Source organism: Streptomyces sp. LaBMicrA B280 (assembly GCF_049222185.1).
In the GTDB taxonomy this organism is placed as follows: domain Bacteria; phylum Actinomycetota; class Actinomycetes; order Streptomycetales; family Streptomycetaceae; genus Streptomyces; species Streptomyces murinus.
The window spans coordinates 1-53,483 of sequence record NZ_JBMJCT010000029.1 but is presented as its reverse complement, the minus strand read 5'-3'; the positions used below and the strand labels follow the sequence as shown (position 1 = coordinate 53,483).

Genomic DNA, 53,483 nt, shown 5'->3' with positions numbered 1-53,483 from the left:
CCTGTGGGCAGTGCTGGTACTTGTCCCAGTCGTGGGCACCCTCTGAGATGCCGGTTCCGGGCGGCGTCGCGTAGCACGGTCAGGGCGGAGCAGCCGTGTGCGATTGGCCCTCGCCCGCCGGGCCGGCCGCGCCGGGGTCGCGCTGGCCGCCCGGGATCGACCTGCTGCACCCCCGTCCTGGACACCGGCCCCCACAGGGCTGGCGGCCGACCGGCATCCGGCGGCTCGAGCGCCCGGAGGTCACACCATCTGCTGGAGCCAATAGTTGACCAGGCTGGCGATGACCAGTCCGGTGCCGTAGGCGAGGCCGCTCACGAAGTGCCCTGCGGCGGCGCGGCACTGAGCCTGGGCCCATGGGCCGCGCCGGGAGGAGGACCGCTGGTCGTCTGACGGGGGAGGGGGAGTGGTCACGGAGCAGATCCCTTCTGGGGACATAGCTGAAGGGAGCCTCCCGGGTGGGGTGGGGCCCGGGGAGGCTCCCTTCAGCGGTGGGTGGGGTCAGTGGCTGGTGAGTTCACGCAGTCGGTCCGCGAGGCGGCGGTCGGGGCGGCCCAGCAAGCCATCGTGGTACTGGTCGGCCAGGCGGTCGACCGCCTCACGCAGGTCGCCGATGGGAACCACCCGGTGGGCGCCGGTGCGGGCGCGGTACCCGGCGAATCCCTCCAGCGCGTCGATCAGTGTGGTCCTCTCGACGACGTTGAGGTCGTCGCCCTCTGTGTCGGACAGGGCGTCTTCGACCCGCTCCCACCAGACGTCCGCCTCCCTCAGCTCTCCGTTGGTGAGGTGCTGGAGGTACAGGCAGTAGGAGGCCGCTCCGTGACCGGCGCCTGCGGCGAATCCCCACCAGAACCAGGCGCTTTCGGGGTGGTTGGCGAGGTAGAGGGAGCAGGCGAAGACGTAGATGCCATCGATGTCGAGATCATCGGTCCAGCCGTCGAAGACGGTGTGGGGGGTGCCGATGACGTCGGCGAGGTCTTTCACGTGTGAGGCCGCGCCGGCCTGGGTGACGCTCCAGGAGGCGACGGCCGTCAGGCGGTGGCGGGCCGGAGTGCTCTCCGGCCGCATCGGAGCCGGGGCCGGGGGCAGGAGATACCCGGCGTCCCGGGCCAGACGGCGCAGGCCCGCGGCTACGTCGAAGGGGCGGCGCGGCTCGCACGTGGACGCGCTCGCCAGATGTTCTTCCCATGTGTTCATACGGTCCCCTCCCCCTGGCACTTCAGGATCCGCTGGTAGACCGGGGACAGTCGCTCCCGGGCCTTGCGGCAGTGGTAGTCGACGGTGCTGGTCGTGACGCCCATGTACCAGCTGATGCGCTTGGTGTCGTAGTGGCCGATGAAGCGCAGGACCATGACGTCGAACTGCCGCGGCGGGAGCGCACCGAGCGCCGCGTACAGACCGCTGCCGCTGTCCAGTGCCGCCATCTGCTCCCGCAGGGACAGCAGGTGCTCCGATATGACGGTGCGCCTCACGATCGCCCACACTTCCTTCTGCAGGTCCTCGCTTTCCTTCGTCAGCTTGCCCCACAGGCAAAGGATTTCCAGGAAGGCGCGGTGGACCGCCCATTCGGCCGCGTCGTTCGTCCCCAGAACGGCCAGGGCCAGTTCGTGGAACGCTTCCTGGTTCAGGATGTAGAGCGCCTCGAACTCTACGGGCAGCGGGAGAGGGGCCGCGGCCACGGGAACGCAGCCGTCCTCGCCGACTTCTTCGGTCATCAGTCCTCTTCGTTGAGGGATGGTGATCGGCGCGGAGGTGCGCCGGGCGTGACCTACTCAAGCGTCCGAGAGCCCCGAACACGCATGCGCCGACTGACGACTTTTACGTTCAGAGGTCAACCAGTTGCGCAGGGTGACGCTAGATGTACCGTACAGACCGGCTTGACCAGCGCCTTTGGATCACTGGATGTGACATGACAGTGACAGGATGCACGGCTTAGGTGATGAAGGCCACACCGTCTTCAGGTTTGGGGACACCCAAGATCAAATATCGTTCGAGTGAATCCCATCAATTCACCAGACACTTACGACAGTTGCTGATAGGGCAACAAGTTGCTCACGTCGCGGTCCGCAACTCAGCGATGAGGTACGGCCGTCGCCGTACCGGCCTGCCGGGCGGCGTGCTTGGCTCGGGCCTATTCGATCACCAGGGCCGGCGGATCCAGTCCTGACGACGCTTGAAAGGCCGCGACTCGACGACGGCTTCATGACAGCGGCTCCGATCACGCCGGGCGGTCGCCTCGGCGATGCCTCGAGCTCTCCTCTCCTCACGCGGTCCTGCACAGCGGCGTCGGCTGCAAGACCGCGGCCGCGCCGTCACGCCCCCCGCCGCGCGTTCCGCATGAGCCCGGCCCAGGGCCGCCGCGTGGGAGACGTGGGCCTGGCGGCGGCGCACGGTACGGGCCTGCTCGATCGGATCCGACGATCGTCCTCGATGGCGTCGGGCTCGGCGAACACACGGCCGGACAGCTCGCAGCGGTCTGCCGCTCCACCGCCTCCGCAATCGACGGACCGACACAGCTCGAGGGCACCACGGCCCAGTGCGCGGCGAGCGCCTGATGGAAGCCGGCCGATCCCATCTCGCGCGTCTTCACCGGCGCCTGCGGAGCGTCCGGCGCGGCGGCCGGGTCCCCGCGATCCTGGCCCACCCCGCCTACCGGGCCGCCGCCGACTCACGCAGCGCCTGGATTTCGTCGGCGCGGGCGGCTTCGCGCGGCTCGGCTTCTCAGTGGGCGGTCCGCGGCTTCAGCGGGTACCGGCTGCGCGGTGCCCCGAACTGACGGTGCGTGTGGAGCCGGTCGGTGCCCCATGGGGGCACTGCGCGTGGCCCGCATACATGGCGTGGCGCGATCAGCCGAGGTAGGTCACCTGCAGCACGGTGATCGTCTTGGACACATGGCCCAGGAGCAGGACGGCGAAGGCGTGGTCAGTGACGAGCATCCGCATGACTCCGTCGTCTTCGCCGTAGGGCTGGGTGGCGGTGACGGGATCTTGGCAGGCATCGGCAAGCGCGAGCGTTAGCGACTCGCTTGCTGGGGCCGGCATTGCCTCGTGGACAGCGTCTGCAGCGATGTCATACTTGAGGCAGTACATACCTCTCCCTCGTCTCGATGGCGCCGGCGTTGCCGGGAGAGGTCGGCCGAGCCGAGAGTAGCAGGCAGAGAACTGTGCGTGTGGGGCGTTCGGGTTACGCGGCGCCGCGGGTACGGATGTGTTCGGCATCTGCGAGAACACGGTCGGTGGCGTCCACCCAGCAGTCGGATGGCTCGTCACCGCGGGCCTCGGCCGCTGCGATCCTACGTCCACGATCGATAGCGGCCACGACGTCTTTGGCGATGCGCTCCCACTTAGCGAAAACGACGAGCAACTCGTGAGCCGGCGCCCGGTTGATCTCGGCGAGGAAACGCTGAGCGAGGGCCGGGGTGCCCAGAGCGTCACGAATGGACGTGATCGTCCACGGCTGATCACTCATCGCGCCCTCCCGTTGCAAAATCATCGAGCGTGATATCACCGTAGCGCACGGCTTCGGGCAGTGAGGCTGCACCGGAGGGACACTCTTCGGCGGCTATCCCAAATGGCATATGCAGATCGCTTCACGCGGTCCTGCACAGCGGCGTCGGTTGCGGGACTGCGGTCGCCGCCGCGGCCTCCCTCGCCGCGCGTTCCGCACGGGCCCGGCGCAGGGCCGCCGCGTGGGAGACGTGGGCCTGGCGGCGGCGCTCGATGCGCACCTGCTCGTACGGGGCCCGCGCATCGTCCGGAACGCCGTCGGGAGGCTGTCCAGGAGGCCCTCCGGGCGCTCCCCGGCGCGCCGAGCCAGGCTGGACGCCCGAGCAGGAGAAGCAGATTCAGGCGATGGTGCGCGAGCTGCGCACGGTCCGGCAGATGGACCGGCCCGGCGCCGGTCTGCTGCGTCGGCTACGAGTGTGAGGCCCCGCACCGGCGCATCAGCGCAGGGCGGGGCCTCACGGGTGTCACCGGGGGCTACCTGCGCGCGGTGGTGTTCTCCCGGATCGCGGCGGCGACCTCCAGCAGCGTGTAGGCGAGGGCGGACAGACCTGTGCCGGCGACCCGGACCAGGGCGTTTTCGTTGCCCATCTGTGCGTCATTGTGGTCCATGGCCCCGGTCCGGCCGGTCTCACCGGTCGCAGGACTCAGCGTGGTGTCCGGCGTGCGGGCCTGTCGGCGCCAGCGGCGTTTCATCCAGCCGGCCAGCGCCACGATGAGTGTGGCGCCCAGGCTCCCGAGGAATTCGGGCAGCGTGGCGGAGAGTACGTTCACTTCAGTCTCCGTGCGGTGCGGTCTGCCGCCGCGGCCCGGTCCATGTGGCGGTCGCCCAGTCTCTGGAGTTTGCGCCGCACGCTGTCTCCGAACTGCCGCTCGTAGCTGAGTTCCCTGGCTACCGAACCCCAGGAGTCGTGGGCCGCTGACCACTGCAGGGCGAGGGCCTGCTCGGCAGGCCGCATCGCCTTCAGCACCGAAGCGATCCGCGTGTCGAGCTCGTTGGACAGCAGCTTCTGTTCGGGGGTGCGGTGATCGACCAGCAGGTCTTCGACGGTTCGGGTCGCGTCAATCGGCTGCCCCAGCAGGAGGGTCCGCTTCCCTCTTGCCTTCCGCTCCCACAGCGGCTGCAGCTGGCTGTGGTGCTCCTCCGCCTCACGCTTGAGCACGTCCTTGACGTAAAAAGCACCGTATCTGGATGCCAACAGGTCGACCCAGTCCCCTAACAGGGCCATCTCCACGGCTTCGCGCCAGCGGCCGGGGTGCCGACCCAGTACGTCTTTGGTGAACGCGTCGACAACCTCAGCGTCGCCCTCAAGTGTGGCGTTCCGTGCGAGGAACGCTTCATGTACATGTGGATGGAACGCGATCAGCACGGGCGGCCGCCTGAGCACGGCATCCAGCTGCAGCAGAATGATTGCGAGGAATTCGGCACAGTCACGGGGTCCGAAGATTTTCTTCGCCAGGTCCTCAGCTGAGGACTGTGTATCTCCTTCCTCCGGTGGCAGTTCTGCCAGCACAGCTGTTAGCTCGTGCTTGTACTTGCGGAACTCCTCGATCACTTGGACTGCCAGATGGATCAGGTGCTCGCGATGGCAGATCCTGGTGCCGTCGGCACCGTCCCTCTCTGCGTAGAACGACTCAAGAGTCTGCTCCATAGACTCAGAAGCTGTACGAATGCGGTCCTGCAGGGAAGTTGGATCTGGTCGGGGCGGTGTGTTCACGTGGAACTCCAGCGGCGTTAAGGTGAATGAGTGCATGAGGCTTCTCCACCTAGGCCCGGGAGCGCACTGGTCCGGCAATAAATCTCGCAGCCCTCTCTGTGATCTGTGCCACACCATCTCTGACCTGGGGCGCACAGCCGGGCTCGCCTTCCGGCATACCACCGGAGGAAATGCGCGGCCGTTCAGATCCGCGTGGAGCTGCTGCTGAAGTTCATGGACACCGCGATGAAGAAGGACGACTCGGTGGAGACGCTCGCCCGGATCGAGGCGCTGAACGCCGTGACGTACGAGGACTACCAATCGATGCTCCGAGGAGGCGTGCAACAGGTGCGAGGCCAGAGACGCGCTCGCCACGGGCCGCGATGTGTACGCGGACATTGAGATGAGCCTCAAACGGGTCCGTGATCTTCTCGAAGTCGTGGCCCTTATGGGGCCAGCCGACCATGACGTGCGGATCTCTTATCTGGACAGCCCCATGGCTCCAAGAAGCGGGTGCGGTTCCGGCGCGCTCGTCGACGCCGCGTACCGAAGTGTCAACGCGGCTCAGATGCTCCTCTGGGTGGCCCGCGGCCAGGACTTTCGCTATCTCGCACGGGCCAACAGCTTCCTCTCCGCCGCGGCGTACGGAGCCGCCCGCGTCACGGACCGCATGATCGTCTTCGCGGGAATCCCGGAGAGCCGTGAGGGGGCAGTTTCCGCCTGAGTGCAGGCCTACCCAGTGCGGGCCCCGCACCCTGGTGCACATACGGGTCGGCTACCGCACCGGGCAGCGCCTGGACGACGAGCACGCCGCTCGGTGGGCGCTGCCTGCGCTGAGCGTGGTGGTCACCGGGCTCGGCAAGGTCGGGCTATTCTTCACCCCGGCCGCCGGCTCCCAGACCTCATCCGCCGTCGCGCTGCCGCCAGACGCACGGGCCCGGACGGACCAGGTACCACCCGGCCGTGACCGGAGCCGTGCACGGGGTGTTGGACTCGGCAGCGCATGAACATCCGACCTCCCGCGGATACGCGCGTGAGGCCCCGCGTCGGCGCGGGGCGGGACCTCACTGGTGTCACCGGGTATCAACGTCCCCGAGACATCGCCTTCAGTATCAGGGCAGGCTGTTGGGGAGGGGATGAGGAACTCACTTGGCCATGGTGATCTCGCTGATTGTGCTGCGGCCGGGTGCTTCGTAGCAGAAAGTCATGTTCCAGCGGTGATGCTGAAGTCGCTCGCGTTCACACCGGAGGGCGTCATCGAGGGCGGTTGTCCCGGGGTCGAGGATCCAGGTGCCGTCGCGGTACGGCGTGAAGCCGATACGTGACCATGCGCGGCCCAGGTTGGCCCGGGCCTGTTCGTAGTCGGTGTCGTCGTCGCGTTCCAGGGGGCCTGGAAAAAGCGCGATGACGCCAGCTCCGTGGCTGAGGTAGTCCAGGGCCATTCCCGTGAGGTAGACACCGAGGCCGTGACCGCGCAGGCGTCGGTCGATAGTGACCTCGTCCACGATGGTTGCCCTGCCGGGCAGGGCGAGGAGATCCCGGAGGTCGTCGCACAGCTCGCCCGTTTTCTCGTCGTAGAGGGTTTTGCCGATCCGGTAGAGGTCTGAGCTGAGGAAATCGAAGCTGTGCACGATGTTGGCGACCCGGTATTCATCGGCCACGCAGATTCGGATCGATCCGAACATTTCGCCTGGCCCCTCCTCATTGACGTGCATGCCGACGTTCCAGTACTGCACGCCGTCTTCGTGGCAGGGATCGATCCAGTGTTCGCTGCTGTACGTAAGGACCATGTCGTCGATGCCGAGGCACTCGACGATGGGCGGATGTTGCTCTTGGACCTGTGCGGGTCCGGCGGGTGGGGCGCTGCTGGTGTCGGTCACTGATCGTCGCTCTCAGGTCGGGCGTGCGGGATCAGCGGCTTCGTGCTGTCGTGCTTGGTGGTGTGCAGGCCCTGCGGGCGGGTGGGGAGTGCCTGTGGAGTGGTGAGGATGAGCTGGGCGTCGGGGCCAGCGATCTCCGCGCAGATGGTGAGGACGGCGTTGGCAAGGCGTTTGCCCTCGGGGCCGCCGCCCAGCCCGTCGAGGGGGGCGTCGAGCCACTGGAAGCGGGGCAGCTGGACAAGCGGCATGCTGCGGGCAGCTTCGAGGGCCATCAGGTGGTAGGCGATGTGGGCGATGCTCACTAGGCCAGCCGAGCGAGCCAGTTGCTTCAAGGACCGATTGTTGATCTTCGGGGCCAAGGTCTTGGGATCGATCACGGCACTGCGGATTTTGTGGGGCGCCATAGGGATGGCGATGTCCGCGAAGATCTGTGACAGCTGCTTCGCGGTCTGCTGACGGTGCTCTTGCGCGTCCCCTTCGGCGGCGGCCCACACCTTCTCCGCGCCGTCGGCCCTCAGCGATGACGAGGCCGCCTTCTTCTCCAGTTCAGCGACCTGGACGAGTTCCTGGCGCCGTGCCTTGACCGCTTCCAGCCTCGCCCGCGCCTCGCTCTCGGCCGTACGGGCACGGGCCTGCGCTGCCTCGCGAGGAGCGATCTCCTGCGCCCGGTACGCGGCGCCCCTGCCGGCCAGCCGCTGCGCGTCCTGCTCGACCTTGCGCCGGGCATCGACCGCCTGCCGGGCGATGCGCTGGGCCTTGGACAGTTCCGATTCAGCCGCCGCAGCGACTTCCATGGCCTGTGCCAGCTCCTGGGCACGCCGGCCCTGGCGGGCGACAAGGCCAGCGTCGGGCTGGCGGCACAGCGGACACGCGGGCCCCTCACCCGACCGGGACTGCAAGGACTGCTCGCACTCGGGGCAGTGCGTACGCGGCCGCGCCGCTTCCTCTGCTGCGGCGAGACGCTGGCGGGCCAGTCCGCGGCGCTCATACTGCGCGACGACGGCCTGGTGCGCCTGGTCCGCCGTCGCGGCCGCGCTGGAGACGGCTTGCAGCCCTCGTGTCGCTTCGGCTTCCCGGCTGGTCAGTACACCTTGGTGGTCCTTGAGTTCTTCGGCCAGGCGCCGGGCTTCGGCCCGGTGGGTGTCGGCGTCTTTGTTGTGTCGCTCCTGATCCATGTCGAGTTCGAACGAGGTCGGCAGTCCGTACTTCTGCCGCTGTTCGTTCGCCTTGCGCAGGGCGGTTGCGTCTCTGGTCGCCTCGCGTCGCGTTGCCTTCGCCTGCGCCTTGAGGCGGGCTGCCTCCTTATCGAGGATTCCGAAGACGACTTCCAGGGTGAGGTTCATGTCCGCGGTGCTGACCGAGCCGAAGGTGTTCCGGCCGGCATGGTGCTGCTGTTCGTAGATGAGGACCAGCACCGTGTCGAGCGTGACGTTGCCGCGAGGGGTCTCCATCGCGGCGATCCCCATGCGCTCCAGTGAGAAGGAGCCTGCAGCCAGCTCGCCGGCCTCGGGCCGTACGGGCAGCGGTACTTCGACCTCTCCGGTGGTCTTGTTCAGGAAGGTCACGTGCTGGGCGGCGAGGTCCAGGGTGGCCGTCCAGATGCCCTCGTCCGTCTCGAACTCGACCCGGATGGCCTCGCACTGCTCGGTGATCACAGGGCTGAGGCCCACGCTGGTGGCCCCCAGGGCCGCGAAGGCCGCCTCCGAGATCGTGCTGCCGCCGGACCCGATACCGGCTCGCAGGTGGCGCACCGGCCCCTCGAGGTCGAGCCCACCCCACTCCCCCTCGATCAGGAACTCTTCCCTCAAGAAGGCGAACTTGCCCGCCATGGCGTCCCTATCACTCAGGCGCGATCCCTGGGCGGGATGCGTCGAACCGCCTCAACGACCGGCGCACGGGGACAGGTGCTGCGCAGGCGGTGCGTTCCATCCAATGAGCGATGCGTGCGGCGGCCGGTTGAGTTGCTTGGTTGACTGTCGCCACCTGGTTCGTTCATGGGCGCCGTGGCCGTGGCACGGCGGACCTCCGGCTATGAGATCGCCGGGGTGAGCAGAACGGCCTCCCACCCGACGGGTGGGAGGCCGTTCTGTTGTGACTGAGCGCTTCAGTTGGCCAGTTGAGCGGCGGCCTGGCCTCTAAGTCTCTGTGCGGCGTGACCACTTCAGTGGTACTACCGTCGATAGATCAGTCATCAGTTCCGAAGGGGAGCCCGTGCATCGCATTGAAGCCCGTCAGATCTACTCGACGTGTTCGAGCGGGGCGACCTACCACTACCCCGAGATCGTGATCGTGCGTGCCTACGACCCCGGCGCGCGGACCGTCGAGGTGACCGACGAGTCCGGCCGGGACCCCCGCACCTTCGACATCCCCGCGTCCTACTTCCATGCCACGAACACCACGTCGGCAGGTCGGCGTCGGATCACTGGCTACTACCTGACGGGCACCCGGCGCCGCTGATCTATGGGACAGGTGCTCAGGTGGCCAATTCACACTCTCACTGGCCAAATGAAGCGCTCAGTCACATCTGTACCGCGGACATGGATGACCATCTTCGTTCTAGAGCTCGATCTGGATGTGCTCTACGTCGGTGAACTCCACGCCGAGGCCGTCGGCGGCGATCTGCTGGAGCTGCTGCTCGGTGACGCCCTGCTCGCGGGCAGTGAACAACTGGTCGGCGTACTCGGGCGGCAGGGCCTGGGTGATGTCGCGGATCCGCGCGTCGTCGGTCGTGCCCGGCGCTTCGGTGAACCCGAACTTCGCGCGGGTGGAGACGACGAGGCCGTCGGTGGAGGCCGCCTTCTTCCTCGCTTTCGCCCTCACCTGCAGCTGCCAGCGCTTCTTGACCTCACGCTCTATGCGGCCGCGGAGGTCCTGGCGGGGCCGCTTGAGCTTGCCCGCGACGTACCGCTCCACGGTGCGCTGGGAGATCCCGAGCGCCTGGGCGGCGGCCTTGGTGCCCTTGAGCTGCTTGACCAGGCCACCGTCATCGACTCCCAGTCGATCAAGGCCGCCGACACCGTCGGCAAGGACTCCCGCGGCTACGACGTCGGCAAGAAAATCAACGGCCGCAAGCGGCACCTGGTCGTGGACACCAAGGGCCTGCCGCTGTTCGTCATGGTCACCCCGGCTGACATGACCGATCGCAACGCGGCCAAGGAAGTGCTGTTCCGGCTGCGGCTGATGCACCCGGAAATCACCATCGTCTGGGCCGACTCCGCCTATGCCGGACAGCTCGTGACCTGGGCCAAGACCTATCTGGACCTGACGATCAAGACCGTCAGCCGCCCGAAGAACGTCCCCGTGCCAGATCCGCGCTGCCGAGCGCTTGGTCGCCCGCGCTGCCCGCTCTGCCCTGCGCGGCCGCGGAGGCCGGGCTTTGGCCTGGGCAGGCAGCGTCATGCTTCGTGATCGGGGTCGAGCACCACCCTGAACCTGTTGCCTTCCGGATCGGTCATCAGAGCTTCGACGGGGTCGTGGAGTTCTACGAGAGAGGCGCCCTTTGCGACCAGGGTCTGAACCTGTTCGGCGACGGTTCCGACGAGGACGGTGACGACCGGCAGCACCGCCGGAGATTCCGCCTGGCCGACGCTGTACGCACCATGGCCAGGGATGCTGCCCCAGAACCTCATCATTTTCTCAGGGTCCACGGCTTCAAAATGAACATGCATGCTCGCTGTCTCCCTTTCATCTGTGCGGCTGAAACCGGAAACGGCCCGCCGAATCACTTGGCAGGCCGTTACGGGTGAGCTGGCTTCAGCAGTCGATCAGGGTGTTGCGTTGCGCGAGTGCGCTCACGCGGTCCTGTCCAGCGGCGTCGGCTGACCGCGTCCGTCATCCCCGGCCTTCCCGCTGCGTGTTCCGCACAGGCCCCGCGCAGGGCCGCGGCACGGGAGGTGTCGGCCAGGCAGCGGCGCTCGGTACGAGCCTGCGTGTCACGTAGACCAGAGGACGATTGGCACTTCTGTCATTGCACGTGCCTCCAAACGGTAGTTCCGCGTTCACGAGCGAGTTCGGCGAGCGGAAGCTTCTGATCTTCCTTGGCAGCGAAGGCGATACAAAGATTGTTTTCTGTGCCCACCAGCCACTCATTGCGGCGACGAGATGCCTCGACTTCGCCCTCGTTGACCGAACCCTGATACCCCATCGCTTCGACGCCTGTGGAGAGATCGCTCGAGCGGACAGTCATAACCCATTCCTCGATCATCTGGTCCGCAGCCGTCTCGCCAGCGTGCAGAAAATACAGATGGTACTCGGGACCGACTGTCTGCGTCGCATCGTGCCAAACCTCCATGAGTGTGTTCTCCAGAGTCTCCCGGTCCGAAAATTCAGGCGCTGTAGCAACCAGCACCCATACAGGGCGAAGACTGCTTTTCCGTAGCCGCATGACGGTCGTCTCCGGAAGAAAAGTTCGCAGGCGGGCGAGGACGACAGGAGCGCGCCGGGCTAGGTGATCGATTCCAAGCCGTCAGTGGTCATAGGCAGTCAGCGACCGCATGACGGGCTGGCCGGTGTGCTCGTTGTGCCAGATGGCGGCGGTCAGCGCGAGGATTCGCTGAAGCACGCGGACCATCACGCCGCCGGGGGTGCGGCCGCGGTGGCGTTCGAGGTCGAGCTGGCCCTTGAAGGTCTCGTTGATCGACTCGATGACCTGCCGCAACGGCTTGAACAGCTGTGATCCGGCCCGCTCAGCCTCGTCCTTGCGGGCCGGACGCAGCAGTTCGATGTTCAGGTCGGCCAGCTGCGACTCGAACTCGCGGCCGAAGTAGTTCTTGTCGCCGATCAGCGTCTGTCCAGGTGGCCGGTCGGTGACGAGCGTGGGTTCGGTGGCGAAGATGTCGAGGAGTGTCTCGCGTTCGTCGGCCTTTGCCCCGGTCAGCGCGAACGCGATCGGCAGGCCGCCCAGCGTGCACAGCAGGTGCAGCCGAAGGCCCCAGAAGTAGCGCGTGTGGCTGGCGCAGTAGCCGTACTGCGCCCATCCGGCCAGGTCGGAGCGCTTGACGGTCTCCCGGGAGCGACCGCACTCGACCGGTGTGGAGTCCACCACCCACACGTCGTCGGTCCACAGCGCGGTGTCCGCGGCCAACTTGCGCATGACGTGCTGGATGAGCCCGACCGCCTTCCGCAGCCTCTTGTTATAGCCGGGCCGCTTCGGCAGGTACGGGAACAGGTGCCTCAGGTGGACCCGGGCATGCCGGAGCCAACGGGCCTCGGAGGTGTAGCCGAGCATGGCCTGCATCATCGACAGCGTCACCAGTTCGGCGTCGCTGAGCTGCGGCGTTATGCCGACCACCGGCTGCCACGGGGCGAGCTGCGGCGAACTCGTCAGCAGGTCGTCGGCCCTGACGTAGAGTGCGGTCGCGAGGGAGTCCATGTCTGGCGTCACAACCTGACTGTGGACTCCCTCATCTCATGCGCGCAGCCAATCCTTGGAATCGATCACCGTTCGGTTCAAGACCGTTCGCGATTCAACCGGCAGGCTGTACGCGCTGGCGTGTCGTCACGCCCAGTCCTCCGGTTTCCAGGCGAAGAGCAGGTCGAGCAACTCCCGGTCCCCGTCGAGTTGCAGGGAGTCCACCGAAATGCGGTCGTACCGCCAGAGGACCAGATCACTGGCCGTGCCGCGAATGGAGAGGCCTGCCGCGTTCTGGCCCTCGCCGGCAGCGGGCAGCCGGGTGGTCCGTGCACCGTCGCCGTCGACCGTGAGGCGCCAGGAGCGGCCCTCGGTGGCGTGAAAGTCGAAGGCGGTGGGCTTGTGCGGCCAGGCACTCCTCGTGAAGCTGGCGATGAACAGGCTCTCCTCGACACCGTCGAGCGCCACCTCGACAGGAAGTGAGGCCGAGTCGCCCACGGTGAGCTGGGCATCGTAGGTGTGCACCGCGATCTCCTGGACTTGGTGCCGGGCGACGCCACCGGAAGTGTGCGGCGTCTGCGTGACACCCCAGCCGGTGAAGCAGCCCTGGTCCGGACCGGCCTCCCGCAGGGCCGCCAGCATCAGCTCGGTCGAGGCCGCCAGCCAGGCCAGCACGGCCTCGCGCTCCTGCGGCGCGACCGCGTCACCCTGGGCCGGGGTCTTGGATGTGGCGTCCGGCCCGGCGGCGACGGTGGCGGCCCAGAGACGGCGGCGCTCGCCGATGTGCTGTACCAGGTCGGACAGCGTCCACTCGGGGCAGGTCAGCACCTGCACGTCGAGGCTGGGCGCGGCGGCGATCGCAGCACGGAAGGCGGTTGAACGTTCGTCGATCAGTCGCAACAGATCGGGAAACTCCAGAGTCTTGTGCACAGCGGCAGTCCTACCATCGTGATTCACTTGCCCAACAGCGGTTTTCCCAGCCGGTGCGGCGGGGCACTCCGGCCCGGGCGAGCCCACGCTCGGGCTTCCGCTACGCCACAGCCGAGCCCCGCGTCCCAGGTGACAGACCCACGATCCACTCGCTCCGACCGCCTCGGCCTCGGCCAAGATCGCGGTGGACAGCCGCTCCCAGGTCCGGTCCAACTCCCAGCTCCGGAAGCGGCTATACACCGTCTGCCGGTGATGCTCATCCCCTGCTGCTGCCGACAGCCGCAACAGGAGACCGTGTTCTTGCTGTTCAGCGCCTCAACGCGCAGCCCAGGACCCCTTGGAATCAATCATCTAGAGGATCACGGTCACGGGCGGCTGCCCTCCACCGTCCGGTTCTGGACGGGCAGGCGTTCCTCGGCGGCGCGCAGCGGGATGTACTTGGCCCGCGGCCAGCGGGAGGTGTCGAAGTCGGGGTCGTCCTGCCAGGGCAGGGCGAAGTGGCGGAGACGGTTCCATGCGTCCCGGCGGGACTCCAGGTCGCGGTCGAGGTCGGTGTCGTAAGTGAGTGAGCCGTGGACGTCGTCGCGGGTCATGTCGACGGCCGTCTCCAGGGCGAGCGCGGAGCGGTGTTCCTCGGTGCCGACTTGGTGCAGGGCGAGGAGCTGGTCGGTGTGCTTCTTGAGGAACCCGTGCAGTGCGTCGAGGTGTTCGCGGGTGATGTGGTCCGAGTGCACCTCGGGCTCGTCGGCGGGGATCGCGTAGGCGGGGCTGTCGCCGCCCGCCGTCTCGGCTGCGCGGTCTGCGGCCTCCTGAGCCTCGTTCTCGGCGTTGTGGTGCTCGACCCGGGTCCAGGGCGCGTACCGGTGGGCGTCGGTGGTGCCGCGCCAACAGTCGGCGATGTCCACGAGCCGGTTCCACTCCCGGCGCACTTCCTGCCTGTAGCTCAGGGTCCACGACGAGTCGAGGCCGCGGGCGAGGTCTGCATCGCGGTTCCTGATGCCGTGCCGTGCGCCGGCAGCGATGTCCTGGACGATCGTGTGCAGGGCTTCGGCGGCTCGATGGGCCTCTGTGCCCTTCTCGGACGTTGAGACGAGGGCACGCAGCTTGGTGGTCAGGAAGTCGGTCAGGCCGTCGACGTGGGCGGCGGTGAGCTCGTCGCCGTAGTGCAGAGTGCGGAACTCGGTGCGGGCGTCGGCTGTCATCGGTCGGGCGGTCCCTTCTTCGGGATGTCGGCGACGAGGGACTGATTGGTCGTCATGTCCCGCTCTGTCGCGTCGGATAAGGAGAGGTTATCCACGCGATCACCGTTGTCCGCGATTCGCAGACAGTCAGGACGGAAAAAACGCGTAATCGCTGTAGCGGAAACGCGATCTAGTGCTGTATAAGGAGTATAGATAGTGCTGCACAACGAATGCAGCACATGACGAGGATCGAGGAATCTACATGACCGTCCATCTGTACCCCCTCGCGAACGGGCTGAGCACCGACCACCCGGTGCCCGGGCTGCCGTTCGTCGACGACTCGCACATCCCGCTCGACGAGGGCCCCGAGGCCATCGAGGCCGTGGGCCGCAACCAGGGCGAGGGGATGTGGGGCCGCTACGACCCCCACCGCTCCTCCGGCGGCTGGCGGGCCTTCACCACCGACCCCCACGACCACTCGCTCGGCTGGTCGGTGCGCTACCACCCCGAGCACGGCCGGACCGTCCTGCTGATGAAGGACGACGACACCGCCACCCTGCACAGCACCTGGGACGGCGAGCAGCTGCTCTACCGGGCCGGCGGCTACTGGTTCGACGGCACCACCTGGTACCGGCCCGGGCAGGTCTGGGACCCCGTCGAGCAGGACTACGAGAAGCGCCAGGCGCGCGCCGCGGTCACCGTCAGCGCCGCCGACATGCTCGACCGCCGCGCCGACGCGGCCCGGGCCGCCGTTCTCGACATCGCCGACATCGACGCCGAGGCGCCGGCGCCGGTGGTGGAGAACTGGGGCGACCACCTGGCGCTGTGGGCCGCCCACCAGGCCGAGCGCGACGGCGCGCTGCCGCTGGAGCGGTGCGTGGTCGACCTCGCCACCCCGGAACTGAGCGGCGCCCAGCTGATCGGGGTGCCGGAGATGGCCGAGCTCGGCGGCATCACCGCCTCGACGCTGCGGGCCTACATCTCGCGCGGCAACAGCGAGGTGCCCCAGCCGCAGGCCCTGGTCGGCGGCCGTGACCAGTGGGCCCGGGCCGTGGCCGACGACTGGGTCGAGGCCCGACGGCGCTCCTACGAGGGCGTCCGGGCCGTGATGTCGACCGGTGACCGCGACCAGCTCTCCCGTGGGGCGGCGGACGTCCGCGACCACTTCGCCGCCGACTTCCAAAACACCCTGTGGGGACGGCCGGACGTGCGCAAGCGGTGGGTCCTGCGCGCCCGCAACGAGGACTCCGTCCAGGAGATCGCCGACGCGCTGGCCTGGAACGTCGCCAGCAGCCTGGACCGCATCCTGCCCACCCACCTCCTTGGCCACACCGTCGAGAGCGCCGTACTGCACGACTTCGCCGACGCCATCGACCTGGACCGCGAGGTGGCGAAGAAGCAGCCCCGGAAGCAGGAGTGGCTGCACCTGTGGGTCTCGCGCCCGGTCGCGGCGACGCTCGACTGGTTCATCCGTCACCACCCCGAGTCCGCCCACCACTACATCGGCGAGATCACCCGCGAGGCCAGCACCCGGTGGGGCATCCCGGCGGAGGACACCCTCTACACGCTGCGCCAAGCCGTTGCGACGGACGGCAAGCTGAACCAGAAGGACGCGGAGTCGTTCTTCGCCCTGCTCACCCCGCCGGAGAAGAACGACTGACCCGGCAAATCCCGACGGGCGGGGCCCGGAGCCACTGATCCTGGCTCCGGGCCCCGCCCGCGACTGTAGCCGGAGAGAGAACTTGCTGACGACGCCTGCTGGACTTCGTGGTCTTCCCTGCCACGCGCGTATCCCCCATCCTGGTGCCGACGACCTGCCCGCCCAATCTCCCGTGGGCGAAAGGGCCTGACAGCAACTTCACGACAACCGCGCCCGTCACGCCGTGGTCCGCAGCTCACGGTGTTGCGGCACGACGGTCACCGACCCGGGCTTCGTCCGCTCCGTCTGGTTTCCGTGGCTGTTCACCACCAGGCAGGGCGTCGCCTACAGCTCCGCGCGCCGCGACGCGAACGTCTTCGTGCTGATCGTGGACTGGGCGCCTTCACCTACGCCGGGATGATCGCCCTGTACTTCTTCGCCCGCGCACTCTGGGCCGTCGACGACGACCAGTCCGCTCCGTCCAGCACGGCAGCGCCCGGTGCCGGAGCGGCAGAGCTTCGCCCGCCGGAGTCCGACGGCTGATCAGTCGACGACGTGCACGGTGACGTACATGTCTCCGGGCGCGCCGCCGTTCTTGCCGGGGCCGCCGAGCTCGCGGATGCGGACCTCCTGACCGTCCTTGAGGCCGGCAGGGATGCGGACCTTGCAGGTGGTGCAGGCTGCACTCACCGCCGACGCACGGTGTACCAAGCGTGTACCCGTCACGCTACGCCGTGATAACACCAGTAACAGGGGGTGCTGATCGGCTCAGGCCGTGCCCCGCAGTGCAGCCGACTGGGGCACGTCGGCCTGCGTCCCGGACTCCCGGGCTGCGCGCTCTTGCCGGGCCCGGCGCAGGGCGGCGGTCTCGGTGGCCGCGGCCTGGCGGCGGCGCTGTGCCCGGGTCGCCTCGAGCGAGGTAAGCCCATCGTCTGCGACGACGCCCGGCTCGGGGAACGCGCGGCGGCTCAGCTCCCGCATCGTTGCGGTCTGCCGCTCCACCGCTTCGGCGATGGCCGGGTCCCCCGTCGACGGCTGGACAGCCTGGCGGTGCGCCTCGATGGCACGGCGGTAGCCGTCCGGCGGAGTCCGTCGCTGCACCGGCGCGGCGGGTACGGGCGGCGGGCTCGGGTAGGCGGCCGACGCGGGGCCGGCCTTCACGGGTGCGGGCGCCAGGACGTGCAGCGTGCGGACGTTCGCGCCGCGCACCTTCTCGTTGGCAGCCGCGACCAGCTTCGGTGCGCTCCAGCGCAGCTTCGTGCCGTACGCGGGGGCGTCGGGAGAGACGTCCAGGCAGCCGGTGTCCGCGTCGAAGCCGACGGCCTGGACGTGCCCGGCGAGTTCGGGCGCGGCCGCGGCGAGGATGTCGTCGAACTGGGCGAGGACGCTGCCGCCGGCGGCCGGGGCGACCATGCCGCGCTCGGTCATCATCATGCTGATCGCGCTGCCCAGCCCGAGCGGCTCGCGGCCGTCCCGCCGTACGACGGTGGTGCGTCGCTTGGGCTTCTTCGTCTGGGTGCCGCCGTTCTTCTTCGCCGCTTCCCGGGCCGCGATGAGGGCCTGGCGCGCGAGGTCGACCCCGCTCAGCTCGGCGCTCACACGATTACCGGCCCGGTGGTGTCGCCGTCCAGCGGGCGCGCGGCGAGCTCCGGCAGCCGGTCCGCCCCCAGCGCGGCTGCGGCCGGCTCGGGGTGGTCGGCGGCCTGCTCGCGCACCTGCTCCAGCCGCACCACGAGCAGGTGCTCGGCAGTGCGTTCACGGGCGGCCTCAGCCTCCTGTGTCGCGGCGGCGACTGCGTCCGCGCCGTTCGGGTTGCGCCGGTACCAGGGGCGCCCCTGCTCGGTCTGGTACGCCCGGCGGGCCTCGGCCTCAGCTTCGTCGGTCCGGCCCAGCATCGCCAGGGCGTTGCGCCGGTACTCGGCGAGTGCCTGCTGGGCGGTGTGCAGGGCACCGTACGCAAGCACGGCAGCGAAGGCATCCGGTCCGGCTTCCCGGTCGGCCGGGTCCATGGCGCGCAGGTACTCAGCACAGACGGCCGCGATGTCGCGCTCCATGGTGGAGCGCACCTCGGCGGTGACGGCCGCGACGTCGCCCGGGGCGGCGGACCAGGTAGCTGCGACCAGCCCGGCCTCCACGATCGCCGCTTTGGTCCGGCGCCGGTAGCCGCATGCCTCGCACAGCCCGGCCGACCGCTGGAGCGCGCAGTCCTTGCACGGCAGGGCCTGGCGCACCGCATCGGCGGCCGCCGCCGCCTGGCGCTCGCGCTCCGCCCGCTCCCGGGCAGCCGCATCGCGGCGGGCCTGCTCCACGCGGGCCCGCTCCTGCCGCCAGGCGAGGTCCTCTGCCTCGATGGCGACCCGCTCGCGCAACCGCTCCTCGAGGAGCCGGCGACGCTCGCTGTCACTCAGGCCGGGCAGATCCCGGTCGATCTCAGCAGCGGTCTTCGCACGGCGGGCGCGGCGGATGTAGATCACGTTGCCGCACATCTCGCAGTCAGCGCCGGTGTCCAGCCGGATCCCGTCGTCGCAGCGCCGGTCCGTGCACGCCTGACGCTGCACCAGGCCCTTGCGGATCAGCCACCCGTACGGCTTGTCGATCAGGGCCTCTCCGCCGCTCTCCTTCAGCCGGTCGGTGACCCGGTCGGCCAGCAGCCGCGGCCCGCCGCCCTGGTGCTCCAGCAGGCCCTCCAGCCGTTTGATCTCCGCCTCCGCGGCTGCCTGGACCTGGTCCTGCTGCCAGCCGGAAAGCTGCGCCCACAGCCCCGCGGCTGGCCCCAGTGCCACCCGCAGACCAAGATCAGCCGGAAGGGCCGCCCTCCGCTGCTGCTGCGCCTTTTCCCAGCCCACGGCCTTCGGCCGGCCACCGGCACCAGCCCCGGCAGCACGCTGTCCATCACGCCCTTCGACCGGGGACTCCTTCGGCTTTTCCCCGCGCAGCGGGCCGTCCTTGGCCACCGGCGACGCCGAACCAGCAGCGGCGTCCTCGCCGTCGGCGGCCTGGTCCTCGCGCACGCACACGCGCTCCGGCCGACGGCCTTCACCCCCACGGCCTTCGCCGGAAAAACCACAATCAAGCTGAGGAGGAACTACGGGAGTAACCACAGAAGTGTGGTCTGCGTGGAGCTCTGCACCATCGGGACGCTCCTGATCCGCCGCACCCCCAGGGGCCTCAGCACCACCGATCCCAGACGTACCAAGGGCACCCGCCGCACCGGCCGGGCCATGATCTCCGCACGCACCATCGGGACGCGCCGAAAACATCGACCCAGCCTCTGAAACAGCCTCCACGGGGGCCAGGGCGCGGCCATACGCGCGGGCGACCGGCAGCAGCATGACCTTGCCCCGGCCGTTCATCCGCGTCGCCGTCGCCTTCCGCTGCCGTGCCACGACACCGGCCTCCGTCAGCCGAGCCAGGACCTTGCGGGCCCCCGCGGGCGAGCAGCCCAGCAGCCGGGCCAGCGTCGCGGCGCCTCGCCCCTCCTTCGTCTTCACTGAGCCGCCGACCAGCTGCAGCCAGCCCGATGCCCGCGTGTTCAGCACCATCAGCAGCAGCCCGAGCCGGTCCGTCGCCGCGCCCTTGCTCCGACGGTCGGCCAGCAGCCCCGGCGGCGTCGGCTCCTTGCCCTCCGGCGCCCAGCCGGGCCCGAACAGCACCTCGATGAGGCGCAGCAGCGTCGCAAGCTCCGACTTCGACAGCGCCAGCGGGTGCCCCGCTCCCCCGCCCTTGCGGATGCGCCACAGCGGCATGACCAGGCACTCAAGGCCGGTCGGGTGACCCTCCGAGTTCCTCACGACCTTCGTGTGCACCCCGTCCGACTTCTTCAGCGGGGCCAGCGCGTTGCGGTGGACCGACGACTCGCCCACCCCCAGCCAGCGGCCCAGCTCCGCTACCCAGATCGACGTCTGGTTGTCGTTCTTCCCGCCCATTGGCGCCCGCGACTTCGCGTACAGCACCACCGCCGCGAGCCTCGCCACATCCTTCTGCCCAGCGATCGACGGGTCCGCCAACAGCGCCTGGACCGCGTTGCGCAGCCGCAGCCGCATCGCACGACCGAGCCGGAGCGGGTCACCCGGACCACCGTCTCCCGGCTGACCACATGACGGCACTGGCCCCAACGGCGTCCACTTTTGGCCGAAGCGAGGTTCCGGAACCACTCCGGCAGGCCTCTCCAGCACCGCAGCCGTGCTCATCGGCCCACCCGCGCACCCGACGCGGGGAAGAACCTGCCGACCGGACCATCGTTGCCCAGAGCATGGGATCCAAGAAGAACCCCGCAGCCCGCCGGGCACAGAAGAACGCCCGCAGGACCACCAGGAAGCAGAAGGGAACCCGCTCGACGATCACTGCCAGCCGCACGGCACGCGGACGCAGCCTCTTCGACCTGAACCCTCCCGGCACCTTCTACCAGGAATGGGACACACCCACCGGTAACGACAAAGAGCTCTTGGACACGGCGACCACCGCCTTCGGCGCCGACTCCGACGAGGCGACCACCACCCGCCTCATCCTCGAGTACCGGGACATCTACGGCCCCCGCATTCCGATCGCAGCCGCCGCCCACCTCGACCTGATCGTCCGCGATACCGACCTCGCAGCCGAACTCGCCACGTCGATGGGTTCCTCCATGAACGACGTCCGCGAATCGCTTCACTCCCTGCACGCCCAGGGCATGCTCCTCGTCGCGGACGACGAGTCCCTGTGGATGACCATTCCCCCGGGCACGCCGTACTCCGCAGCAGGAGGCCAGTGGGCGTTCGTTGAACAAAAGGTGGCGGCGCCGTCCAACTGAGCGCCGCCACGCGTCGCCAGAAGAACGCAACTCGAGGACAACGCAGTTCGGGGCTGCTTCCGGATCCATCCGCCGACCCTGCACCGGGCAGCCTGTGAACAGGGGACGCTCAGCTCGGGCCACCCCCCGCGCTCCCACACGACGGGCAACAATTTCGGAAACCGTCCCGCCACACGGGACGGCACCCCCGCGGATGCCGCCGTCGACGGAGTTGTTGATGAACTCCGCGACCGGGTGCATGAGCGGGGCGGCCGACACCGCGACCCAGCCCTTCGAAGCCGCTCCGAAACCACCGCGCTTGTAGCTTCCTACCGGAAGACCCTCTTCCTGAACGAATCGGAAAAGTGAGGATGAACCGTACGCCGATCCCGTCCCACGGGACGATCGCCACGCCTGAACTGGCATGAAACGGACAGGGTCAAGCTGACAGAAGACGCCACTCTCGTGCACTATTGGGAAAGACCTGCTCTCCATATAGCTGGACCGACCCGAGCCCCTCGGGGCTGGGCCTGGCCAGATGTGTGGATGGGTTGGGATCGCCCCCTTCGTGAGAAGCGGGCGGACACCGACCGGGTGGGGGGGAGATTTCTCCTCTCTCTTGGTTTCTGCTGAACCGCGACGCCCCTGTGGTGGGGGCCCGCGGGTGAAGCGATCGGACTGCTGTGGCTGTGGTGGCCGCAGGCGGACCGGTGGTGTGGCCCTGATGAGGGGCCGGGTGAAAACGAGCGGCTTGATCAGCCGCAGCTCAGGACCAGCGCTAACTGGGATCTGAGCGACCGACTCGGGTTATGAGCCCGGTCGGAGACGGGCCGCGCGAGGCCAGCGGGTGGTAAGTCCGCTTCTTGGCGCGCGCGGCCGATGGCCGCTAGGTCATCCCGACCCCCTTTCGGAGGCCGGCGTCGTGCTGCCTGCATCCAGCTCAGCAACCTCGGGGAAACGCTCCGCGAGCCCCTTGAGCAAGTGGATGTAGACCGCGCGATGGGGTCTCCGGGGGTGGGTTTGGCCTAGCTCCCAGCGGGCTACGGCCAGGCGTTTCACGCCTACAGCGTCCGCGACTTCCTGCTGAGTAAGTCCCGCAGCGAGGCGCAGCTGTTGCCGCGCGCGCGGCGTCGGCAGGACGTCGTCGAGGAGAGCGTTGACCCGCTGCATGGGATCCGCGTCGGACATGCCCCAACCTCTCATGATCACCGAATCCCTGAAAGATACACGACGGGATGCTGAGTCCCACCCGGCAACCGCAGAAGACGAGCGCGGCGCTTGCTTCACGGCTCCTCCTTCACGGTGGATGCGGGCTTCTGGGTCAGTTAGTTGTGTCGCCACTGGCAGCGCGATGGGCCTGGAGCACGTATGCGTACGCCGCTCCCAGATGGCCGTACACCGTCGCCGAGTCTGCGGAAGCCGCGGCGGCCGCGGACTCTGCGGCCCTGTGCAGCTGCTGGGCGACGGCGGAGGGCATGGTCGGTGTGTTCGCGAACTCGCCTAGGCTCCGAGCGATCTCGGAGAGGGGGGCGTCCTCGAGGACACCGGTCGGACCGCCGGGGCCCGAGAGCGAGGGGATCCACCCGTTGGTCACGGCGAGGGAGCTGCGGATCTCGCCCACGAGTTCGGTGGTGGTGAGCCGCTTCTCAGTGTTCATGGGGGGATCGGTCTCCAAGGACTCGCAGGGGCTTACAGGGCGGGCGCCCTGGCGTGGCCGGGGCGCCCTGGGTACTGCGTCAGGCGAGCGGAGCGGCGTAGCGCAGCTTCCAGCCCTTGCCCAGGACGTGCTGGGTCACCTCGACCACGCGCCCGTCGGCGGTGCCGACGTGGTTGATGGTCAGCACGTCGGCGCCCTCGGGCAGACCGAGGCGGGCCGACTCCTCCGAGGTGGCGGGACGGAGCTCGACGTCCTCGACGGCGGTGACGCCCTGGTCGAACCCGGCCTCCTTCATGCGGCTGATGATGCCGCCGACGCCGGTGTCCACCTGCTCGATGCCCGCGGCCTCGGCGACGTCGACCGGGATGTATGTGGTGGCGAGTTGAATGACGCGGTCGCCGTCGAACATCTCGCGGGCCCGCACGACGACGTCGCCGTCGACGCCCAGGAGCTGAGCGACATCCGTAGGCGCGGTGGCGCGGCTGACGGAGACCTCGGTGCGAGGGGTGCGGCCGGACCGGCGCAGTTCGGCGTCGAACGCACCGTGCGCGCCGTTCTCTTCGCGATGGCCGGTGGTGTACCGAGTGCGCGCGTCCCGCAGGACCACACCGCTGTCGTCGATTCGGTTGCTAGCCATGTACTGAATGCTCCTTGCTGGTGTCTTGATGGACGCTTGTGTGTTCCGTGCTGGTCAGCCGGTTCCCGGGGTGTCGATGACCCACTCGTAGGCCAGCCGCCACTTGGAGCGCGGCAGGACGTGCAGGCAGATCTCCACGATCCGGCCTTCGGCAGTCAGTCCCTTGTGCGTGATCTCCAGCACGGCTCGCTCTGCCGGAATGCCGAGGGCATCGGCTTCCTCCGGCGTTGGCGAGCGAACTTCGATTTCTTCGCGCAGCCGAACCTGCTTGAAGCCGGCCTCCGCCATCCGCGATTTGCTGCCACCCGTGCCCGTGTTGTTCTCCGCGAGCACGGGGCAGGCATCGACGACGTCCGGCGGGAACCAACTGGTGGCCACCTGGACGACTTCCAAGGCATCGTCGTTGCCCGGGAGTCCCACTCGCATGATCCGTTCACGCTTGAGGGTCTTCGCGCGGTGGTGCATCCCGTAGATCTCAGCGATCTTCTTCGGCGGCACGTCCTTGGCGATCGTGACGAGCGGGTCCTTGTTCTCGAAGCCCATGGACCGCATCTCCGCCTCGAAGGCCCCAACGGCGCCGCCGGCCTCTCGCAGCGTCGGCAGGTAGCGCTGGGTGCGATCCGAGACGATCTTGCCGATCACCAGGGACACGTAGGTGCCCTTGCCTCGACGAGAGAAGACCAGACCTTCATCTTCGAGCACGCCGTAGATGTCCCGCGCGGTCTGGTAGGCGATGCCGTGTTCCTTCTGGAGCTGAGGCACGCCAGGCAGGCGCGACCCAGGTGCGAGTGCGCCTCGCTCGATCTTGTCCCGGATCTCGGATGCGATCCGTTCGACCTTCCCGGGTTCCCTCTGCTTGGTGGCCACTGCTCCCCCTCTCCGTGCGCATCGTGCGGCCAGCGGATCTCGCTGCCCGGTGCGCACAGCATCGCACGTCTAGTTGTTTCTCGAAAGCCAAGACTCGCCCTCGTTTAACGATACCCAGAAACTAGCAGGTCAGAAGGGGTGATAGAAACAAGTTAGCTAGACGGGTTGACCGAGGGGGGATAGCAAGGTTCAATCGAAGAGCCCCAGCAAGCGGTGAGTAGCCGAATGCGGGGCGTAGCCGGTGCTGTACCTGCACCTTTGGGCACGTGGCCGGCCGCAAGACCGCAGTAGTCGTCCGCCCTTCGGGGCGGCCGGGGTTGAGAGCACCACCGAACTCCCCCGGAGCCTGACGGCCGCGACCACTGTGTGCACGTCGCAGCGCTGTGCGCTGTCTGTCCTACGGGACGTCGGCCTCGTGCCGGGCGGCCCGGAGGGCAGAGAGAGCATCGCGACGCGCTCCCTGCCACTCCGTCCACGAGGAGTCCAGATGTCTGCTTCCACCCTTGAGCGCACCGCCCGCACCCGCCGGAGCCGGACCCGTTCGCGCACCGTCAACGCCCGTCCGGCGCTGGCCCTCTCCACCCTCAAGCCCCACCAGTACGACCTGCGCCCCGCCTGCGCCTCGCTGGTCTGCCCCGACTGCAAGACCTGGGTGCCGATCACCGGCCTCGGGAGCAAGACGACCAAGGTCGTGCCGCACGACACCGGCCGCGCGGGCAAGGACGCCGCCGTCCGATGCCGCCTGGGCAGCAACCGCTTGGTCAGCGTCGACATCACGGTGAAGAAGTGGCGGGAGCGCCTGGAGGACGGTCACGCGGAGACCGGTCACCGCCGCAAGACCACCGTGCTGCGCAAGCCGAAGGTCGCCGTCGCCCCGGCCGTCAGCCAGATCGCCGCGCAGAAGCAGGCGCCGGCGGCCGACGAGCACGGTGATGGTCGGCCGATGTGGTTGCTGCGTGAGGTGAAGTGGGCGGCGACCGAGTCGGCGGTACGCGACAGCGACACCCGCCGCGCGCAGCTGCCCGCCGGTGCCGCGCCGCTCGGTGCGCCGCCGGTGCCGCTCACGACGCTTCACCCCGAGCGCCGCACGAGCTGACTCGCTCCGGACGAACGACCACGGCCCCGGCCTCCCCTGCGAGGGGGTGGCCGGGGCCGTGGCTGCTCGTACAAGCAGTCAGCTCCCCAGTTGGGGAGTGATCGCGACAGCCCTTGGGATTGCGGCCCGACGGGCTGTCCAGGACCTGATCTGGAGGACCTGATGCAGCACAGCATGACACGCACCGCGCAGCAGCCGCGGGCCGGGATCATCGACGACATCGAGCGCGAGGACGATGCCAAGGGCTACGAGCCCGAGGACGCCGCCCGTGTCCTGGGTCCCATCGTCGAGCCCGTGCAGGCCGGTTGGGGGGTGGCGGCGTGATCACCAGCCTCACCGACGCCGAGCGCGAGGAGCTGTCGCGGAAAAACGCGGAGCAGAACAAGAGGTCGGAGGCCAACCGCCGATGAGGGCCGCCTCGACCGACGACCTGTTCTCCCGCTACATGAAGGCGTTCGAGGACTCCGAGACGCACACCGCCGCCTGCCCGCCCTGCCAGGGCGAGACGCCATGTGCGGTGGGGATCCCGCTTCACGAGCGGTTCGCTCGTCTTCAGGACGCCTACCTCGCACGTCAGAAGCAGCAGGGCTGATCCCGGGCCCCGCCCGCCGCCCGTCCCCGTGCCCCCACGGGGACGGGCGGCGGACAGCGCTCGCCCGTTCCGGCCGTCAAAACACCTAACAGCCCTGCCGACCCCCGGGGCTGTCTTCCCGCTCTGGACCTTCTAGGGAGGCCCTGATGAATCGCGGAACCATCGTACGCACCAGCTACGCCCCCTCCGCCGACCTGCCGATCAACACCAACTGGCGTGGCAGCGGCGCGTGTCGAGAGGAGGACCCCGAGCTGTTCTTCCCCGTCGGTAACACCGGCCCCGCCTTGCTCCAGATCGAGGAGGCCAAGTCCGTCTGCCGCCGCTGCCCGGTCATGGAGCGCTGCCTGCAGTGGGCGCTGGAGACGGGCGAGGCACACGGCGTGTGGGGCGGCCTCACCGACGCCGAGCGGCGCCTGATGAAGCGCTGCGTCGCCCGACGTCGCACCACTACCTGAGTACTGGCGAGCGATCACGGTCCTTCTCCCGCCCAACAGAGAGGTGGGAGGGGGGCCGTGACTGCTCGTACGGCAGTCGGCTCTCCGGTCGGGGAGTGGCGACGGCCTCCCAGGGATTTGGGCCCTGGGAGGCCTTGTCGCAGGTCACCATCAAGAAGGGACACGACCTGCATGAACATCATTGCACTCGAAGCTGCCCAGACGCCCCTGCCGGTGCGGCCCACCCCGCACGAACGTGACGGCCGGCAGGCCCCGCCCTCCGGCGGGCGTCCTCACCCGCAGCACCGGCAGAATGAGGATTCGCTGATCCTGGAAGCGCTGCGCCGGGTCGTTGAGCAGCAGATCGGCCCGCGCGACGTGGGCGCGCTCTACACCACCGGCGACGGCGGCGTGGTCGAGGTGGTCGCGGTGGTCCGCGACCCCGAGCGAGCGCGGGCCCTGCTCGGCCGTCGCTGCGCCCAGTGGGCGCTCGTCGTCAAGGACGTGCTGCGGCCGGACAGCGAGCCGGTCGCGGTCGGCACTGCGTGGGCGGTCTCGGACTACCTGGTGCGCGAGGCGAACGGCGTCCGCGCGGCGCGGAAGGCGGTCGCCGCATGATCGCCCCCGACACCGCGACCACCAGCCGGCGCCCCACCTCGCTGTGCACGCACTCCCCCGCATGCCCGGCCGCTGCGGCCCCGGACCGGGAGGCCGCCCGCATCGTCGCGACCCACCCGGAGCAGGGCTGGAGCCTGCTGTGCAACGGCGTCCTGGTCTTCGACGACACCGGTGACCTGCTGCCCGACGGCCAGGTCGTCGCCCCTCATCGGCCGGTCGCCGTCCTGGCCTGACGGCTGCCTGATCCGCGCGCACCGACTGCCCTCGTGGTGGCCTGGGACGGGCGGTGACGGGGAGCCGGACAGTCCGGACCATGATCACCAAGGAGCCACGGATGCCTTCCTCCACTTCGGTCGCCACCGCGACCGCGTTCAAGGCCGACGATTACGTGCTCTACCGCAACCCCGAGAGGTTCTGGCGCGGCGAGGCGGCCCACACATTCGTCTGCCGCGTCAGCAGCGCGGTGCTCTTCGCCGGCGGTGAGTGGCGTTACAACTTGCAGCCGATGACGGGTGGCCTGATCTGCGAAGCCCGGGGCGACTACATGCGGCTGCTGCCGCCCGCCGACGTGATGCATGACATCGACACCGCCCCGCTGAACACCGGTGGCGCGGCCGTCGACATGACCGCGGCTGCGACGGCCTGGCTCACCCAGCAGCACGCGACGGCCAACCGCCGCCCGGACCTGCCCGTGCAGCGCGACTGACCGAATCTGTGGACCGGCCGCCCCCGCGAGGGGCGGCACTCGATCTGGAAGGAGGCGGCGTGACCGCCACCCGAAACCGCAACAAGAGGCCCTCCGCCCGCAAGAAGCCGGCGGCAACCCGCCCGGCTTCGCCGCCCACCGCCTCCACCACCCCTGTTGTTCCGGCCCCGGTCGGCCTGGTGGAGCCGGGGACGGACTGGGAGGCACTCGCCCGGGTCGCGGACGCCCGCGACCAGGCCGCTGACATCATCGACTTCGCGCGTGAGCAGGCCGCATGCGTCCAAACGGCCGCGGAGTCGGCCGTCGCGCGCACCGTCACCGACACTCACGAGCAGGTCGCGGCGCTGCTGACCGAGGCGCAGAGCCGCGCTGCGGGTATCACCGCCGATGCCGACCGGGAGGCCACCGCCCACCGCACGGCGGCCAGGTCCGATCTTGAGGCGGCACGCGGCGAGGCCGATCAGCTCCTGGCCGACGCACGCGAGCGTGCCGAGACCCTCGTGGCGGAGGCCCGCGCGCAGGTCACCGACCTCACCGAGCTGGCCACCACCGACCGCGAGGCCACGGCCACCGCGGTCGCCGAGCTCCGCCGCCTGGCCGAGGCCGACCTCACCGAGATCAGCGCCCTGGTCGGCCAGCGCCGCACCGATGCCGGCCAGATCCTCGCCCGCGCCCAGGAGCAGGCCGACGAACTGTTGGCTGCGGCGCAGCGCGAGGTCGACCAGGCCCGTGAGCGGTTCGCCCAGCTCGCCAAGACGGCCGCCGATCAGTACGACGGTCGGCGGGGTGAGGCGGAGGCGCTGTACGCGGACGCGGTCAAGGCCGCCGGCGAGCGGCGCCGCGAGGCCGACGCCCACGTCGCCGCCGCGCACACCGAGGCGGAGCAGAGCCGTTCCGAGCTGCGCGAGCAGTTGCGCAAGCTCACCGAACAGTTCGACGTGGAGGCCGCTGACAAGCGCAAGGCCCTCGCCGACGAACTCGCCGGACTCAAGACCGCGTGTGACACGCAGCGTGAGCGCCTGCGGCAGGAAGCCAAGACCGTCGCCGTGCAGTTGCGGGAGGCCGCCCAGAAGGAGGCCGACCGCATCACCTCGGAGGCGGAGCGCAAGGCCAAGGGCATCGCCGACCGGGCGCAGGCCGATGAGGCCCGCGCCCGCCGGATGCTCGATGAGGCCCGCGAGGCCAAGCGGGCCAACTCCCGATGGCGCGGCTGGCACCACAAGCTCAGCCGCAAAGCGTGGAGGACGGCTCCGTGGATCGCGCTCGCCGCCGGCGTCGGCCTGGCCGCCTCCGGCGAGTACGAGCTGGCCTGCATGGTCGGCATCAACCCGTACGTCGCTCCGCTGCTGCCGGTGTCCATCGACGTCTACTGCGTCACCGCGTTCCGCACCAAGAAGGACATCGGGGCGGCGCTCGCGCTGATGGCATCGGCCAACGTGGTCTTCCACCTGTCGGAGCAGGCGCACCTCGTGCCCGAGGGGCACTCCGCTCCGTGGTGGCTGACGACGTTCGTCGTGCTGATCTTCGTGGCCGTCATCTGGCGCGTCCACTCGCTCATGCACGACGACGGTGCGGACGGGCACGGAAGCAAGGCCGGTTCCGCCGCCCGTACAGGTACGGACGGCGGAAACGGAATGGCCGCCCGTACAGGTACGGACCGGCGTACCGACGCGACGGACACCGCATCGTCCAGCCGTACAGAGGGCGCGAGCCGCGGCCTGTACGCCGCGCACAATGCGGTTCGCGCCGACGGCACGGGCGCTGGATGGGACGGTACGGACCCTGCACGTCCCGCCTCGCACCCGCCGCACGACGGCGGCACCAAAACGGCGGTGACCAGGGCGTACAGCGACCGTACAGGTGGCGTACACACCCCCTCTGAGAGGGGGGCGCGTACAGGTACGGCGGCCGGTGGGCGTACCGGGACGGCCAGCGCGGCCGTACAGGGACGCACCGGCGCCATCAGCGTCCGTACACAGCCTGGCGGCGAGGGCGTTCCCGGTGCCCGTACAGGTACGGACGCCGCGTCCTGTGGCGCAACCGGAACGGGCAGTACGGCGGGCGCAGAGCGTCCCGGTACGCCTGTACGGACGGACGAGGAGCTCCTGCCGCTCGTACAGAACCTCCCCCGCGGCGGGGACGGGTTCGTGACGCTCTACCAGGTCCGCAACCAGCTCTCCGTCAACAACACCCGCGCGGTACGCCTGCTTTCCAAGGCCGGCCTGCTGCGCCCCGAGGACGCGGACAAGCACCTCACCTGATCCGAGTCCGGCACACACCAGTGAGGGCCAGCCCATCGGAAGTGGGCTGACCCTCGCTGCGACTGCCGGAAGCAGTCCAGCCCCACCAGCACACCAGGAGGGAATCCCCGCTGTGAACGGCACCAACGACCCGACCTACTCCCCTCTGCGTGACGTCGCGCAGAACCCGGAAGCAACCGCCCGGTACCTGGCCGATGTCCAGCGGGTCCTGCTGGACATCGGCAAGAACCTGGAGACCCTCGCGCACGAGACCCGCGTGCACCTGCGGGACACGCACGTGGAGGGCGACCGCTGGTACCACGCCAGGCTGCGCGCGATGCCCGTGGAAAAGGCCCTCGGACAGGTCCTCAAGAACCTGAATGACCTCACCGAAGGCCTCGAAAAGAGCGCCTACAAGCGTCGCGCCCATGACGAGGCCGTGGTGAATGCAATCAAGGACAGGAAGGAAAGGGAGCTGGAAAGGCAGCGGAAGAAGAACCCGCCGAGCCTCCAGGCCGCGCCCGCTCCGCCGCAGCAGGGTGCGCAGAGCCAGAATTCCGGGTATGGTGGTCCTACGTCGATTTACGACCTCGGTAAGAGGGAGTCGGCGTGACGCGCCCCCTCAGCAGCGCCGAACGCTCCATTCAAGGGCGGAATAGCTGGCTGCAGGACGAAGAGCGCAAGGCGATCGAAAGTCGCGGGGAAATCGGCCGGATGGAATTCTGGCTTCGCGTTACTCGGTCCGTAATCACCAAGGAAATCAAGGCCGGGCGCGGCGATGTCATCGCCGCGTTCACGCTGGTCTGCCGCCTTTTCAAGCTCGTGCTGGAGAAGCGGCGGGCGGGCGATCCGCGGCTGTTCGACCACCTCATGCAGTACGCGGACACCGTCCTGAAGCAGCACGGTCCGCATCACTGAGCGTCACCCACGAAGGTCCCGCCGGGCTCCGGCGGGGCCTCGCGCGCGTAAAGCGTGCACACGTGCACGTGCACGCGCGTGCACACGAGACCCCACTGTCTGTCAAGTCCCCCTGGAAGGGAGGTGCGCATGTCCGACGAGCCCGACGACACCGGCGGCGGAAGCGTGGTCCACGGCCCGTGGAGCGGCGATTCCACGTACTCGCTGCCACCGACCCCGGATTTCATCGACACCATTCCGCCGCCGGAAGACATTCCAACCGCTCCCCCGGAGACCCCGGAGGAAACGACGATGGAACTGCCGCCGATTCCGGCCCCTCCGGACCCGTCCACGGCGCTGCGTTCCGAAGGAATTACCGCACCGGAAAGCGGTGAAGGCGACAGCGAATACGAGGAAAATGAATACGAGGAAGGTGAATACGGACAGCCTCGTTCTCTCGCTGACCGTCTCGGTGACTGGCTCGAATTCCGGCTCGAAAAGATGCGTGCTCTTCATGAAGGTGAAGCTCCTTTCCGTGAGGCTGAAATAGCACGGAAGGTGGCGCTGCTGGAGGGCCGCACCGCGCAGGAAGTCGCGATGATGGAGCAGAACGGAAAGCTCCACACCGCGATGATGAAAGCGAAGGGCGACAAGGCGGCGGCGCGAGGAAAGGCGGATGCCGACCGCACGAAGCCGTCCAGCTCCGGCCTGGGGGCGGACAAGGGCCGCTCGAAGGCCGGCGGCGGGTCCTCCCGCGGCGGCGGCAGCGGTCCGTCCCGCAACAGCTCGAGCCCGGGGCCGAACCGCTCCAGCGGCTCCCGCGGAGCCAACTCCGGTGCCACTGGCAGCCGTTCCGGCTCCGGTTCGTCCGGGGGAAGCGGAGGCGTAAAAGGCAGCGGGAAGGGCCCTGACCGATCCTCTGGCGGCCGAACAGCCGGGCCCGGGCGCACCGGTTCGCCCGGGGGCTCGAAAGGCGCTCAGGCGGGCTCTGGCAGTTCCCGCCGCAGCGCCGGCTCGAGGGGAGACGCCGCCGGCCGGGCGCAGCACGGCCCGGCGTCCAGCGCCCGTGCCGAGCGGGCCCGCGGCCGCCCCGTGCCGAGCGGGCCCGCGGCCGCCAGGAGCGGGCCGGAGCCTGGCAGGCCGCACGGCAGGAGCGGCGCAGTGCCGGGCACACCGCCGGTGTCGCGGACCGGAGCAGGGACCGCGACCAGGCCCGGGCGCAGCGGCAGCAGGTGTGGGAGGACCGCCGGGCCAAGCGCCAGGAGCGGGACGAGGCACGGAAGGCGAAGCGGGAAGCCGCCGCGTCGTCCGAGCCGGGCCGCACCACGCTGGGCCAGGCCGTCGGCGAGGAAGCCCAGCGCCGCTGGGACAAGCGCCGCGCCGACGCGAAGGCCGCCGCGGACGCGAAGGACGCCAAGGCGGCCGGGACCGAGAAGGTGAACCTGACCAAGGACAAGGACGCCAAGGACACGGAGGACGCACCTGACGGGGCCTCCGGCGCCACGAAGGACGGCGAGGCGGGTGAAACGCCGGAGTCGGAGTCGACGGCAGGTGACAGGGCGTCCGACGGTGCCAGGAAGCGGTGGCGGTTCCGGCGCCGGCGCGCGGGCGGCACGGACGGACGTACCCGCCGCGCCGGTCGCACCGGCTGGGCCGGCTGGGCCGGGCGTGGTCGTTGGTGGCGTGCCGGCCGACGTGGCCGTCCGGCGGGCAGCCCGTTCGGCGAGGAGGAATCCGCCCCGACGGCTGAGTGGCCCGGGCACGAGACCCGCCCGCCACCCAAGGGCGCCGCGAAAGACGACGACGACATCGTCGACGCGGAGATCATCCCCGACGAGCCCGCAGGCGTCACGACCGGCGTGCGGGGCCTGTCACCCGCGCCGGAGAAACACACCGCACGGCCCGGCACCAGCCGACCGACCAGCACGGAAGGGAGCAGCATGAGCAGCCCGAGGACCAGCAGGCCGTCCGGCGGGGGTGGTGGTCTCGCCGCCCAGCACCGAACGGACATCACGTTCGACGAGTACCTGATGGAGATGGCGAAGATCGCCATCCAGACCGTCTCCAAGCAGGAGCGCGCCGAAGCCCTGGTGGAGGCCCTCAGCCGAGTCGCCGACGCCCTGCAAAAGATGGCCGACGACCTGGCGGGCGACCACAACATCACCGCCGAGGTCACCGACCTGGTCGCGGACCTGGCCGACGCCGCCGCCCGCATGAAAGAGCAGGCCAAGCGGTGCAGCGAGCAGTGCGGCTACGCACGGGAGGCCACCCGGATCGCGGCCGAGTCGGTCGCCCGCGTCTACGGCGAGGACATGAACGCGAAGGAAGACGCCGGCCTCAGGCACGCGTCGGCCGCCGCCCACCACGACTAGACCTCAAAGGAAACCCGCTGATGAGCAGCGACCTCGCACCCCATAACACCGGCGCCACTGGCTCGGCCGATGACGGCAACCAGTTCAAGGCCACCCAGGTCAAGCTGAGGAAGCTCGGCGCGGTACTGGACGACGCCGCCATCGAGCTCCAGGGCCTACGCCGCAGCATGCTGGCCGACGCCAACCGCGTCGACGGCGTCGCGACCGACATCGAGCACGCCGACCTGGACTCGAAGTTCGTCGCCCTGACCGAGAACGTGGCCAGCGCCCTGACCGGCGCCGCGCTCGAGATGAAGACGCTGGCCGCCATGGCCCAGGAGACCGGCGACCTCACCGACCAGACGCGGCGCACCCACGCCAAGCTCTACGGCGCGACCGACGACATCCGCTCCAACCGGCGCGAGAAGACACCCAAACCCGGATTCTTCAACCGCTGACCCCCTCCCCCACCCACCCCGCCGCAGGCGGCACCGCGTCACCTGCGGGGCCGCCCGCGGCTGTTCCCGAAGGAGAAGACCGGTGGCCACGCCGCGCAGTGTCACGCTCGAACGCCTCGCCTACACCCTTGCCGCGCCCGTGCTGGCCGTGGCCCCGAACCTCTACCCCGACAGCCCCGCCAACCAGGTCGTGCAGCTCGCCGGCGCCGCCGGGATCGGCGGCTGGGTCCTGGCCGCCAAGAGCGACAAGCCCGGCGCCGGGCGCAAGATCCTGCGCTGGTCTCCGCTGGTCCTGGCCGCCGCCGTCGACGTCGCCGCCGGGTACACCACCGGCTTCGGCCCGTGCTGGATGGACGGGCTGCTCGCCGCCGGATGGGCGGCGGCCGGCTGTCTGGTGATGCCGTTCTCCCGGCACACCCGCCGCCGCCACCGCCCCGCGCTCGCAACCCAGGCCCCGGCCCAGGCCCCCCAGCTGGCGCCGGCCGAAGCGCCCGAGCCGCCCCCGGCCGTACCGGACGACGGAGCCGACCTGCTCACCCGCGACGCCCGGATGCTGTGGGAGCAGGCCGGGATGCCCGGCCGCACGCACATCGTCAAGGCCACCCGGCACCCCGGCATGCAGCACGACATGACGATCCTGCTGCGCGCCTCGGAGACGGGACGGCCGATCACCGGCCTCAACGAGGCCGATGTCGCCGCGCCGTTCGGCGTGCACTCCGGTGACGTCGTCCTGGTGGAGGTCGCCATCCAGCCCGGCCGCCAGGGCGGCCCCGGATGGCTGGAGGCCCGCATCACCCCCGACGCCAACGCCCGGCGCCGCGCCAAGCCGACCGCGCAGGAGCGCTGGATCGACCGGGTCGCCCGCCCCAAGGGCGGCGCCCCCGGCTCCGAACTGGTCCACAAGACCCGCGACAACGAGCGCGGGGTCACCTTCTACCGGGCGAAGATGAGCGACTCCACCGAGTCGCCGCGCATCGACCTGCCCAAGGTCTGCCGTGCGCTGGACCTGCCCGAGGACGACTCCTGCGTGTTCGTCCTCATCGACGGCGCCGAGTTCCTGATCAGCGCGTTCGACACCCCGCCACTCAGCGCGATCTTCCCCGCCACCCGAGAGCTGCTCACCCCGGACACCAAGGGCATGTACGTGTGCGGGTTCACCATCACTGGCCAGCCGGTGAAGACCATGGTGTACCAGCACGACAAGAACGCCCCCGCCCACGGCCTCACCCTCGGGGTGTCCCGCTCCGGCAAGACACAGTTCTTCGCGATCAACATGGCCGCCCAGTCCCTGGACGGCCAGGTGGTGTGGCTGTCCACCGTCCGCAAGGACGAGAAGACCACCGTGCTCGGGAGGTACATCGACCGGCAGGGATCGAACGCCCTGTGGATGGCCCGCTCGCTGCGGGCGGCGAAAGCACTCTGCGAGATCAGGGCGGAGATGCCCTGGCCGCACGACGGCCAGCCGCACGACTACAAACCGGGCGACCCGCGCTGCCCGTACCGGCAGCTCAACGTGTACGCGGACGAGTTCATGACCGCGGCGCAGGACGCGGACTTCGGCGATTTCATCCAGAAGGACGGCGAGGACCTCACGGTCACCGGCCTGAAGTACGGCGTCAGCTTCAACCCGGCCGGACAGAGCCCGTTCGCACACAACGGGTTCTCCACGGAGATGAAGGACAACCTCCGGCAGAACTCGCGCCCGGTCATCTTCAACATGGGCTCGCCCGCCGCCACCCGCAAGGCGGCGGAGGGCACCATGGAGAACGCCTACGACGTGCCGACCATCCCGGCCCGCTACTCCCGCAGCGAAGGCTCCGCGATCGAGCGGGCCATGCGCGGCGAAGCGGACCCGGAGAACGGCGTCAGCACCGGCGGTGTCGCGGTCATCATCCTCGACAACGGCCGCGCCGTGCTCATGCGGTCGCTGTACGCGGACTTCGACACCGACCTCTCCGAGCTGTTCCCCGACGACGTCAACCGGCTCACCGACCACGAGATCAGCGAGCTGACCAAGCGAGGCCTGTGGTTCGACTGGAACGAGCCCGAGCCGAGGCCCGGTGAGTTCTGGCCCGAGCCCGACGAGGACGACGAGGACGAGGGCCGCCCCCGCCGGCGCGGCGCAGGCGGAGGCAAGGGCGGAGGCGGGCGCGGCTCCAAGGGCGGCGGCCGCCGCTCCGAGCAGGTCACCTCCCCCCGCCAGGCACTCGAGGCCATCAAGAGCCTCACCGACGCCTGATCACACCCACCCATGCACGGAGCCGGACCGCCCGAGCGCGGCCGCCCCAACCCTGCCCCCTTGAAGGAGCATCACCACCATGGCCCTGTCCATCTCCGCCGCCGCACTGCTGGGCATCATCGTTGTCGTCCTGGTCAAGGGCGGCTACGTCCGTGTCGGCTCTGCACTGGCCTGCACGCTGTTCGGCTTCACCATCGCCGCGACCGGCCTGGCCCCGACCATCAACAGCGGCCTCGCCTCACTCGCCGGACTGATCTCCAGCTTCTGACCCCGAAGGCCCGGCCGACTTCCCCAACCCGGCTGTAAATCCCCGGAATCCGGCGCATGCTCTTGTCGAACCCCATCGCGATCACGGGGAAGGACGAGGGCATGGCGCACCTGCACTTCACCTGCTGGGACTGCGGCGAGGACTGCGTCGTGGACGGCGAAGGCAGTGACTGCTGCGACCTGGTCGAAGTCCCCGCCGAATGGGACTGCTGGAACTGCGGGGCACTGAACTACACCCCCGCCTGACAGCCCGCACCACCACGCACGACGCCGAAGGGCGCCGCCGGAGTTGACCGGGCGGCCCCTCCGCCGTTGCGCGCGGCCACTCCCCCGCCCCCTCCCGGCCACCTCGGCCAGGAGGGTGCCCCCCTTCCCGCGCGATCGGAAGACCCCCGATGGACCACCTGAACACCCCCCGGCCCGGCATGCCCGAGTCCGAGGCCGCAGCCGAAGCCCGCCGCCTGCTCGACGAATGGGCGGGCAAGCCCGTACGCCACCACCCCACCTCGTTCCGCGACACCACCGAGCCGCCGGCTTTCGGTACCACCCCGCCCGTGCGGCAGGAGGACCACCGGATCGTCCCGGCCTGGGCGGCCGGGATCGCGGTGGCTTCCATCGGCGTGGGCGCAGGGGTCACCGGCATCGGCTGCGGGGCCTGGCTCGCGCTCCAAGGTCTGTCGTCCGTCACGTTGAACGGTGTCCTGATGGTCACCCTGCCCTTCGCGGGCATCGCGATGCTCGCCACCGCCATCGGCGGCGCGATCAGCAAGGCCCGCGCGGCCGTCACCAACAACGTCTTCGAGGCCCCGATCACCCACCGCACCGAGATCCACAACCACAGCACCACGCGCGGCGCGTTCTTCGCCCACACCCGCAACGAGATCCGCTGACCGCCTCCGGGCAGCCTGCACCGCCCACGCGCCTCGCCGACACCAGCACGACGTCGGCGGGGCGCAGCGCTGTCCCCATCGACCCGTTGGAGGAACCGCTCGTGCTCATTCCCCGCCCGCGCCGCCGGATCGGCCGGTCCCGCCCGCAGCGCCCCGGCCCCCGCTACCCGCACCGCCCCGAGCGGCTGCCCGGCGCCTGGAGCAGGTGATGCCGCGCCCGAGGAAGAAGCGCCGCCGCCGCGAGGTGAACCGGGTGCCGCGCGGCGAAGCAGGACTGCCCGAGTACGACCGCAGCACGGTGCCCGAAGGGCTCGTGACCAGGCGGCAGTTACGGGACATGGGCCTTAGCCCCGGCGACAACGGGGGTCCGGTCGCGATCCTGCGCTGCAAGCTGTGCGCCACCCGGCCGCAGTTGTCGTGCACCCACCCCACCCGCGGCTTCCTGCTCCGCGTCGACCTGGCGGTGCCCAAGCGGGTGCCGACGCTCGCTCAGGAGTGGGCCCTCGATCAGGCGATGGCAGCTCGGCAGACCTGTGGCCAGTGCCGGAGGCGTTTCTACATCTGCCTCTCGAAGAAACTCGGCTGCTGCCTGGAGTGCTTCGACGGAACCCCCGCCGACCCCGGCTCCTACATCCCGTCGGCACCTTCGACAGCAGCCTGACCGCCCTGCGCACCAATCACCTGACCAGCTGAGGGGAAACCCGTGTTCAACCAGGACATGCTCGCCGTGTTCACCACCGGCGACCGCGACGAACTCATCCGCGACTTCATGACCGAGTACGGCGTCAGCGAGCCCACGGCCACGATGGTGACCAGCCTCTTCCTCACCATCGCCTCCACCATGCCCGAGGACCAGGCGGAGGCGGAGTTCCAGCAGGCCGTCACACAGTCCGTCGCGCAGGGCGAGTCGTGGGCAACCGAGCTCGTCCAGGCCGCGTTCGACAAGCGCCTCCCAGGCTTCCGCGCCACCTACCAGCGCGCCATCTCCGCCAGCCAGGACCCCGCCGTCGAGCTGGCACGTCGGCACAATCTCCCCGCCGCGGCGGCCGCCGAGGTCATCGCCCTGCTCACGAACGGCCCCAGCCCTACCGCCGCACAGCCCACCGGTCAGCGGACCAGGCGAGAAGCACCCGCGGGCCAGCCGTACCTCGCCGACATCACCTGCCCGTCCGGCCTCATCAAGGTGACCGTCGACCCGACCGCCACCGTTCCCAGCGTCACGGTGCGCACCGACGACAAGACCGGCCCCTCCGCCGACGCCGTACGCGACAGCACCATCTCCCTCGACGGCGACCAGCTCACCATCCGCGTCCCCGACACCGAGAGCGCCACCGGCGTCCCCCAGACCGTCACCAGCCGGGACGGCCGGACCACGGTGTACCAGAGCGTCGGCACCGTCCACGGCTCGGTCACCGGCGTGCGGATCGTCAACGGCGACATGTACGTCGGCGACTTCAACGGCTCGGTCCCCTCCAGTCCGATCGAGGTCCTCGTCACTCTCCCGGCCGGGTCCGGCGTCAAGGCCAGCACCCACAACGCCCACCTGAACGTCACCGGCCCGCTCGCCGCCCTGCGCATGGACACCCACAACGGACACGTCACCGCCGGCGTCGTCGGCCGCGTGAAGGTCACCGGCCACAACGGCAACTACACCTTCGACGCCATCCAGGAATCGGTCGACATCGACTCCCACAACGGCCACACCAAGATCGACAGCTACAGCGGCCACGGCGCCCGCGTGATCAGCCACAACGGCACCCTGGACCTCGCCGCCACTCCGCAGGCCACCGGCCGGATCGAGGTCCGCAGCCACAACGGATCGACCACCCTGCGCGGCGTACGCGGCCGCCAGGACCTCGACATCCGCACCCGCACCCACAACGGCAGCGTCCGCACGGTCTGACCCGGCCCGCTTCCACCGCCCCCGAAACCCGCCCCGCAGGCCTCGGGGCCGGTAGTAGCCGACCGGTCAGCACCGCGTCCTTCCAGGGTCCTTCAGAAGGAGAAGCCCACCCGTGATCACGCCGGACACCGCGCCCACCCTGCCTCCGGGCAGCCGCCTCCCCCTCGCCGACGGCACGCTCGCCGTACTGGTCGGCGTCCCCGGCTGCGGCAAGTCGACCTTCGCCGCCCAGTACCCGCCCAGCTGGCGGGTCTGCCTGGACGAGTACCGACTGGCGGCGACCGACGACATGACGGACCAGTCGGCCACCCCGGTCGCCGCCCAGATCCAGAACCTGCTCCTGGACGCCCGCCTCGCCCGCAGCCGCACCACCGTGGTGGACGCCACGAACGTCTTCGCACACGTCCGGGCTGGACTGTTGGCCCGCGCCCGCTACTGGCACCGCCCCGTCGTGGCGGTCCTGTTCGATGTGCCGCTCGCCACGGCGCAGGCGCAGAACGCCGCGCGCGAGCGCGTCGTGCCCAGCCATGTGCTGCACGACCTCCAGGTCCAACTGCCCACCGCCGACCAGCTGCACGCCGAGGGCTTCCTCACCGTGCACCTCGCCTCCGCGCTCACCACAGCCACCGGGGCACACCGGTGACGACCCCCGTCGGCGCCTGAACTTCCTGGACATCTAGCGCGGCGAAGTCTTCGAAACCCCCCACACCCAGCCGTGACGCCCGAGGGCGGTCACCGCATCCGCTCAGACCCTGCACCCCGACACGCGAGATGAGGAGTACCTCAAGATGGCCGATCGAGCCGCACGCTTCGCCGCCGCCTACGCCCTGCTGCGCATGGCAGCAGATCTGGGCGACCACTGGATCCAGTCCGACTACCAAGCAGCCACCAAGGGACAGTTCAGCCGGGCCGGGCGTCTGGCCTGCACCGCACACGTCGCTACCTACACCGCCACACAGGCCCTGGTCCTGGCCGCCGGGTCCCGCGCGCTCGGCCTGGGCTTGAAGCCCAGCCGGGTTGCCGCCGCGCTCGCCCTGTCGGCCAGCACTCACTGGTGGGCGGACCGCCGGATCCATCTCAAGGCCCTCGCCGAGGCCACCGGCAAGGGCAACTTCTACACCCTGGGCGGCCCGCTGGGCGGAAATTACGCCCTTGACCAGGCGTTCCACCACTTCGCGGAAACGATCGCCGCCGCCGTCGCCGCCTCGAGGTGACCCCCTCTGCCCCCCCTGACGGCCCCCGGTGCCGTCCCGACCGTGACACCCCGCGGCCGGGACAGCGCCGAGGACCGGACAGCTCCGGCCCGTACCAGAGAAGGAGAACCCAGTGGCCACCAAGATCACCGGACGCACCGTCAGTGAGAGCGTCCTCGACAGCATCACCATGGTCGGTGGAGTTGTCGTCGGAACCGCCGTCGGCCGCTACACCCACGCCCACACCACCGACCATCACGGCTCCACCAGCCGCCTCGTCGCCAGCGTGGCCGCCGGACTGACCGCAGCCATCGTCACCGAAGGCGTGCTCTACCACCTCACCGGTTCCCCATCCCGCGCCGCGTCGGAACCGCTGGCCACAGCTGTGGGCGAAGTCCGTCCCCGCGTCGCCGCGCAGACGGCCCTCGACGCCGCGTACAAAGCCAAGGCCCACTGGTACCGATGCGGCCTGTACACCCCCGCTCCGAGCGATGACCTGTGGCACGGCTACGAAGACGGCACCGCCACCTGCTACCTCGCCCCCGGCCTGTACCTGCGCTACCAGCCCGACCACCATGACCTCGGCACCAAGCGATCGGTGGGCTGGCGCCAGCAGTACACCCTGGAGACCGGCGAGGGCACCACCATCCTCTCCGGACCAGCCCACCTGGTAGAACTCCTCGACGCCCACCAGGAGCTGGCCGACCGTCAGACCAACCTCGCCTCCGGCTGCGAGGAAGTCGTGGAAGCGGAAGGGCTGGAGCCGGAGGCCCACGGAGACAGCGCGACAGTATGAGCACCGCGCCCCTGCCCGAGGGCGATTGGATCCGCGGTATCACCGCCCAGCAGCCGCACGCCACCTGCATCCTGACTGGCACCAAGAGGATCGAGAACCGCCCCAAGTTCTGGAACTGGCGCGGTTGGAGGTTCCTGCACGCGGGTCAGTAAATCGATGGCCCGCCCTGCGCGTTCCGCGCGTGAGCCGCGCCGCCGACGGGCCGCACCCGCTCGCCCCGGCCGAACTCCCCGACCGCGAGCACTGGTTCCACGGCTGCCCGGACTGCCACCTGCCCTTCCCCAGTCGGAATCGCCGGGCTCGCCACCCCCGCCGCACCCTCTCACCGACGCACTGACCGGCGTGGACGGCGACCAGGGCTCGCTGCTGGCCCGAGCGCGGACCCACCTGCGCGACGGCATCGAGAGGGCCAGCTGACCCCATCCTCCTTCGCGTTGAGCGCACTCTGCCGCCCCGGATCCGCACCCGCCGGGCTCGGGGCGGCCGCAGTGGCCCCTCAACCACGAAAGCGAACGGAAGCGAGAGAAGCCTGAGCAGCGTGCACGTCTTCACCGGCCGCGCCGACAGCCGAAGCGCCGCCGTACGGATCGCACACGAGGTCTACGACGCGGCACGCGCCGCGACGGCGGCCGGACTCGAGATCCCCACGGGCTGCCGGACGGCTAGGGAGCCTGCGGCTACCGGCCCGGCTGGGAGCTCGACTGGGCCGCCGCGAAGGCCGGCCCCTGGAGGAGCCTGTACAGCTGGCTCAACTCCAGCCCCTTCGAGCTGTAGCTCTGCCCCGGGACGGCCGCCATCGGCCTGGTAACCACGTCGGCCGCCCCGGGCCCCCAACCCGTACAGACGAGAGGGAGATCCTCAGTATGGACTCCGTCCTGCACACGACGGGCCGGTTCGGCCCGCGCACCCTCCTGATCACCGCCGCAGCCGTCCCGCTGACCGGCTGGGCCGTCCACGCGATTGTGCTGCTCAAGCAGATCGCCGCCAAGGAGAAGGACCCGCTGACCGGTCTGCTGCGCCGCGACGCCTACACCGCCCGCGCCCGCCGCATTCTCGCCCGGCACGGCGACAGCGCGACCGTGGTCATGGTCGACGCCGACCACTTCAAGCAGATCAACGACACGGTCGGGCACCCGGCCGGGGACGCCGTGCTCGCCGCGTTCGGCGCCCGGCTCACCGCGTGGGCGGGCCCGCGCGCCGCCACCGGCCGCCTCGGAGGCGATGAGTTCGCCGCCGTCGTCCAGGTGCCTGCCGCGCTCCTGGAGCAGCGCCTCGCGCAGCTGGTCCGGATGCTGCACATGCCGGTAGTCCTGGACGACGGCCGCACCGTCGACGTCGCCGCCTCGGTCGGCGCCGCGACCCCCGACACCCTTGGCACCCGCGACCTGACCGCCCTGCAGAGGGCGGCCGACACCGCGCTGTACGACGGCAAGCACTCCGGCCGCGCGACCCTTGCCACTCCCGCGCACACCACGGTCCCGTCCATCAACGGGCGCCGGGTCGGACGTCCGGGCACGGCCGCGTGGGGGCGGGCCGCATGAGCACCGCGACCCTGCCCGAGGGCGACTGGATCCGGGGCATCAGCATCCGGCAGCCGTACGCGGCCTGCATCCTCGCCGGGGCCAAGACGGTGGAGAACCGTCCCGGCCGGTGGCGGACCGGCTGGGTGCTGCTGCACACCAGCAAGACCGTCGACCGGCCCGCCCTGCGGATCCCGCTGATCGGCCGCACGATCCGCGACCGCCAGCTGGTCACCGGCGCCGTGGTCGGCGTCGCCCGGATCACCGACTGCCACCAGGACCCCGACGGCGCGCCGCTCTGCTCGCCGTGGGCGCACCCGGGCGCCTGGCACCTGGTGCTCGACGACGTCCAGGAACTCCCCCTGCCCGTCCCCGCGCGCGGACAGGTCGTGCCCTGGAAACCGACGCCGGACCTCCTGGAGCGCGTGCTCCAGCAGCTGCCCGCATTCCGGCCGTGACCCGCAAGGCACGCACGAAGGAGAAGCCGCCGTTCGAGCCGGGCCTGATCCCGGCCCCCGGCGAGCTTCTCGTCTGGCGCGACGGCCAGCACTTCGACCACTGGCAGAACCTTCCCTGCACGCTGTGCGGCCGGCCCACACCCATGCGCTCCCACTCCGGCGAGCCCGCGCACAAGGCCTGCGCGGAGGACTGGCTCACCGCCAACCCCGTTGAGGCCCGCCTCGGGCGATTCGCCTCCGACCTCGCGCCGAAGCCCAAATCCAAGTCCAAGGGCCAAGACGACCACGCCTGACCTCCATCTGGAGGAACCCATGAGCAGCACCCACCGCGACGTCGACCACGCCCTCGCCTACCCGGAGCCGCCGGCCTCGCCGCTGTGGCACCGCGACGGCGCGAAGGCCTGGCCGCTCACCCCCGCAGAGCAACGGCGCAACCGCGAGCTCCTGGTGCTCGCACAGAAGCGCCCGACCCGACCCCGCTCCCCTCGCTCCACCAAGCCCCGGGCGGAGGCCCGCTGATGAACCCCCAGACGCACCTCGCCATAGACGGCTACGTCGACGCGATCCCGGCCCCCGGCAGCGGCTGGGGCACCGCGACGTTCGACCTGATCCACTCCCCCGCTGACGCGGACACCATCGCGCCCGACACCCCCGACACCGTCTACGTCTGCACCACCGCCGACCCGCGCATCGCCGACGTACTCCTGCGCGAGATCCAGCCTGGCGACCTGCTGCGTGTCACCGGCATCGTCGTCCAGCCCGACGACCCCACCGCCCCGGCCCGTTTCACCGTCGACGCCCTGGAGGTCCTCGAGGCCGCCCCGGCCCCCGTGCTCTACGACCTCGTGCTGGAGCGCTGGGGCACCTACATGGCGGTCTTCGACGCCGACCGCGACCAGGTCCCGGTCTTCACCGTGTCCGGCCGGTGGGTCGGTGAGGCCGCCAACCCCGACGCGATCAGCGACCTGATCGACGCCTACGAGGAACGCGACCCGCGATGACGACCGCACAGCGCACCGTGCTGGAGAGGTTCCCCGCCGGTCACCCCCGCGGCTCCTGGTCCGCCGACGAATACGCCGCCGCCCAACGAGCCCAGGGCACACCGGCTCAGGTCGTGATGGACCTGCGCACCGACCAGTTCCTCGTGGTCACCCCCACCCAGTAGCCCCCCGGAGCGCCGCGCCCCGCCCTTCCCCGCAGGGCGCGGCGCTCCGCGTGTTCCGCACGCCCCTTACCACCGAGCAGGAGGCTCACCCTTGCGCCCGATCTGTCTGACCTCGTTCGGCTACCTGCACCTGCCCACCGGCCCGGACGGCTCCCCCGTCCCGCCCGCCGCCGACCGGATCGAAGACGTCCGCGACCGGCTCCGCGACCCGGCCGCCGCCCGCGACATCCTCGACCTCGACGGCCTCAACCCCCGCGTCCAGGACGTCGTCCTGAACACCCCCGGCGCCCGCGAACTGCTCGCCAACCTCGCCGACTACGCCGACCTGCCCGCCGGCCCCCGCCGCATCGCCATCGGCTGTGCAGGAGGTAGGCACAGGGCCAGCGGCCTTATCGAACTCCTTGCCCGAGCAATCCGCGGCTGTGGCCGCGAGGTCGTAGTCGAGCACCTGCACGTCCATCTGCCGCGAGTCCTCAAGACGCCCGCCGGCGGCCGCATCGCCAACACCGAGCAGGAGACCACCCGATGATCCGTCGCCTCCGCTGCCGCGGACACGCCCCCGGCGCCCCCTCCCCCGAGGACCAGGCCGTCGTCGACCTGCCTGACGATGTCGGCATGGCCCCCGTGCACTACGCCCTCTACAACGAGGCCCGCAAGCGCGATGGCAGCCTCGACGGCTTCACCCCGCTGCGCGTCGGACCGTACACCCAGACCCGGCACTCCCAGCAGGACTACGACCTGCTCACCGCCACGTTGGACAGGCGGGAGACCACCCTCGTGCCCGGCCACCGCGTCGCCGCAAGGTTCAAGCCGTTCGACGTCAGCGTCAGCGACCACCAGCTGTTCGCCGACCCGCACGAGGCCGAAGCCGCGGCGCTCCTGGACGCCGCCGTCACGGAGGTGAGCGCATGACCGCCCCGCCCTTGTGCGAGATCGAGACCACCGAGGGCGACGACGGCACCATGCACCCCGCCGAACAGCTCTGGACCCCCTGCGCCGATGGCACGGCCGACCACGGGTTCATCGCCCACCAGGGCCTGTTCGTCGCCGGGATCGACGGCGGCGCTGACGATGACCTGTACCCGGTCGGCTTCCTGGTCCTCGGACACCAGCGGTGGGCCGACATCATCGCGGCCGCCGACGCGTACATGGCCCGGGTCCACGGCTGGCGCAACCTACACTTGTACCCGGGCGACGACCCGGCGGTCCTCATCCCCCGGATTCCGCGCGCCGTCCACACGAACGGCGTCTTCTTACGACACCAGCATCCCGATCACGGCTGCGGGTGCGAGTGGGATGAGACTTGGCGCATGGTGTGGGCGCCGGCCACAGAGCCCGGCGCCGTCCCGATCACCACCATGCGACATCCGGCCGCCCCGGCGACCGCCGCAGGCATCCCCAACCCTGACGAAGGCGCGCCTGCGAGCTGGGCGGCCTAACGCGCACCACCACACGGAAGAGGCCCGTGCCGCGCCGCGATGTGTGGCGAGGTACGGGCCTTTTTGCGGCTCAGGGGTTCTGCGCGAGTTGCCAACGGAGTACCCGGACGAACTCGCTGATCTGCTGCGCGAGCGGTTCGGTCAGAGAAGGACCGCGGCCAGCCGCGTGGTACACGGCGGCGCTCTACCTCACGCGACCGTTGGTCGGATACTCACACACGCCGACGGCTTATCGCCTCGGGCTGGCCGGACGGCCCACTTCATCGCTTCGGAACTACCACACGGCCGCGTCCCGGCTACTCGGCCAGCTCGTGGACCATCACCTCGAAGGCTTCGGGTTGTTGTTCCTTCAAGGCTTTCATCATCATGCGGGTGCATGTGGCGAAGACCTCTGGATCCATCTTCAGTTTCAGGAGCATGGCGACGTGACCGGGATCGTCGTAGGGCAGCGGGCGGCCCTGCAAGCTGGCTGGCTCTGAGTCGCCGGGGGAGTCTGCGGTGCCAGGGGACGTTGCTGGTCGCATGGCCTGAGGCTCATCCCCGCGATCTTTCTCTGAGCCGCCTTCCGCATGTTCGTTGTCCGCGGACAACGAATCGTTCCGGTTGGCTTGGTCCCTTCTCGTTCCCTCATCCGGAGCTTCTTCCGGATCTGCGCTACTGGGGCGGGCCTGCGGGGGCACCTTGAGTTTGTTGTCCGTGGACAACAAACCTTGGCGGACCGCTGTGACTGCCTCTTTCTCTTCGGTCTTGGCCTGGGCAGCGGCCTCCTTGGTCTTCTGGAGGTGGTCCAGGAGGGCGGCCGCATCGAGCTCTGGATTGTCCTTCAGGTGGCGGGCGAGCGCCCGGCCGTCGCGTTCGGACATCGTGCCGCAGCTGAGCATCGTCTGGATCTCGATCGGGAGGGTCAGTAGGACCAGCTGGTTGGTCACCCACGACCGGTCCTTGCCCAGCTGCTCAGCGGCCCGGGCTCGGGCACCTCTTGCAGACTGCTCCTCGCAGACGCTTACCAGTTGCTCGACGCCGCGGGCGCGCTCGATGACATCGAAGTCTTCCCGGTTGAGATTCTCTTCCAGGAGGTGCTTTATGAACTGCTCGCGGGACGAAGCGAGCTCGTCCCGGACCACGAAGTCCAGGGCTTCAAGTCCGACGTGCACACCGCTGCGGTAGCGGCGTTCACCGTTGACGAGGATGTGCAGGGCAGCACCGATGCGGTCCTCGTGGTCCGGCCACAGTTTCAGATAGGCGCCGCGGGTCACTACGACGCAGGCAGCCAGCTGTGCCTGGCGGAGTTCTTCGCCGAACCGGGTCTTTTCCTCGTCGGTGCCGAAGTTCCGGCGCGGGTTGAGGGGGGTGGGGGAGACCTCATCAAGATGGAGCCGTACCAGCTCGTAACTGGGGATCTCGCCTTCCGTGATGGCTTTAGCCCTGCCGCGGGCGCTTCGTTCCCGGCGAGTGTGGCTGAACGACGATCCGGTCCCGAGCTTGTCTGCGATGCTGCTCATGCGCTGATCCTTCGCGCCACGGTCCGCATCGTCTCCGACTGTTCGCCGTAGGGGGCGTGCACCAGGAGGGGCTGCTTCACGCGAACAGCTTCGCGCTGGTCCTTCAACTCCGGGACGACGGCGATGACAGGCGGTTCGCCGACCTTGCGCCACTCGGCGAGGGACGACGTAGCGACATACCCCTTACGCGCGTCGTACAGATTGACCACGAAGCCGAGTTGAGCGATGTCGATGTCCAGGTCGTCAACAAGGTCCTGGATCTGCTCGTCGAGCATGTCGTACGCGTCGGCGGAGGAGTCCTCGGCCTGAACGACGATCACGATGCCGGAGGTGTCCTCGTCCTCGCCCTCGCGGGTGCGGCAGTAGTACACGGCTGTGTCCATCGAGTAGCCCAGGCTAGGCGGGCAGTCGACGACGACGAAGTCGAATTCCTGCTCCAGGCCTTCGAGTGCCTTCTCAAGGGCGGTTTCCTTGACCCGCACGAATCGACTGGTGGCCAGCTTGGCGTCGAGCAGGAACGCGTCCTTGCAGGAGGGCAACAGCCAGAGGTGGTCCTCGAAGTCGCCACCCTGTATCGGGACGAGCAGATCACGGAGCTCGCCCTTGGCCTCACCCAGCATGTGCTTAGCCAGGCTCGGACTGTCGATGTCCAGCATCTTGTGACCGAGCTGCACGGTGAGGTGGCCCTGCGGGTCGAAGTCGATGAGCAGCGTGCGGTGACCCGATTCAGCGAGGGCCTGAGCAGTGCCGGCCGCAACCGACGTCTTGCCCACGCCGCCCTTCTGGTTGCCGAAGATGATCCGACGGGCCCCGGTGACCCGGACCGGCTTCGGGCGGGGGGAAGGACTGCTGTCGAGCCAGAGCCGGATCGCCTGCGCCACGCCCTGGTTATATGAGATGCCTCGGCGCTTGGACAACTGCTTGAGCTTTTCGTACAGCCCGCCTGGGAGGTACGTCGAAAAGGAAGAGCCCCCACGAGTGTCAACTTCCGGGCGAGGCTTGGCCTTGAGCCAAGCCTCGACGCCCTCCGTCACGGCAACCTGGATATCTCTGTCCAGCTCCGCCGCCCGAACCTTGAGTTCCTTACGTAGGCTCGCAGGCAGCTTGGCTACTACCTTTTCCCGATCGCTGGGGTTGTATGGCGCAGTCATGGCGCTACCTTACTAGCCTCACGTCAAAGCCGACCGCGCAAAACGCCCGCAAGGGCCAGTTGTTGTCCGCGGACAACAACCACACACCGGGTTCGGGCCGTGAGCGGCCACGGGAAGTCAGACGTGCAGGCTCTCCTTGGCCGCGGCTGTGAGACTGAGCGGATGAATATCGCAGTCGCCACGCCGCTCTGGCCGTGCCGCAGCCACCGTCAACGACCCGCCGGGGTTGCTCAGGCGCCGCAAGGGGTGTCGTTGTTGCGCAGGCTGTGGGTGGTGTCGTTGAGCTGGAAGGAGCGCAGGTCGCCGATGGTGCCGCCCTCGCGTCCGACGCAGACGTGCCGCCCGAAGTAGTTTTCTTTCTGGTAGATGCGTGCGGTGCGGCTGCTGTTGTTGATGACAGAACTGCCTCTGCTGCGGATGTAGTCCGGCAGGTGCCGCACCGGCCCGTCGATGGCGCGCTTGACGTAGGGCTGGCCGTTGAAGTTGATGTCGGGTAGATGCATACGAACCCGCGAGGGCACGCGATCTGGTCCCGGGCCGCGGCGAGGGCGCCCACAGGGGGCGCGGCGCGGGCGGGTGCGATGCATCGGCCGTCGTCCCTGCCACCCGATCAAGTGGAGCGGCCGTCTTTCCCGGGCGATCCGCTGGGCGGAGCCACTACGAAGATCACGGAAACTTCGTGACCTTCGAGAGGACCCCTGTGCGCTTCGCCCGATCCGCCGCAGTCGCCGCCGCCTTCACCGCGCTCCTCGTCCCGGCCGTTGCCCACACGGCTACAGCCGCACCGCCCTCGCGTGTAGCAGGGCAGACGGTGATCCTGCCGGTCCGTGACGCTCTCGCCGAGCTGCCGGTGCGCCAGGAGGAGCGCACCGGTTATGAGCGCAGCAAGTTCAAGCACTGGATCGACGTCGACCGCGACGGCTGCAACACGCGTGCCGAGGTCCTCAAGGCCGAAGCGGTTGTTGCCCCGGTGCAGGGGGCGAAGTGCACGCTGAGGGAAGGGGAGTGGTACTCGCCCTACGACAATCGGGATGGTGACCGACAGATGGGGACACCCCGGATGCGCGCCCCGGAAGCTGTCGGCGGCCGAGCGCGAGTTCGCCCGCAACAAGGCCCGGATCGAGAGCGGCGAGACGTTTCGCGGCCAGAAGCCCTCGGCCTGGCGGCGCGGAGCCTCGCCGTCCAACACCCGGGCCGCCCGTTGAACTTCAGCCGGAAGATGTGGCGTCGGTCACGGGCAAACCCACACGACATGGGAGTAGTCAAGGAGGAAACGGACACCCGCGGTCACTGGCCGTCAGACAGCGGACAAGGGGGGCCTCCTCACGGTGGCTCCGGCCCGTGCGCACCTGAGCGCGGGCTGGACGACTGCCGACCCGGCCCGCAGGCCGGGGGAAACCGAGGACACCGTGCCCACCGGCCACACACCCCGCTCCGCCAAAGCCCCTCGTACTGCGCCCGGCCCGGCGCCCGCCGACGACCTGAACCAGGTCGTTCCGCAGGCACCCTCCACGGGCCCCTCCATCGCCCCCTCCACGGCCACTTCGCCCGCCGGACGGGTGTCCGCAGGTCAGCCCCAGCGGTCAAGGCCGGGCGAGGCGTTCGACAACCCTCCTAGGGTCTGGGAGCCGACCGGAGCGCGAAGGAAGGAAGTGCTGAGGGCTCTGGGCATCTTCCAGCGCGCTACCGCCGATCAGCTCTGGCGGATGCTGCGCCCCGCCGACCGACATGACCGGATCACCAGGGACACCCTGAACGCGTTGAAGGGCTCGGGCCTGGTCCGAGTGGAGACGCGCATCGAGTCGGGGCGCCAGCTGTGGGTGCTCACCGAGAAGGGCCACAAGGAAGCCAAGCTGCTGCTGCCGAAGACGATACGGATCTCCGCGCTGCGCAAGCTGGAGTACGACGACGAAGGCCGGCCGGTGGAATCCGACGGCTACGACGAACACGCCGCCGCCGTCACCTCGACCGCCGCCGTGCTCACCGGGGCCGGGTACGGCACACCGCTGTCCTGGCAGACCGAGATCGCCCACCGCCTCCCGTACGGCTACACCCAGTACACCGACCTGACGATGCGCGCCCCGGACGCCGGAGTGCCCGCGATGCTCCTCGAGGTCGACCGCGTCACCGAGCCCGTCGACGACCTGGTGGCCAAGCTGCGCCGCTACACCGACTGGTTCGAGCTCCTGGCGCCGAAGGCCGACCCGAACAAGGAGAAGGCAGCCCGGAGGCAGGGCGCGGCGGTGCACGACTTCCGGCTGTGGTCGCGGATCTACCCGCCGACGGGCCGCGAGGGGTATGTACCGGTGGCGTTCGTGTTCGCGGGGAAGACCGCCGCGCAGCGCGAGAGCCGGATGCGGCGCCTGGAGCAGGCCGCCCGCGTCCACTTCGCGGGCACCCCGTACCGGGGAGAGAGAGTTACACGGCGGTCGACTACCACCGGGCGGTGCCCGTGGTCGTCACCGAGCTGGAGCGGATCACCGCCGACCCGGCCGGGGCCGCGGGAGCGGTATGGCGCAGGCTCGGGCGCGATGAGTGGCAGACGCTCACCGAGGCCCTGGACAACCCCGACGGCAACCGGCTGTATGCGGTGCAGCTCCGGGAGGCCCGTCGGCGTCAGGCCGAGCGCGAGGCCGCGCACCGGGAGACACAGCGACCGGTGTGCACGCAGTGTGGCAACAAGTTCACCGACGACCGCTGGCAGGAGACCACGCGGTCCTCGTGGCCCGGCGAGCGGGACCGGCTGTGCGGGCCGTGCGCGAAGCAGGCCGCCGACCGCGCGGAGGCTGAGCGCGTCGCGCGCCGCCAGGCGGAGGAAGCACCGTTGTTGAAGCAGCGCAGCCGGTTCGGTCTCCGAGGCCGCCGGTAGCCGATGGCCTCGGAGACCGGGGTGGTCGTCGGTGGCAGCTGCGAGGATGGCCGGATGAAAGCCGATGACGAGCAGCTGCTGCGCGGCCGGGTGTACGGCACCGACCACGACGACCCCCACCCCGGTCCGCTGCCGCACCAGACGTACGCCGCGCTGGTTGGCGGGCCGCTGGACGGACAGCTGCTCGACATCACCGGCTGGCGGCCGGAAGAGGTGGACGACGGCGTCGCTTTGATGTCCGAGCTGGGGCGGTGGCCCGGCGGCAGGGCGCTGTACGAGCCGCGCCCCGGCGACCCGCGCCGATCAGGTGGCCAGGTGCGGTGTGCCGCTTCTACTACTGCGGCGATACCCCCTGACCGACGCGAATCAGGAGCCGACGGCCTGGTCGAAGCCGCGCATCGGCCGCCCCCGCCCCAAGCAATTCGGGGTGTGCGCGCGGAGTCTGACGGTGCATGCGCATGGGTAGACCATGCGCATGCACGAGGAAATCGACTGGCGACGGCTCGCCTTCACGGCCCGCATGACTCCTGACGCTTACCGGGAGTTCTGCTGGGGCTCCCAACTGCCCATGGTGGCCAGCGGGTATGGACTGCTCCTCGGCTACGGCGCCGCCGACGGGCGGCTGGTCACCGCGGTGCTCGAGGACGTCGAATACGCGCGACTCCTTGTCCAGAGCCCAGGCGTCACCGTGCCCCGTGAGAAGATCACCAAGGTGCTGTCCGATTGGCCCAATCTCGATCCGGAGGCAGAGAGCGTCTGGAGCTGAGGGCCGCACGCCGGCCCGTCATCTGAGAGCACGGTCGTCCGCACAGTGCCGCCGGTGCAGCTCGGCCACCACAGCGTCCCGGTCCTCCCTCCGAAGGCTCCCACGGTGCCTGGTGGGCGTTCAGGTACTCACGTTCCGCGCGCAGTGGGTCGCGGCTGAGCCAGTTCTCGCCCGGCCGCTTGCACGAGGGCACCGGCGGGCGGGTGCAGGCGGGCGCCGGGGCATGGCCGTCCCCTTCTTCTTCCGGGGCGGTTCGGTCGGCGTCCGTCGTCCCGGCGGGGCCAGGGGCGGCGTCCTCGGCGATGTGCGTGGCGGGTGTCGGTGGCCCGCACGTACGGGGGGCCGCGAGGCGGCGATCAGGGCCCGAAATGCGCCCATCGCAGGACCGACCGGTGCCAGGGCGTTGGCCACGGGCGTGCCGAGGCGCCCGAGCGATTCCACGAGCAGGTCGATGGTGTCCAGAGCGTCCTCTGCGGCCTGCGGACTCCATCCGGCCACCTCGGCTGTCTCGACCAGTTCGGCGGCATCGACCAGGAGGTCCCGGCCCTGGTCGTCACGGGAAGCGGTCACGGCTGGATCCGGCAGGTTCCTCGTATCTGGCAGGCCCGGCGTCATGGTTCCCTGCAGCCGCTGCGCGCGCTCATCACGCGGTGAGTCAATTGGAACAAAAGTTCGAATGCATGATTGAATCTGGCCATGCGGCCGATCCCTGATGACCTCACCCGAGTGCACGAGGAGTGGCACTCCACCTATCAGCAGCTCGCGGTGCAACCGCATACTCACCTGCGGCGACGCCTCTTTCGGCTGTCGGGGCAGGCGCTGTCCCACCCGTACTGGCACGGCCGGCGCTCGCGCGCGTGGGCCGCTCTGCACGGTGCTAGCCATGTCCGACCTGCCCCCTGACCCACCCCGGCTCCGGGCGATCCTGACGCACCTGGAGCAGCAGATCGCGGAGACCGAGACCGTCGCTACCTACCTGCGCCTCCAGTGCGCCGAGGTACACAAGGCCCTTGCGCGGGCGTCCTCGGTCCCGAGCCGTGAGCGCCCGGTGCAGCGGCCCGCGCCCCAGAGACAGCCGTCGTCGTCGGCCGAGTACCTGATGGAGACGAAGCTCGGCCCGGACGACTCCCTGCCGGTCGTCGTCCACGTAGGCGGCTGCACGATCCGGCAGGGGCGCCGGACACCCTCCGCGATCAGCGCGACACAGGCACGCATGGTGCTCGCGGATCCGGTGATCGGGGCCGAGCCGTGTCCGATCTGCCGTCCGGAGACCAAGCTGGGGGTCGACCTTGAGTGAGCGTCCGGCGGCTGACCTGCCGCAGCGGTCCGGCGGGCCTACAGTCGAAGCCGTGAACGGCACGCCGCGGCGCATCGACTCGACCACGGACCGGGCCGCCGCCGCGCAGCTGCTGGGCTGCTCACCGGCGCAGGTCGGCTACTGCCCGCGTTGCCAGGGGCTCAGCCGCCGCTACGGGCCCCAGGCCGAGGTCATCTGCCGGGCCTGCCGGGCGGCCGAGGCGGCCTACACCGACGGCCCCGCGCGCTGACCCTCGCCGACTGCTTCGCCCGGGCACTGGGACCCGCCTAGAGCGTGTCTCTTTGATGGGTTGGTCAGTTGATCGGATGTGTCTGTCCGATTAGTGATCACTGATGCGATGTGGGACCGGATCGAGCCGCTGATGCCGGCCGATCCGGTCCGCGGGCGGCGGTGGGCCGACCACCGCCGCACCCTCGAGGCCATCGCGTGGAAGTACCGCACCAACTCGCCCTGGCGGGACCTGCCCGACGAGCTCGGCTCGTTCCAGACCGCCCACAAACGGCTGATCA

General features: G+C 69.7%; 65 protein-coding genes and 3 pseudogenes. 44 read left to right on the top strand and 24 right to left on the bottom strand.

Annotated features, from left to right (window positions below):
* Window positions 1-240: 240 nt before the first annotated feature.
* The 6 genes from ACLF5H_RS24035 to ACLF5H_RS24010 form a co-directional block, all read right to left on the bottom strand.
* Window positions 241-411 (bottom strand): hypothetical protein, encoded by a 171-nt coding sequence (locus ACLF5H_RS24035; protein ID WP_421678097.1) that lies wholly within the window; start codon window positions 409-411, stop codon window positions 241-243.
* Window positions 412-498: 87 nt separating this feature from the next.
* Window positions 499-1,194: a hypothetical protein gene (locus tag ACLF5H_RS24030; protein WP_421678096.1), complete on the bottom strand. Its 696-nt coding sequence runs from the start codon at window positions 1,192-1,194 to the stop codon at window positions 499-501.
* A complete protein-coding gene (locus tag ACLF5H_RS24025) occupies window positions 1,191-1,712 on the bottom strand; it encodes an RNA polymerase sigma factor (RefSeq protein WP_421678095.1) in 522 nt (173 codons plus the stop codon). The genes ACLF5H_RS24030 and ACLF5H_RS24025 overlap by 4 nt, the downstream gene beginning before the upstream one ends.
* 1,468 nt (window positions 1,713-3,180) lie before the next feature.
* Window positions 3,181-3,465, bottom strand: coding sequence for a hypothetical protein (locus ACLF5H_RS24020; protein WP_421678094.1), 285 nt, complete (start codon window positions 3,463-3,465; stop codon window positions 3,181-3,183).
* Window positions 3,466-3,977: 512 nt separating this feature from the next.
* Window positions 3,978-4,274, bottom strand: coding sequence for a hypothetical protein (locus tag ACLF5H_RS24015; RefSeq protein ID WP_421678093.1), 297 nt, complete (start codon window positions 4,272-4,274; stop codon window positions 3,978-3,980).
* The gene (locus tag ACLF5H_RS24010; RefSeq protein WP_421678092.1) at window positions 4,271-5,152 is read right to left on the bottom strand and encodes a hypothetical protein; all 882 of its coding nucleotides are present in this window, start codon (window positions 5,150-5,152) and stop codon (window positions 4,271-4,273) included. The genes ACLF5H_RS24015 and ACLF5H_RS24010 overlap by 4 nt, the downstream gene beginning before the upstream one ends.
* Window positions 5,153-5,410: 258 nt before the next feature.
* On the opposite strand from ACLF5H_RS24010, the gene ACLF5H_RS24005 reads away from it, so the two are divergent.
* Window positions 5,411-5,599: a hypothetical protein gene (locus ACLF5H_RS24005; protein ID WP_421678091.1), complete on the top strand. Its 189-nt coding sequence runs from the start codon at window positions 5,411-5,413 to the stop codon at window positions 5,597-5,599.
* 1 nt (window position 5,600) lies between these two features.
* Entirely contained in the window at window positions 5,601-5,921 is a 321-nt protein-coding gene (locus ACLF5H_RS24000) for a hypothetical protein (RefSeq protein ID WP_421678090.1), read from the top strand.
* A gap of 421 nt (window positions 5,922-6,342) precedes the next feature.
* On the opposite strand, the gene ACLF5H_RS23995 is transcribed toward ACLF5H_RS24000, so the two are convergent.
* Both ACLF5H_RS23995 and ACLF5H_RS23990 read right to left on the bottom strand, forming a co-directional pair.
* Window positions 6,343-7,077 carry a hypothetical protein gene (locus ACLF5H_RS23995; protein ID WP_421678089.1) on the bottom strand — a complete coding sequence of 245 codons (735 nt, stop codon included), beginning with the start codon at window positions 7,075-7,077 and terminating at the stop codon, window positions 6,343-6,345.
* A complete protein-coding gene (locus ACLF5H_RS23990) occupies window positions 7,074-8,906 on the bottom strand; it encodes a hypothetical protein (RefSeq protein WP_421678088.1) in 1,833 nt (610 codons plus the stop codon). Before ACLF5H_RS23990 ends, ACLF5H_RS23995 begins: the two co-directional genes overlap by 4 nt.
* Before the next feature lie 382 nt (window positions 8,907-9,288).
* Here ACLF5H_RS23990 and ACLF5H_RS23985 point away from each other — a divergent pair, with 382 nt between their 5' ends.
* Window positions 9,289-9,534, top strand: a complete 246-nt coding sequence (locus tag ACLF5H_RS23985; RefSeq protein ID WP_421678087.1) for a hypothetical protein — start codon at window positions 9,289-9,291, stop codon at window positions 9,532-9,534.
* A gap of 99 nt (window positions 9,535-9,633) precedes the next feature.
* Here the strand turns inward: ACLF5H_RS23985 and tpg are convergent.
* Window positions 9,634-10,053 (bottom strand): annotated as a pseudogene (gene tpg, locus ACLF5H_RS23980) (telomere-protecting terminal protein Tpg); the annotation flags it as partial.
* Here tpg and ACLF5H_RS23975 point away from each other — a divergent pair.
* Window positions 10,054-10,371, top strand: a pseudogene (locus ACLF5H_RS23975) (transposase); the annotation flags it as partial. It lies immediately after the preceding pseudogene.
* Window positions 10,372-10,472: 101 nt separating this feature from the next.
* Here the strand turns inward: ACLF5H_RS23975 and ACLF5H_RS23970 are convergent.
* The 5 genes from ACLF5H_RS23970 to ACLF5H_RS23950 all read right to left on the bottom strand — a co-directional run bounded on the left by ACLF5H_RS23970 (window position 10,473) and on the right by ACLF5H_RS23950 (window position 14,559).
* Entirely contained in the window at window positions 10,473-10,745 is a 273-nt protein-coding gene (locus ACLF5H_RS23970) for a VOC family protein (RefSeq protein ID WP_093892593.1), read from the bottom strand.
* A 296-nt stretch (window positions 10,746-11,041) separates the two neighbouring features.
* Window positions 11,042-11,368 carry a hypothetical protein gene (locus tag ACLF5H_RS23965; protein ID WP_421678086.1) on the bottom strand — a complete coding sequence of 109 codons (327 nt, stop codon included), beginning with the start codon at window positions 11,366-11,368 and terminating at the stop codon, window positions 11,042-11,044.
* Between the two features lie 174 nt (window positions 11,369-11,542).
* Window positions 11,543-12,448 carry an IS982 family transposase gene (locus ACLF5H_RS23960; protein WP_421678111.1) on the bottom strand — a complete coding sequence of 302 codons (906 nt, stop codon included), beginning with the start codon at window positions 12,446-12,448 and terminating at the stop codon, window positions 11,543-11,545.
* Window positions 12,449-12,574: 126 nt separating this feature from the next.
* Entirely contained in the window at window positions 12,575-13,357 is a 783-nt protein-coding gene (locus tag ACLF5H_RS23955) for a maleylpyruvate isomerase family mycothiol-dependent enzyme (RefSeq protein ID WP_421678085.1), read from the bottom strand.
* A 365-nt stretch (window positions 13,358-13,722) separates the two neighbouring features.
* On the bottom strand, window positions 13,723-14,559 hold the full coding sequence (locus ACLF5H_RS23950; protein ID WP_421678084.1) for a hypothetical protein: 837 nt from the start codon (window positions 14,557-14,559) through the stop codon (window positions 13,723-13,725).
* A 241-nt stretch (window positions 14,560-14,800) separates the two neighbouring features.
* Between ACLF5H_RS23950 and ACLF5H_RS23945 the strand changes: the two genes are divergently transcribed.
* Window positions 14,801-16,198, top strand: a complete 1,398-nt coding sequence (locus ACLF5H_RS23945; RefSeq protein WP_421678083.1) for a hypothetical protein — start codon at window positions 14,801-14,803, stop codon at window positions 16,196-16,198.
* Window positions 16,199-16,421: 223 nt separating this feature from the next.
* Complete coding sequence (locus tag ACLF5H_RS23940; RefSeq protein WP_421678082.1) at window positions 16,422-16,598, top strand: hypothetical protein; 177 nt, start codon at window positions 16,422-16,424, stop codon at window positions 16,596-16,598.
* Between the two features lie 122 nt (window positions 16,599-16,720).
* On the opposite strand, the gene ACLF5H_RS23935 is transcribed toward ACLF5H_RS23940, so the two are convergent.
* The 3 genes from ACLF5H_RS23935 to ACLF5H_RS23925 form a co-directional block, all read right to left on the bottom strand.
* Window positions 16,721-16,867 (bottom strand): DnaJ C-terminal domain-containing protein, encoded by a 147-nt coding sequence (locus ACLF5H_RS23935; RefSeq protein ID WP_421678081.1) that lies wholly within the window; start codon window positions 16,865-16,867, stop codon window positions 16,721-16,723.
* Between the two features lie 78 nt (window positions 16,868-16,945).
* A complete protein-coding gene (locus ACLF5H_RS23930) occupies window positions 16,946-17,776 on the bottom strand; it encodes a DUF721 domain-containing protein (protein WP_421678080.1) in 831 nt (276 codons plus the stop codon).
* Window positions 17,773-20,220, bottom strand: coding sequence for a hypothetical protein (locus ACLF5H_RS23925; protein WP_421678079.1), 2,448 nt, complete (start codon window positions 20,218-20,220; stop codon window positions 17,773-17,775). The genes ACLF5H_RS23930 and ACLF5H_RS23925 overlap by 4 nt, the downstream gene beginning before the upstream one ends.
* A gap of 209 nt (window positions 20,221-20,429) precedes the next feature.
* On the opposite strand from ACLF5H_RS23925, the gene ACLF5H_RS23920 reads away from it, so the two are divergent.
* Window positions 20,430-20,966 carry a hypothetical protein gene (locus tag ACLF5H_RS23920; protein WP_421678078.1) on the top strand — a complete coding sequence of 179 codons (537 nt, stop codon included), beginning with the start codon at window positions 20,430-20,432 and terminating at the stop codon, window positions 20,964-20,966.
* Window positions 20,967-21,836: 870 nt separating this feature from the next.
* On the opposite strand, the gene ACLF5H_RS23915 is transcribed toward ACLF5H_RS23920, so the two are convergent.
* From ACLF5H_RS23915 to ACLF5H_RS23900, 4 genes are all read right to left on the bottom strand, one after another.
* A complete protein-coding gene (locus tag ACLF5H_RS23915; RefSeq protein ID WP_421678077.1) occupies window positions 21,837-22,133 on the bottom strand; it encodes a helix-turn-helix transcriptional regulator in 297 nt (98 codons plus the stop codon).
* Between the two features lie 133 nt (window positions 22,134-22,266).
* Window positions 22,267-22,602: a hypothetical protein gene (locus tag ACLF5H_RS23910; protein WP_421678076.1), complete on the bottom strand. Its 336-nt coding sequence runs from the start codon at window positions 22,600-22,602 to the stop codon at window positions 22,267-22,269.
* A 79-nt stretch (window positions 22,603-22,681) separates the two neighbouring features.
* Window positions 22,682-23,239, bottom strand: a complete 558-nt coding sequence (locus ACLF5H_RS23905) for a UTRA domain-containing protein (RefSeq protein WP_421678075.1) — start codon at window positions 23,237-23,239, stop codon at window positions 22,682-22,684.
* A gap of 54 nt (window positions 23,240-23,293) precedes the next feature.
* Window positions 23,294-24,106 carry a GntR family transcriptional regulator gene (locus ACLF5H_RS23900; protein WP_421678074.1) on the bottom strand — a complete coding sequence of 271 codons (813 nt, stop codon included), beginning with the start codon at window positions 24,104-24,106 and terminating at the stop codon, window positions 23,294-23,296.
* 487 nt (window positions 24,107-24,593) lie between these two features.
* Between ACLF5H_RS23900 and ACLF5H_RS23895 the strand changes: the two genes are divergently transcribed.
* The 30 genes from ACLF5H_RS23895 (at window position 24,594) to ACLF5H_RS23750 (ending at window position 45,368) form a co-directional block, all read left to right on the top strand.
* Complete coding sequence (locus ACLF5H_RS23895; RefSeq protein ID WP_421678073.1) at window positions 24,594-25,202, top strand: hypothetical protein; 609 nt, start codon at window positions 24,594-24,596, stop codon at window positions 25,200-25,202.
* A 174-nt stretch (window positions 25,203-25,376) separates the two neighbouring features.
* Entirely contained in the window at window positions 25,377-25,526 is a 150-nt protein-coding gene (locus ACLF5H_RS23890) for a hypothetical protein (protein ID WP_421678072.1), read from the top strand.
* Between the two features lie 82 nt (window positions 25,527-25,608).
* Window positions 25,609-25,794: a hypothetical protein gene (locus ACLF5H_RS23885; RefSeq protein WP_421678071.1), complete on the top strand. Its 186-nt coding sequence runs from the start codon at window positions 25,609-25,611 to the stop codon at window positions 25,792-25,794.
* Between the two features lie 146 nt (window positions 25,795-25,940).
* On the top strand, window positions 25,941-26,249 hold the full coding sequence (locus tag ACLF5H_RS23880; RefSeq protein ID WP_421678070.1) for a WhiB family transcriptional regulator: 309 nt from the start codon (window positions 25,941-25,943) through the stop codon (window positions 26,247-26,249).
* Window positions 26,250-26,420: 171 nt separating this feature from the next.
* Window positions 26,421-26,846: a hypothetical protein gene (locus tag ACLF5H_RS23875; protein WP_421678069.1), complete on the top strand. Its 426-nt coding sequence runs from the start codon at window positions 26,421-26,423 to the stop codon at window positions 26,844-26,846.
* A gap of 41 nt (window positions 26,847-26,887) precedes the next feature.
* A complete protein-coding gene (locus tag ACLF5H_RS23870) occupies window positions 26,888-27,079 on the top strand; it encodes a DUF5999 family protein (protein WP_421678110.1) in 192 nt (63 codons plus the stop codon).
* Window positions 27,080-27,159: 80 nt separating this feature from the next.
* A complete protein-coding gene (locus tag ACLF5H_RS23865) occupies window positions 27,160-27,552 on the top strand; it encodes a hypothetical protein (protein ID WP_421678068.1) in 393 nt (130 codons plus the stop codon).
* Window positions 27,553-27,611: 59 nt separating this feature from the next.
* A complete protein-coding gene (locus tag ACLF5H_RS23860; RefSeq protein ID WP_421678067.1) occupies window positions 27,612-29,813 on the top strand; it encodes a hypothetical protein in 2,202 nt (733 codons plus the stop codon).
* A 112-nt stretch (window positions 29,814-29,925) separates the two neighbouring features.
* On the top strand, window positions 29,926-30,405 hold the full coding sequence (locus tag ACLF5H_RS23855) for a hypothetical protein (RefSeq protein ID WP_421678066.1): 480 nt from the start codon (window positions 29,926-29,928) through the stop codon (window positions 30,403-30,405).
* A complete protein-coding gene (locus ACLF5H_RS23850) occupies window positions 30,402-30,710 on the top strand; it encodes a hypothetical protein (protein WP_421678065.1) in 309 nt (102 codons plus the stop codon). Before ACLF5H_RS23855 ends, ACLF5H_RS23850 begins: the two co-directional genes overlap by 4 nt.
* Window positions 30,711-31,921: 1,211 nt before the next feature.
* The gene (locus tag ACLF5H_RS23845; protein WP_421678064.1) at window positions 31,922-33,061 is read left to right on the top strand and encodes an ATP/GTP-binding protein; all 1,140 of its coding nucleotides are present in this window, start codon (window positions 31,922-31,924) and stop codon (window positions 33,059-33,061) included.
* Window positions 33,062-33,081: 20 nt separating this feature from the next.
* Window positions 33,082-33,498 (top strand): conjugal transfer protein TraB, encoded by a 417-nt coding sequence (locus tag ACLF5H_RS23840; protein WP_421678063.1) that lies wholly within the window; start codon window positions 33,082-33,084, stop codon window positions 33,496-33,498.
* A gap of 82 nt (window positions 33,499-33,580) precedes the next feature.
* Window positions 33,581-35,737, top strand: a complete 2,157-nt coding sequence (locus ACLF5H_RS23835; RefSeq protein ID WP_421678062.1) for a chromosome segregation protein ParM — start codon at window positions 33,581-33,583, stop codon at window positions 35,735-35,737.
* A gap of 79 nt (window positions 35,738-35,816) precedes the next feature.
* Entirely contained in the window at window positions 35,817-36,005 is a 189-nt protein-coding gene (locus ACLF5H_RS23830; protein WP_421678061.1) for a hypothetical protein, read from the top strand.
* 56 nt (window positions 36,006-36,061) lie between these two features.
* Complete coding sequence (locus tag ACLF5H_RS23825) at window positions 36,062-36,250, top strand: hypothetical protein (RefSeq protein WP_421678060.1); 189 nt, start codon at window positions 36,062-36,064, stop codon at window positions 36,248-36,250.
* Between the two features lie 149 nt (window positions 36,251-36,399).
* Window positions 36,400-36,894: a hypothetical protein gene (locus ACLF5H_RS23820; protein WP_421678059.1), complete on the top strand. Its 495-nt coding sequence runs from the start codon at window positions 36,400-36,402 to the stop codon at window positions 36,892-36,894.
* A gap of 208 nt (window positions 36,895-37,102) precedes the next feature.
* A complete protein-coding gene (locus tag ACLF5H_RS23815) occupies window positions 37,103-37,555 on the top strand; it encodes an RRQRL motif-containing zinc-binding protein (protein WP_421678058.1) in 453 nt (150 codons plus the stop codon).
* Window positions 37,556-37,597: 42 nt separating this feature from the next.
* On the top strand, window positions 37,598-38,797 hold the full coding sequence (locus ACLF5H_RS23810; RefSeq protein ID WP_421678057.1) for a hypothetical protein: 1,200 nt from the start codon (window positions 37,598-37,600) through the stop codon (window positions 38,795-38,797).
* Between the two features lie 112 nt (window positions 38,798-38,909).
* Window positions 38,910-39,440, top strand: a complete 531-nt coding sequence (locus ACLF5H_RS23805; RefSeq protein WP_421678056.1) for an AAA family ATPase — start codon at window positions 38,910-38,912, stop codon at window positions 39,438-39,440.
* A 145-nt stretch (window positions 39,441-39,585) separates the two neighbouring features.
* Complete coding sequence (locus ACLF5H_RS23800) at window positions 39,586-40,011, top strand: transcriptional regulator (protein ID WP_421678055.1); 426 nt, start codon at window positions 39,586-39,588, stop codon at window positions 40,009-40,011.
* A 112-nt stretch (window positions 40,012-40,123) separates the two neighbouring features.
* A complete protein-coding gene (locus ACLF5H_RS23795) occupies window positions 40,124-40,786 on the top strand; it encodes a hypothetical protein (RefSeq protein WP_421678054.1) in 663 nt (220 codons plus the stop codon).
* Window positions 40,787-41,649: 863 nt separating this feature from the next.
* On the top strand, window positions 41,650-42,327 hold the full coding sequence (locus tag ACLF5H_RS23790; protein WP_421678053.1) for a GGDEF domain-containing protein: 678 nt from the start codon (window positions 41,650-41,652) through the stop codon (window positions 42,325-42,327).
* A complete protein-coding gene (locus tag ACLF5H_RS23785; RefSeq protein WP_421678052.1) occupies window positions 42,324-42,764 on the top strand; it encodes a hypothetical protein in 441 nt (146 codons plus the stop codon). Before ACLF5H_RS23790 ends, ACLF5H_RS23785 begins: the two co-directional genes overlap by 4 nt.
* On the top strand, window positions 42,761-43,057 hold the full coding sequence (locus ACLF5H_RS23780) for a hypothetical protein (protein WP_421678051.1): 297 nt from the start codon (window positions 42,761-42,763) through the stop codon (window positions 43,055-43,057). The genes ACLF5H_RS23785 and ACLF5H_RS23780 overlap by 4 nt, the downstream gene beginning before the upstream one ends.
* 19 nt (window positions 43,058-43,076) lie before the next feature.
* The gene (locus ACLF5H_RS23775; RefSeq protein WP_421678050.1) at window positions 43,077-43,283 is read left to right on the top strand and encodes a hypothetical protein; all 207 of its coding nucleotides are present in this window, start codon (window positions 43,077-43,079) and stop codon (window positions 43,281-43,283) included.
* Window positions 43,283-43,765, top strand: a complete 483-nt coding sequence (locus tag ACLF5H_RS23770) for a hypothetical protein (protein WP_421678049.1) — start codon at window positions 43,283-43,285, stop codon at window positions 43,763-43,765. Before ACLF5H_RS23775 ends, ACLF5H_RS23770 begins: the two co-directional genes overlap by 1 nt.
* Entirely contained in the window at window positions 43,762-43,929 is a 168-nt protein-coding gene (locus tag ACLF5H_RS23765; RefSeq protein ID WP_421678048.1) for a hypothetical protein, read from the top strand. Before ACLF5H_RS23770 ends, ACLF5H_RS23765 begins: the two co-directional genes overlap by 4 nt.
* 91 nt (window positions 43,930-44,020) lie before the next feature.
* Window positions 44,021-44,458, top strand: a complete 438-nt coding sequence (locus ACLF5H_RS23760) for a RapZ C-terminal domain-containing protein (RefSeq protein WP_421678047.1) — start codon at window positions 44,021-44,023, stop codon at window positions 44,456-44,458.
* Window positions 44,455-44,841 carry a hypothetical protein gene (locus ACLF5H_RS23755; RefSeq protein WP_421678046.1) on the top strand — a complete coding sequence of 129 codons (387 nt, stop codon included), beginning with the start codon at window positions 44,455-44,457 and terminating at the stop codon, window positions 44,839-44,841. The genes ACLF5H_RS23760 and ACLF5H_RS23755 overlap by 4 nt, the downstream gene beginning before the upstream one ends.
* A complete protein-coding gene (locus ACLF5H_RS23750; RefSeq protein ID WP_421678045.1) occupies window positions 44,838-45,368 on the top strand; it encodes a hypothetical protein in 531 nt (176 codons plus the stop codon). Before ACLF5H_RS23755 ends, ACLF5H_RS23750 begins: the two co-directional genes overlap by 4 nt.
* A 296-nt stretch (window positions 45,369-45,664) precedes the next feature.
* On the opposite strand, the gene ACLF5H_RS23745 is transcribed toward ACLF5H_RS23750, so the two are convergent.
* The 3 genes from ACLF5H_RS23745 to ACLF5H_RS23735 form a co-directional block, all read right to left on the bottom strand.
* Window positions 45,665-46,870: a ParB/RepB/Spo0J family partition protein gene (locus tag ACLF5H_RS23745; protein WP_421678044.1), complete on the bottom strand. Its 1,206-nt coding sequence runs from the start codon at window positions 46,868-46,870 to the stop codon at window positions 45,665-45,667.
* Entirely contained in the window at window positions 46,867-48,021 is a 1,155-nt protein-coding gene (locus ACLF5H_RS23740) for a ParA family protein (RefSeq protein ID WP_421678043.1), read from the bottom strand. Before ACLF5H_RS23740 ends, ACLF5H_RS23745 begins: the two co-directional genes overlap by 4 nt.
* A gap of 230 nt (window positions 48,022-48,251) precedes the next feature.
* The gene (locus ACLF5H_RS23735; RefSeq protein ID WP_421678042.1) at window positions 48,252-48,524 is read right to left on the bottom strand and encodes a peptidase inhibitor family I36 protein; all 273 of its coding nucleotides are present in this window, start codon (window positions 48,522-48,524) and stop codon (window positions 48,252-48,254) included.
* A 528-nt stretch (window positions 48,525-49,052) separates the two neighbouring features.
* On the opposite strand from ACLF5H_RS23735, the gene ACLF5H_RS23730 reads away from it, so the two are divergent.
* From ACLF5H_RS23730 to ACLF5H_RS23700, 7 genes and pseudogenes are all read left to right on the top strand, one after another.
* On the top strand, window positions 49,053-49,226 hold the full coding sequence (locus tag ACLF5H_RS23730; RefSeq protein WP_421678041.1) for a hypothetical protein: 174 nt from the start codon (window positions 49,053-49,055) through the stop codon (window positions 49,224-49,226).
* A 447-nt stretch (window positions 49,227-49,673) separates the two neighbouring features.
* Window positions 49,674-50,852 (top strand): replication-relaxation family protein, encoded by a 1,179-nt coding sequence (locus tag ACLF5H_RS23725; protein ID WP_421678040.1) that lies wholly within the window; start codon window positions 49,674-49,676, stop codon window positions 50,850-50,852.
* Window positions 50,853-50,944: 92 nt separating this feature from the next.
* A pseudogene (locus tag ACLF5H_RS23720) lies at window positions 50,945-51,246 on the top strand (hypothetical protein).
* Window positions 51,247-51,365: 119 nt separating this feature from the next.
* The gene (locus ACLF5H_RS23715; RefSeq protein WP_421678039.1) at window positions 51,366-51,656 is read left to right on the top strand and encodes a hypothetical protein; all 291 of its coding nucleotides are present in this window, start codon (window positions 51,366-51,368) and stop codon (window positions 51,654-51,656) included.
* Window positions 51,657-52,539: 883 nt separating this feature from the next.
* Entirely contained in the window at window positions 52,540-52,953 is a 414-nt protein-coding gene (locus tag ACLF5H_RS23710; RefSeq protein ID WP_421678038.1) for a DUF6233 domain-containing protein, read from the top strand.
* 52 nt (window positions 52,954-53,005) lie between these two features.
* Window positions 53,006-53,203 (top strand): hypothetical protein, encoded by a 198-nt coding sequence (locus ACLF5H_RS23705; RefSeq protein ID WP_421678037.1) that lies wholly within the window; start codon window positions 53,006-53,008, stop codon window positions 53,201-53,203.
* 78 nt (window positions 53,204-53,281) lie between these two features.
* Window positions 53,282-53,483: transposase (locus tag ACLF5H_RS23700; protein ID WP_421678036.1), on the top strand; the 202-nt coding region annotated here is incomplete at its 3' end.

What these genes read in the sequence shown, in the direction of transcription:
- ACLF5H_RS23950 (WP_421678084.1), bottom strand. Translation starts at nt 14,559, where the DNA reads ATGACAGCCGACGCCCGCACCGAGTTCCGCACTCTGCACTACGGCGAC.
- ACLF5H_RS23770 (WP_421678049.1), top strand. Translation starts at nt 43,283, where the DNA reads ATGAACCCCCAGACGCACCTCGCCATAGACGGCTACGTCGACGCGATC.
- ACLF5H_RS23710 (WP_421678038.1), top strand. Translation starts at nt 52,540, where the DNA reads ATGTCCGACCTGCCCCCTGACCCACCCCGGCTCCGGGCGATCCTGACG.
- ACLF5H_RS24000 (WP_421678090.1), top strand. Translation starts at nt 5,601, where the DNA reads ATGAGCCTCAAACGGGTCCGTGATCTTCTCGAAGTCGTGGCCCTTATG.
- ACLF5H_RS23965 (WP_421678086.1), bottom strand. Translation starts at nt 11,368, where the DNA reads ATGGAGGTTTGGCACGATGCGACGCAGACAGTCGGTCCCGAGTACCAT.
- ACLF5H_RS23740 (WP_421678043.1), bottom strand. Translation starts at nt 48,021, where the DNA reads ATGACTGCGCCATACAACCCCAGCGATCGGGAAAAGGTAGTAGCCAAG.
- ACLF5H_RS23790 (WP_421678053.1), top strand. Translation starts at nt 41,650, where the DNA reads ATGGACTCCGTCCTGCACACGACGGGCCGGTTCGGCCCGCGCACCCTC.
- ACLF5H_RS23765 (WP_421678048.1), top strand. Translation starts at nt 43,762, where the DNA reads ATGACGACCGCACAGCGCACCGTGCTGGAGAGGTTCCCCGCCGGTCAC.
- ACLF5H_RS23730 (WP_421678041.1), top strand. Translation starts at nt 49,053, where the DNA reads ATGGTGACCGACAGATGGGGACACCCCGGATGCGCGCCCCGGAAGCTG.
- ACLF5H_RS23910 (WP_421678076.1), bottom strand. Translation starts at nt 22,602, where the DNA reads ATGAACACTGAGAAGCGGCTCACCACCACCGAACTCGTGGGCGAGATC.
- ACLF5H_RS23960 (WP_421678111.1), bottom strand. Translation starts at nt 12,448, where the DNA reads ATGGACTCCCTCGCGACCGCACTCTACGTCAGGGCCGACGACCTGCTG.
- ACLF5H_RS24030 (WP_421678096.1), bottom strand. Translation starts at nt 1,194, where the DNA reads ATGAACACATGGGAAGAACATCTGGCGAGCGCGTCCACGTGCGAGCCG.
- ACLF5H_RS23880 (WP_421678070.1), top strand. Translation starts at nt 25,941, where the DNA reads ATGAATCGCGGAACCATCGTACGCACCAGCTACGCCCCCTCCGCCGAC.
- ACLF5H_RS23865 (WP_421678068.1), top strand. Translation starts at nt 27,160, where the DNA reads ATGATCACCAAGGAGCCACGGATGCCTTCCTCCACTTCGGTCGCCACC.
- ACLF5H_RS23840 (WP_421678063.1), top strand. Translation starts at nt 33,082, where the DNA reads ATGAGCAGCGACCTCGCACCCCATAACACCGGCGCCACTGGCTCGGCC.
- ACLF5H_RS23775 (WP_421678050.1), top strand. Translation starts at nt 43,077, where the DNA reads ATGAGCAGCACCCACCGCGACGTCGACCACGCCCTCGCCTACCCGGAG.
- ACLF5H_RS23875 (WP_421678069.1), top strand. Translation starts at nt 26,421, where the DNA reads ATGAACATCATTGCACTCGAAGCTGCCCAGACGCCCCTGCCGGTGCGG.
- ACLF5H_RS23820 (WP_421678059.1), top strand. Translation starts at nt 36,400, where the DNA reads ATGGACCACCTGAACACCCCCCGGCCCGGCATGCCCGAGTCCGAGGCC.
- ACLF5H_RS23755 (WP_421678046.1), top strand. Translation starts at nt 44,455, where the DNA reads ATGATCCGTCGCCTCCGCTGCCGCGGACACGCCCCCGGCGCCCCCTCC.
- ACLF5H_RS23945 (WP_421678083.1), top strand. Translation starts at nt 14,801, where the DNA reads ATGACCGTCCATCTGTACCCCCTCGCGAACGGGCTGAGCACCGACCAC.
- ACLF5H_RS23915 (WP_421678077.1), bottom strand. Translation starts at nt 22,133, where the DNA reads ATGTCCGACGCGGATCCCATGCAGCGGGTCAACGCTCTCCTCGACGAC.
- ACLF5H_RS24025 (WP_421678095.1), bottom strand. Translation starts at nt 1,712, where the DNA reads ATGACCGAAGAAGTCGGCGAGGACGGCTGCGTTCCCGTGGCCGCGGCC.
- ACLF5H_RS23735 (WP_421678042.1), bottom strand. Translation starts at nt 48,524, where the DNA reads ATGCATCTACCCGACATCAACTTCAACGGCCAGCCCTACGTCAAGCGC.
- ACLF5H_RS23825 (WP_421678060.1), top strand. Translation starts at nt 36,062, where the DNA reads ATGCTCTTGTCGAACCCCATCGCGATCACGGGGAAGGACGAGGGCATG.
- ACLF5H_RS23830 (WP_421678061.1), top strand. Translation starts at nt 35,817, where the DNA reads ATGGCCCTGTCCATCTCCGCCGCCGCACTGCTGGGCATCATCGTTGTC.
- ACLF5H_RS24010 (WP_421678092.1), bottom strand. Translation starts at nt 5,152, where the DNA reads ATGGAGCAGACTCTTGAGTCGTTCTACGCAGAGAGGGACGGTGCCGAC.
- ACLF5H_RS23785 (WP_421678052.1), top strand. Translation starts at nt 42,324, where the DNA reads ATGAGCACCGCGACCCTGCCCGAGGGCGACTGGATCCGGGGCATCAGC.
- ACLF5H_RS23885 (WP_421678071.1), top strand. Translation starts at nt 25,609, where the DNA reads ATGAGGGCCGCCTCGACCGACGACCTGTTCTCCCGCTACATGAAGGCG.
- ACLF5H_RS23925 (WP_421678079.1), bottom strand. Translation starts at nt 20,220, where the DNA reads ATGCGGCTGCGGCTGCGCAACGCGGTCCAGGCGCTGTTGGCGGACCCG.
- ACLF5H_RS23890 (WP_421678072.1), top strand. Translation starts at nt 25,377, where the DNA reads ATGACACGCACCGCGCAGCAGCCGCGGGCCGGGATCATCGACGACATC.
- ACLF5H_RS23815 (WP_421678058.1), top strand. Translation starts at nt 37,103, where the DNA reads ATGCCGCGCCCGAGGAAGAAGCGCCGCCGCCGCGAGGTGAACCGGGTG.
- ACLF5H_RS23990 (WP_421678088.1), bottom strand. Translation starts at nt 8,906, where the DNA reads ATGGCGGGCAAGTTCGCCTTCTTGAGGGAAGAGTTCCTGATCGAGGGG.
- ACLF5H_RS23970 (WP_093892593.1), bottom strand. Translation starts at nt 10,745, where the DNA reads ATGCATGTTCATTTTGAAGCCGTGGACCCTGAGAAAATGATGAGGTTC.
- ACLF5H_RS23905 (WP_421678075.1), bottom strand. Translation starts at nt 23,239, where the DNA reads ATGGCTAGCAACCGAATCGACGACAGCGGTGTGGTCCTGCGGGACGCG.
- ACLF5H_RS24020 (WP_421678094.1), bottom strand. Translation starts at nt 3,465, where the DNA reads ATGAGTGATCAGCCGTGGACGATCACGTCCATTCGTGACGCTCTGGGC.
- ACLF5H_RS23715 (WP_421678039.1), top strand. Translation starts at nt 51,366, where the DNA reads ATGCACGAGGAAATCGACTGGCGACGGCTCGCCTTCACGGCCCGCATG.
- ACLF5H_RS23800 (WP_421678055.1), top strand. Translation starts at nt 39,586, where the DNA reads ATGGCCGATCGAGCCGCACGCTTCGCCGCCGCCTACGCCCTGCTGCGC.
- ACLF5H_RS23750 (WP_421678045.1), top strand. Translation starts at nt 44,838, where the DNA reads ATGACCGCCCCGCCCTTGTGCGAGATCGAGACCACCGAGGGCGACGAC.
- ACLF5H_RS23895 (WP_421678073.1), top strand. Translation starts at nt 24,594, where the DNA reads ATGTCTGCTTCCACCCTTGAGCGCACCGCCCGCACCCGCCGGAGCCGG.
- ACLF5H_RS23745 (WP_421678044.1), bottom strand. Translation starts at nt 46,870, where the DNA reads ATGAGCAGCATCGCAGACAAGCTCGGGACCGGATCGTCGTTCAGCCAC.
- ACLF5H_RS23920 (WP_421678078.1), top strand. Translation starts at nt 20,430, where the DNA reads ATGGGATCCAAGAAGAACCCCGCAGCCCGCCGGGCACAGAAGAACGCC.